Annotated in this window: 53 protein-coding genes; 37 read left to right on the top strand and 16 right to left on the bottom strand. The window is 58.5% G+C overall.

The window, feature by feature from the left end; translation table 11 throughout:
* The 14 genes from FHJ80_RS11225 to FHJ80_RS11290 all read left to right on the top strand — a co-directional run.
* A partial coding sequence (locus FHJ80_RS11225; RefSeq protein WP_139527263.1) for an electron transfer flavoprotein subunit alpha/FixB family protein occupies window positions 1–874 on the top strand: 874 nt, incomplete at its 5' end.
* Between the two features lie 215 nt (window positions 875–1089).
* Window positions 1090–1701, top strand: coding sequence for a superoxide dismutase (locus FHJ80_RS11230; protein ID WP_139527264.1), 612 nt, complete (start codon window positions 1090–1092; stop codon window positions 1699–1701).
* Between the two features lie 252 nt (window positions 1702–1953).
* A complete protein-coding gene (gene nrdH / locus FHJ80_RS11235) occupies window positions 1954–2175 on the top strand; it encodes a glutaredoxin-like protein NrdH (RefSeq protein WP_139527265.1) in 222 nt (73 codons plus the stop codon).
* A 9-nt stretch (window positions 2176–2184) separates the two neighbouring features.
* Window positions 2185–2634 carry a class Ib ribonucleoside-diphosphate reductase assembly flavoprotein NrdI gene (gene nrdI / locus FHJ80_RS11240; protein WP_139527266.1) on the top strand — a complete coding sequence of 150 codons (450 nt, stop codon included), beginning with the start codon at window positions 2185–2187 and terminating at the stop codon, window positions 2632–2634.
* 56 nt (window positions 2635–2690) lie between these two features.
* Window positions 2691–4796: a class 1b ribonucleoside-diphosphate reductase subunit alpha gene (gene nrdE / locus FHJ80_RS11245; protein WP_139527724.1), complete on the top strand. Its 2106-nt coding sequence runs from the start codon at window positions 2691–2693 to the stop codon at window positions 4794–4796.
* A gap of 41 nt (window positions 4797–4837) precedes the next feature.
* Window positions 4838–5809: a class 1b ribonucleoside-diphosphate reductase subunit beta gene (gene nrdF, locus FHJ80_RS11250; protein ID WP_139527267.1), complete on the top strand. Its 972-nt coding sequence runs from the start codon at window positions 4838–4840 to the stop codon at window positions 5807–5809.
* A 43-nt stretch (window positions 5810–5852) separates the two neighbouring features.
* Window positions 5853–6260, top strand: coding sequence for an NUDIX domain-containing protein (locus FHJ80_RS11255; protein ID WP_239283898.1), 408 nt, complete (start codon window positions 5853–5855; stop codon window positions 6258–6260).
* Window positions 6261–6513: 253 nt separating this feature from the next.
* Window positions 6514–7245, top strand: coding sequence for a DUF3450 domain-containing protein (locus FHJ80_RS11260; protein ID WP_304363354.1), 732 nt, complete (start codon window positions 6514–6516; stop codon window positions 7243–7245).
* Window positions 7242–8603, top strand: coding sequence for a MotA/TolQ/ExbB proton channel family protein (locus FHJ80_RS11265; protein WP_139527269.1), 1362 nt, complete (start codon window positions 7242–7244; stop codon window positions 8601–8603). The genes FHJ80_RS11260 and FHJ80_RS11265 overlap by 4 nt, the downstream gene beginning before the upstream one ends.
* Before the next feature lies 1 nt (window position 8604).
* Window positions 8605–9147, top strand: a complete 543-nt coding sequence (locus tag FHJ80_RS11270) for a MotA/TolQ/ExbB proton channel family protein (RefSeq protein ID WP_139527270.1) — start codon at window positions 8605–8607, stop codon at window positions 9145–9147.
* Window positions 9140–9547 carry a biopolymer transporter ExbD gene (locus FHJ80_RS11275; protein ID WP_139527271.1) on the top strand — a complete coding sequence of 136 codons (408 nt, stop codon included), beginning with the start codon at window positions 9140–9142 and terminating at the stop codon, window positions 9545–9547. Before FHJ80_RS11270 ends, FHJ80_RS11275 begins: the two co-directional genes overlap by 8 nt.
* Entirely contained in the window at window positions 9544–10290 is a 747-nt protein-coding gene (locus FHJ80_RS11280) for an energy transducer TonB (RefSeq protein WP_139527272.1), read from the top strand. The genes FHJ80_RS11275 and FHJ80_RS11280 overlap by 4 nt, the downstream gene beginning before the upstream one ends.
* A gap of 46 nt (window positions 10291–10336) precedes the next feature.
* Complete coding sequence (locus FHJ80_RS11285) at window positions 10337–11455, top strand: lipopolysaccharide assembly protein LapB (RefSeq protein ID WP_139527273.1); 1119 nt, start codon at window positions 10337–10339, stop codon at window positions 11453–11455.
* Window positions 11456–11558: 103 nt separating this feature from the next.
* Complete coding sequence (locus tag FHJ80_RS11290) at window positions 11559–12470, top strand: hypothetical protein (protein WP_139527274.1); 912 nt, start codon at window positions 11559–11561, stop codon at window positions 12468–12470.
* Between the two features lie 37 nt (window positions 12471–12507).
* On the opposite strand, the gene xthA is transcribed toward FHJ80_RS11290, so the two are convergent.
* Both xthA and FHJ80_RS11300 read right to left on the bottom strand, forming a co-directional pair.
* A complete protein-coding gene (xthA, locus tag FHJ80_RS11295; protein WP_139527275.1) occupies window positions 12508–13335 on the bottom strand; it encodes an exodeoxyribonuclease III in 828 nt (275 codons plus the stop codon).
* The gene (locus FHJ80_RS11300; protein ID WP_139527276.1) at window positions 13335–13583 is read right to left on the bottom strand and encodes a hypothetical protein; all 249 of its coding nucleotides are present in this window, start codon (window positions 13581–13583) and stop codon (window positions 13335–13337) included. The genes xthA and FHJ80_RS11300 overlap by 1 nt, the downstream gene beginning before the upstream one ends.
* 145 nt (window positions 13584–13728) lie before the next feature.
* On the opposite strand from FHJ80_RS11300, the gene rhlB reads away from it, so the two are divergent.
* Together rhlB and dinG are read left to right on the top strand one after the other, a co-directional pair.
* Window positions 13729–15003 carry an ATP-dependent RNA helicase RhlB gene (rhlB, locus tag FHJ80_RS11305; RefSeq protein ID WP_139527277.1) on the top strand — a complete coding sequence of 425 codons (1275 nt, stop codon included), beginning with the start codon at window positions 13729–13731 and terminating at the stop codon, window positions 15001–15003.
* 5 nt (window positions 15004–15008) lie between these two features.
* Window positions 15009–17138 carry an ATP-dependent DNA helicase DinG gene (gene dinG / locus FHJ80_RS11310; protein WP_139527278.1) on the top strand — a complete coding sequence of 710 codons (2130 nt, stop codon included), beginning with the start codon at window positions 15009–15011 and terminating at the stop codon, window positions 17136–17138.
* Window positions 17139–17216: 78 nt separating this feature from the next.
* Here the strand turns inward: dinG and FHJ80_RS11315 are convergent, their stop codons facing one another.
* Window positions 17217–18293 (bottom strand): 3-deoxy-7-phosphoheptulonate synthase, encoded by a 1077-nt coding sequence (locus FHJ80_RS11315; protein WP_139527279.1) that lies wholly within the window; start codon window positions 18291–18293, stop codon window positions 17217–17219.
* Window positions 18294–18645: 352 nt separating this feature from the next.
* Between FHJ80_RS11315 and rpoE the strand changes: the two genes are divergently transcribed.
* The 12 genes from rpoE to acpS all read left to right on the top strand — a co-directional run bounded on the left by rpoE (window position 18646) and on the right by acpS (window position 29597).
* Entirely contained in the window at window positions 18646–19245 is a 600-nt protein-coding gene (gene rpoE / locus FHJ80_RS11320; protein WP_139527280.1) for an RNA polymerase sigma factor RpoE, read from the top strand.
* A 241-nt stretch (window positions 19246–19486) separates the two neighbouring features.
* Entirely contained in the window at window positions 19487–20221 is a 735-nt protein-coding gene (locus FHJ80_RS11325) for a sigma-E factor negative regulatory protein (RefSeq protein WP_139527281.1), read from the top strand.
* Window positions 20222–20272: 51 nt separating this feature from the next.
* Complete coding sequence (locus FHJ80_RS11330; RefSeq protein WP_231125636.1) at window positions 20273–21229, top strand: MucB/RseB C-terminal domain-containing protein; 957 nt, start codon at window positions 20273–20275, stop codon at window positions 21227–21229.
* On the top strand, window positions 21226–21684 hold the full coding sequence (locus FHJ80_RS11335; RefSeq protein ID WP_255303933.1) for a SoxR reducing system RseC family protein: 459 nt from the start codon (window positions 21226–21228) through the stop codon (window positions 21682–21684). The genes FHJ80_RS11330 and FHJ80_RS11335 overlap by 4 nt, the downstream gene beginning before the upstream one ends.
* Window positions 21685–21750: 66 nt before the next feature.
* Window positions 21751–23160, top strand: a complete 1410-nt coding sequence (locus FHJ80_RS11340) for a DegQ family serine endoprotease (protein ID WP_139527282.1) — start codon at window positions 21751–21753, stop codon at window positions 23158–23160.
* Between the two features lie 188 nt (window positions 23161–23348).
* Window positions 23349–25166 carry a translation elongation factor 4 gene (gene lepA, locus FHJ80_RS11345; RefSeq protein WP_139527283.1) on the top strand — a complete coding sequence of 606 codons (1818 nt, stop codon included), beginning with the start codon at window positions 23349–23351 and terminating at the stop codon, window positions 25164–25166.
* 15 nt (window positions 25167–25181) lie between these two features.
* Complete coding sequence (gene lepB / locus FHJ80_RS11350) at window positions 25182–25985, top strand: signal peptidase I (RefSeq protein WP_139527284.1); 804 nt, start codon at window positions 25182–25184, stop codon at window positions 25983–25985.
* Window positions 25986–26049: 64 nt separating this feature from the next.
* Window positions 26050–26742, top strand: coding sequence for a ribonuclease III (gene rnc, locus FHJ80_RS11355; RefSeq protein ID WP_139527285.1), 693 nt, complete (start codon window positions 26050–26052; stop codon window positions 26740–26742).
* Window positions 26739–27638, top strand: a complete 900-nt coding sequence (gene era / locus FHJ80_RS11360; RefSeq protein ID WP_139527286.1) for a GTPase Era — start codon at window positions 26739–26741, stop codon at window positions 27636–27638. The genes rnc and era overlap by 4 nt, the downstream gene beginning before the upstream one ends.
* Window positions 27639–27646: 8 nt before the next feature.
* Window positions 27647–28342: a DNA repair protein RecO gene (gene recO / locus FHJ80_RS11365; RefSeq protein ID WP_139527287.1), complete on the top strand. Its 696-nt coding sequence runs from the start codon at window positions 27647–27649 to the stop codon at window positions 28340–28342.
* Between the two features lie 60 nt (window positions 28343–28402).
* Complete coding sequence (gene pdxJ / locus FHJ80_RS11370) at window positions 28403–29218, top strand: pyridoxine 5'-phosphate synthase (RefSeq protein WP_139527288.1); 816 nt, start codon at window positions 28403–28405, stop codon at window positions 29216–29218.
* A 1-nt stretch (window position 29219) separates the two neighbouring features.
* Window positions 29220–29597 (top strand): holo-ACP synthase, encoded by a 378-nt coding sequence (acpS, locus tag FHJ80_RS11375; protein WP_139527730.1) that lies wholly within the window; start codon window positions 29220–29222, stop codon window positions 29595–29597.
* A 9-nt stretch (window positions 29598–29606) separates the two neighbouring features.
* On the opposite strand, the gene FHJ80_RS11380 is transcribed toward acpS, so the two are convergent.
* The gene (locus FHJ80_RS11380; protein WP_139527289.1) at window positions 29607–32300 is read right to left on the bottom strand and encodes an ATP-binding protein; all 2694 of its coding nucleotides are present in this window, start codon (window positions 32298–32300) and stop codon (window positions 29607–29609) included.
* A 91-nt stretch (window positions 32301–32391) separates the two neighbouring features.
* Here FHJ80_RS11380 and cysM point away from each other — a divergent pair, with 91 nt between their 5' ends.
* From cysM to FHJ80_RS11420, 8 genes are all read left to right on the top strand, one after another.
* Window positions 32392–33288: a cysteine synthase CysM gene (gene cysM, locus FHJ80_RS11385; RefSeq protein WP_139527290.1), complete on the top strand. Its 897-nt coding sequence runs from the start codon at window positions 32392–32394 to the stop codon at window positions 33286–33288.
* A complete protein-coding gene (gene rlmD / locus FHJ80_RS11390; protein WP_139527291.1) occupies window positions 33289–34719 on the top strand; it encodes a 23S rRNA (uracil(1939)-C(5))-methyltransferase RlmD in 1431 nt (476 codons plus the stop codon). It begins immediately after the preceding gene.
* Between the two features lie 70 nt (window positions 34720–34789).
* Window positions 34790–37066, top strand: coding sequence for a GTP diphosphokinase (gene relA, locus FHJ80_RS11395; RefSeq protein WP_139527292.1), 2277 nt, complete (start codon window positions 34790–34792; stop codon window positions 37064–37066).
* Window positions 37066–37893: a nucleoside triphosphate pyrophosphohydrolase gene (gene mazG, locus FHJ80_RS11400; RefSeq protein WP_139527293.1), complete on the top strand. Its 828-nt coding sequence runs from the start codon at window positions 37066–37068 to the stop codon at window positions 37891–37893. The genes relA and mazG overlap by 1 nt, the downstream gene beginning before the upstream one ends.
* 42 nt (window positions 37894–37935) lie before the next feature.
* Entirely contained in the window at window positions 37936–40584 is a 2649-nt protein-coding gene (ppc, locus tag FHJ80_RS11405; protein WP_139527294.1) for a phosphoenolpyruvate carboxylase, read from the top strand.
* 76 nt (window positions 40585–40660) lie between these two features.
* Window positions 40661–41206, top strand: coding sequence for a DUF924 family protein (locus tag FHJ80_RS11410; RefSeq protein WP_139527295.1), 546 nt, complete (start codon window positions 40661–40663; stop codon window positions 41204–41206).
* 26 nt (window positions 41207–41232) lie between these two features.
* Window positions 41233–42291, top strand: coding sequence for a 23S rRNA pseudouridine(2604) synthase RluF (gene rluF / locus FHJ80_RS11415; protein WP_139527296.1), 1059 nt, complete (start codon window positions 41233–41235; stop codon window positions 42289–42291).
* Between the two features lie 113 nt (window positions 42292–42404).
* On the top strand, window positions 42405–42716 hold the full coding sequence (locus tag FHJ80_RS11420; RefSeq protein ID WP_139527297.1) for a hypothetical protein: 312 nt from the start codon (window positions 42405–42407) through the stop codon (window positions 42714–42716).
* Window positions 42717–42750: 34 nt separating this feature from the next.
* On the opposite strand, the gene FHJ80_RS11425 is transcribed toward FHJ80_RS11420, so the two are convergent.
* From FHJ80_RS11425 to FHJ80_RS11435, 3 genes are read right to left on the bottom strand one after another with little or no spacing between them, the layout of a single operon-like run.
* Window positions 42751–43419, bottom strand: a complete 669-nt coding sequence (locus tag FHJ80_RS11425) for an aminodeoxychorismate/anthranilate synthase component II (protein ID WP_139527298.1) — start codon at window positions 43417–43419, stop codon at window positions 42751–42753.
* The gene (locus tag FHJ80_RS11430) at window positions 43416–44840 is read right to left on the bottom strand and encodes an anthranilate synthase component I family protein (RefSeq protein ID WP_139527299.1); all 1425 of its coding nucleotides are present in this window, start codon (window positions 44838–44840) and stop codon (window positions 43416–43418) included. Before FHJ80_RS11430 ends, FHJ80_RS11425 begins: the two co-directional genes overlap by 4 nt.
* Window positions 44837–45103 carry a Trp family transcriptional regulator gene (locus FHJ80_RS11435; RefSeq protein ID WP_139527300.1) on the bottom strand — a complete coding sequence of 89 codons (267 nt, stop codon included), beginning with the start codon at window positions 45101–45103 and terminating at the stop codon, window positions 44837–44839. The genes FHJ80_RS11430 and FHJ80_RS11435 overlap by 4 nt, the downstream gene beginning before the upstream one ends.
* Before the next feature lie 92 nt (window positions 45104–45195).
* On the opposite strand from FHJ80_RS11435, the gene FHJ80_RS11440 reads away from it, so the two are divergent.
* The gene (locus FHJ80_RS11440) at window positions 45196–47112 is read left to right on the top strand and encodes a monovalent cation:proton antiporter-2 (CPA2) family protein (protein WP_139527301.1); all 1917 of its coding nucleotides are present in this window, start codon (window positions 45196–45198) and stop codon (window positions 47110–47112) included.
* Between the two features lie 15 nt (window positions 47113–47127).
* On the opposite strand, the gene FHJ80_RS11445 is transcribed toward FHJ80_RS11440, so the two are convergent.
* From FHJ80_RS11445 to FHJ80_RS11485, 9 genes are all read right to left on the bottom strand, one after another.
* A complete protein-coding gene (locus tag FHJ80_RS11445; RefSeq protein ID WP_139527302.1) occupies window positions 47128–47697 on the bottom strand; it encodes a hypothetical protein in 570 nt (189 codons plus the stop codon).
* Window positions 47698–47741: 44 nt separating this feature from the next.
* A complete protein-coding gene (locus FHJ80_RS11450) occupies window positions 47742–48572 on the bottom strand; it encodes a class I SAM-dependent methyltransferase (RefSeq protein ID WP_139527303.1) in 831 nt (276 codons plus the stop codon).
* Window positions 48573–48680: 108 nt separating this feature from the next.
* Window positions 48681–50390, bottom strand: coding sequence for an AMP-binding protein (locus FHJ80_RS11455; RefSeq protein ID WP_139527304.1), 1710 nt, complete (start codon window positions 50388–50390; stop codon window positions 48681–48683).
* Window positions 50391–50448: 58 nt separating this feature from the next.
* Window positions 50449–51360, bottom strand: a complete 912-nt coding sequence (locus tag FHJ80_RS11460; RefSeq protein WP_139527305.1) for a hydroxymethylglutaryl-CoA lyase — start codon at window positions 51358–51360, stop codon at window positions 50449–50451.
* A 9-nt stretch (window positions 51361–51369) separates the two neighbouring features.
* On the bottom strand, window positions 51370–53409 hold the full coding sequence (locus tag FHJ80_RS11465; RefSeq protein WP_139527306.1) for an acetyl/propionyl/methylcrotonyl-CoA carboxylase subunit alpha: 2040 nt from the start codon (window positions 53407–53409) through the stop codon (window positions 51370–51372).
* Complete coding sequence (locus FHJ80_RS11470; RefSeq protein ID WP_139527307.1) at window positions 53406–54230, bottom strand: enoyl-CoA hydratase/isomerase family protein; 825 nt, start codon at window positions 54228–54230, stop codon at window positions 53406–53408. Before FHJ80_RS11470 ends, FHJ80_RS11465 begins: the two co-directional genes overlap by 4 nt.
* Before the next feature lie 11 nt (window positions 54231–54241).
* Window positions 54242–55849 carry a carboxyl transferase domain-containing protein gene (locus FHJ80_RS11475; RefSeq protein WP_139527308.1) on the bottom strand — a complete coding sequence of 536 codons (1608 nt, stop codon included), beginning with the start codon at window positions 55847–55849 and terminating at the stop codon, window positions 54242–54244.
* Window positions 55850–55871: 22 nt separating this feature from the next.
* A complete protein-coding gene (locus FHJ80_RS11480; RefSeq protein WP_139527309.1) occupies window positions 55872–57041 on the bottom strand; it encodes an isovaleryl-CoA dehydrogenase in 1170 nt (389 codons plus the stop codon).
* Window positions 57042–57114: 73 nt separating this feature from the next.
* Window positions 57115–57519 carry a MerR family DNA-binding transcriptional regulator gene (locus FHJ80_RS11485; protein WP_139527310.1) on the bottom strand — a complete coding sequence of 135 codons (405 nt, stop codon included), beginning with the start codon at window positions 57517–57519 and terminating at the stop codon, window positions 57115–57117.
* Window positions 57520–57671 lie beyond the last annotated feature (152 nt).

Consider the following 57671-nt stretch of genomic DNA (forward strand, 5'->3'; position numbering starts at 1 on the left):
TGCCCACGTCGTCGCAGCGGCCCAAGCCATTGGGGGCGACATCGACGTGCTGGTGGCCGGTGAAGGCGTTCAGGCAGCCGCCGACGCGGCCGCCCAGCTCGACGGCGTGAGCAAAGTGCGCGTGGCGGACAACGCCGTGTACGCCCACCAGCTGGCCGAGCCCATGGGCGCGCTGCTGGTGGAGCTGGCGGGCGACTATACCCACGTACTGGCCAGCGCCTCCACCACGGGTAAGAACGTCCTGCCGCGCCTGGCGGCGCTGAAAGACGTCAGCCAGCTATCGGACGTGATTGGCGTCGACAGCGCCGATACTTTCCTGCGTCCGATCTACGCCGGAAACGCCATCGCGACGGTGAAAAGCGACGACGCGCTGAAAGTGATCACCGTGCGTACCACTGCCTTCGACGCAGTGGGAAGTGGCGGAAGCGCCAGCGTGGAAGCGGTGGACGTGGTCGTCGACAACGCCCAATCGCGCTTCGTCAAGCAAGAGCTGGCGCAGAGCGACCGCCCCGAACTCGGCGGTGCCAAGGTGGTGATCTCCGGCGGCCGCGGCATGGGCAACGGCGAGAACTTCAAACTGCTCGACGGCATTGCCGACAAGCTGGGCGCGGCCATTGGCGCGTCCCGTGCGGCGGTGGATGCTGGCTTCGTGCCCAACGACATGCAGGTGGGCCAAACCGGTAAGATCGTTGCGCCGGAGCTGTACATTGCGGTGGGTATTTCAGGCGCGATTCAACACTTGGCGGGCATGAAAGACTCCAAGGTGATCGTGGCGATCAACAAGGACGACGAAGCGCCGATCTTCCAGGTGGCCGATTACGGCCTGGTAGGGGATCTGTTCGAGATCCTGCCGGAGCTGGAAAGCAAGTTATAAGCCATTGAACTGCTTGCCTAGCAAAAGCCGACTTCGTCAGAAGTCGGCTTTTTTATTGCGGGCGGGTTCGATAAACTGACAATAGTTGACTAAGGTACTGGGACAAAGATTTGCCGCCCATGGTAAAAAATTGCCGTGGCGGTGGTTGAAAAGGGTGAAGTAAGACCACACCTACTGTAGTGAACGCAACAGAAGCCACTCAAGGAGAAGATAGCATGGCACATACCCTTCCTGAACTGCCGTACGCCTATGATGCACTCGAGCCGAACATCGATGCGATGACGATGGAAATTCACCACTCTCGCCACCACAATACCTATGTCACCAACTTGAATGGTGCGTTGGAAGGTACTGGCCTTGAAGATGTGCCAGTGGAAGAGCTGATCTCCAATTTGGACCGCGTACCCGAAGAAAAACGTCAAGCCGTTATCAATAACGGTGGTGGGCACGCGAATCACTCCATGTTTTGGCAAATGATGTCGCCCAACGGTGGCGGCCAGCCGCATGGTGACGTTGCCAAAGCCATTGACGCCGAGCTGGGCGGCTTGGATGCATTTAAAGACGCTTTCAAAAAAGCCGCGTTGGGCCGTTTCGGCAGCGGCTGGGCATGGTTGTCCGTCACGCCTGAGAAAAAACTAGTCGTCGAAAATACCCTCAACCAAGATAGCCCGTTGATGCACGGCAACACGCCCGTACTCGGTCTGGACGTTTGGGAGCACGCTTACTACCTGAAGTTCCAGAACAAGCGCCCCGACTACGTCGATGCCTTCTTCAATGTGGTGAACTGGGACGATGTCGAGCGTCGTTACCAAGCCGCCACCGCCTAAGACTCACGCTTCGTGAGCGCGATGTAAGCGCTTTACATCGCCTAAAACCGTCCCCTGATCAGGGGGCGGTTTTTTTGTGCCTGGGTATAGCGCTGGGCATGAGCTGTCAATAACCTGTGGATGAAAAAATACCATATATGCTTGAATTGATTTTCTCTTGGTCTATATATAGTATGCGTGGTGACTTTTAGAGAGGTAGGGCAAGCGCTGCGCACTACCTGAAAACTGCCGCTATGAAAAGGAAAAATAGCCATGGAAATCCAAATTTATAGCAAGCCTGCCTGCGTCCAGTGCACCGCTACGTATCGTGCGCTGGATAAGCAGGGTCTCGACTACACCGTCATCGACATTACCGCTGAATCGGGCGCACAAGCAGAAGTCGAAGCGCTTGGCTATCGTCAACTACCGGTCGTCGTGGTTGGTGAAGAGCACTGGTCGGGCTTCCGCCCGGATCGCATTCAAGCGCTGGCGTAATCGTCACCCATGCACACGGCTGACGTGGAAGCCAATCAGGCAGGTACGCTGGTCTATTTTTCCACCAAGTCAGGCAATACCCATCGTTTCATAGAAAAGCTTGGTTTGGGTGCACAGCGGCTACCGTTAAATCGTGAAGCCCCTACGCCACGCATCGAGCAGCCCTATATATTGATCACCCCCACCTATGGGGGTGGTTCGGCCAACGGGGCCGTGCCAAAGCAGGTAATTCAGTTTTTAAATGACGCGCACAATCGACACCTTATAAGGGGTGTCATTGCTGCTGGTAATACTAATTTTGGTGACGCATACGGTTTGGCGGGGCGAATTATTGCCCAAAAGTGCCAGGTGCCACTGCTTTATCGTTTTGAATTATTTGGCACCGATGACGATGTCGCCAAGGTCCGCAAAGGAGTAGAAGAGTTTTGGAAACGTCAAGCTCAGTCTCTAAGAACGTAGCTGCAAAAAACTCGGCAGATCAACGCCCTGCTGCGGGAGCCACCGAGGCGCGCACGCTGGATTACCATGCGCTGAATGCGATGTTGAACCTGTACGGTGCCAACGGCGAGCTGCAGTTGGACAAGGATCGCGAAGCGGCGCGTCAGTACTTCCTTCAGCATGTCAATCAGAACACGGTGTTCTTCCACTCTTTAGAAGAGAAGTTGGATTATCTGGTGGAAGAGCAGTACTACGAAGCCGACGTGCTGGCGCAGTACAGCTTCGCGTTCGTCAAAGCGCTGTTCGAGCAAGCGTATGCGTATAAATTCCGCTTCCCGAGCTTCCTGGGTGCGTTCAAGTACTACACCAGCTACACGCTCAAAACCTTCGACGGCAAGCGCTACCTCGAGCGGTATGAAGACCGCGTCTGCATGGTGGCGCTGACCTTGGCTCGCGGCGACGAAGCGCTGGCTAAGTCGCTAGTCGACGAGATCATTAGCGGTCGTTTCCAGCCCGCGACCCCCACCTTTCTGAACTGCGGTAAGCGTCAGCGGGGCGAGCTGGTCTCTTGCTTCTTGCTGCGCATCGAAGACAACATGGAGTCCATCGGGCGCTCCATCAACTCTGCGCTGCAGCTCTCCAAGCGTGGCGGCGGCGTGGCTTTCCTGCTCAGCAACATTCGCGAATCCGGCGCGCCGATCAAGCGTATCGAGAATCAGTCATCGGGCATCATCCCGATCATGAAATTGCTCGAAGACGCCTTCTCTTACGCTAACCAGCTGGGCGCTCGTCAGGGGGCCGGGGCGGTCTATCTCAACGCTCACCACCCGGATATTTTGCGCTTTCTGGACACCAAGCGTGAAAACGCGGACGAGAAAATCCGCATCAAAACGCTATCACTGGGCGTGACTATTCCTGACATCACCTTCGAGCTGGCCAAGCGCAACGACGATATGTACCTCTTCTCGCCTTACGACGTCGAGCGCGTCTACGGCGTACCGTTTGGCGATATCAGCGTGACCGAGAAGTACCATGAAATGGTGGCTGATGCGCGCATTCGTAAACATAAGATCAATGCGCGCGCCTTCTTCCAAACCCTGGCTGAACTGCAGTTCGAGTCTGGTTACCCGTACATCATGTTCGAAGATACGGTCAACCGCGCCAACCCGATTGCGGGTCGTATCAACATGAGTAATCTCTGCTCTGAGATTCTGCAGGTCAATACGCCCACCGAGTACGATGACGATCTCGGCTACCGTCAGGTAGGGCAGGATATCTCCTGTAACCTCGGGTCGATGAACATAGCCAAGGTGATGGATTCTGGCGATATCGGGACCAGTGTCGAGATCGCCATTCGTGGCCTCACCGCCGTGTCTGAAATGAGCAACTTGCGTAGCGTTCCCTCTATCGCTGAAGGTAATGCCAAATCTCGCGCCATCGGCCTTGGTCAGATGAACCTGCATGGTTTCCTGGCCCGCGAGCATATCTACTACGGTTCAGAAGAGGGGTTGGATTTCACCAACCTGTACTTCTATAGCGTGGCGTTCCATGCGCTTCGCGCGTCGAATCGACTGGCCATTGAGCATGGCGAGACCTTTGCTGGTTTTGAAGACTCCACCTATGCGTCGGGTACCTTCTTCGACAAGTACACCGATCAGGCGTGGCTCCCGCGTACCGAGAAAGTGCGTCATCTCTTCGAGCGCAGCGGCATTGCACTGCCTACGCAAGACGACTGGCAGTCGCTCAAAGCCTCGGTGATGGCGCACGGCCTGTACAACCGTAACCTGCAAGCGGTACCGCCGACCGGTTCTATCTCTTACATCAATCACTCCACGTCGAGCATTCATCCGGTGGCGGCGAAGATTGAAATTCGCAAAGAGGGCAAATTGGGTCGCGTTTACTACCCGGCACCTTTCTTGAACGAAGAGAACTTCGACTACTTCCAGGATGCCTACGAAATCGGCCCTGAAAAAATCATCGATACTTACGCAGAAGCGTCCAAGCACGTGGACCAAGGCCTCTCGTTGACACTGTTCTTCCCGGATACGGCCACCACGCGGGATATCAACAAGGCGCAAATTTACGCTTGGCGTAAAGGCATCAAGACGCTTTATTACATCCGTCTACGTCAAAGTGCTTTAGAAGGCACCGAGGTGGAAGGCTGCGTCTCCTGCACGCTTTGAACGGGTAACGCTTTTAAGATGATGTTTGTGAGAGAACGCTGATGACCATGATGCAACGTTTGTCGCGAGTGAATGCGATCAACTGGAACCGCCTTCAGGATGATAAAGACCTTGAGGTGTGGAACCGTCTGACCAGTAACTTCTGGTTGCCGGAAAAAGTGCCCCTCTCCAACGACATTCAGTCTTGGAATACGCTGACGCAGCAGGAGAAGCAGCTGACCATTCGCGTATTTACCGGTCTGACGCTGTTGGATACCATTCAAAGCAGCGTGGGCGCGCCCGTGCTAATGGAAGACGCACGCACCCCTCATGAAGAAGCGGTATATACCAATATCGCTTTCATGGAGTCGGTGCATGCCCGCTCCTACAGTTCGATTTTCTCGACGCTGTGTGCCACGCGGGATGTGGACGATGCCTTCCGCTGGAGCGAGGAGAATCCGACGCTGCAGATGAAGTCAGAGCTGATTTTGAATCGCTATCGCTCCGACGATCCACTCATGCGTAAGGTGGCGAGTGTTTTCCTGGAATCGTTCCTGTTCTACTCAGGCTTCTACCTGCCGATGTATTGGTCCAGTCACGCCAAACTGACCAATACCGCTGACCTGATTCGTTTGATCATTCGTGATGAGGCGGTACACGGCTATTACGTGGGCTACAAATTCCAGCAGGCGTTGGCAGAAGAGACGCCCGAGCGGCAGCAGGAAGTGAAAGACTACGCCTACGAGCTACTGCTAGAGCTTTACGACAACGAAGTTCGCTACACGGAATCGCTGTACGATGACGTGGGTCTAACGGAAGACGTGAAGAAATTTCTTCACTACAACGCTAACAAAGCCTTGATGAACCTGGGTTTTGAGCCGCTATTCCCCAGTAGCGTGACGGACGTAGACCCAACGATCATGGCCGCGCTGTCGCCCAGCGCGGACGAGAACCACGACTTCTTCTCAGGGTCGGGATCCTCTTATGTCATTGGTAAAGCCGTCGCCACCGAGGACGACGACTGGGCGTTTTGATAGTGCTGCCAATGGGTGGGGGCGTCAGTTATCTGGTGGATGAATGATGCAAACAAGTAACGCGAATGTATTGAAAATAGCAGCCGCTGTAGTGAGCGATTCAACAGGTCGATTGCTATTGGTGCGTAAACGCAATACATCTTTTTTCATGCAGCCAGGCGGCAAGATCGATGCAGGAGAAACTGCCCTAGAGGCTCTTTGTCGTGAACTCAATGAGGAGTTGGGGCTGATAGTGAATAGTGACCGTCTCTCTCCACTCGGATTGTACTCAGCGCCCGCTGCCAATGAGCCAGGTGTGATGTTGGACGCATATCTCTTTAGCCTTGTGCTTGATGAGCGTGTCACGGCGGCAGCTGAAATAGCTGAAGCAAAATGGGTGACTCGGGAAGAAGCATGGCAGCTCCCTTTGGCGCCACTCACTAAAGAGCATATCGTAGCAAGTCACCATTAATTTTAATTAGTCATCAAGGCGCCGGTAGGCGCCTTTTTTGTGTGCAGAAAATACGCTGGTGACTGAATGTTAATGATAAATATTGTCATTAATTCTATTAGTGGTACGCTATGCACTGCACGCGTTAAACGCAAATCGTTCTTATACCTAATGAGTTTTAGCACGCCGATCGTGATGGCGCGCTGAGCAGTGACGGAGACATAACGTGCGGAACAGGCCTTTCTTTGCCTTGCGTGGATGCTGTCTAGCGGGCGTGCTAGCCAGCGGTGCGCTCATGGCAAGTGATGAGACGGTGGATCAAGCGGCCCAAAGTGTCGAGGCCCAGCAAGCCCAGTCTGAGCTGCAGCAGCAAATCGATAGGGCGGATGAAGCCACGCGATCCGCCATTGAAGAACTTCGCCGCCTGGAGCGGGAAACCCGCCAGATGGAAGCCGCCAACGCCACGCTCAGCAGCCGCTTGGCCAGTGAGGCCGAACGCCAGCAACGTTTGAATCAAGCGCTGGATACCTTGAGCGACACGCGCGCAGCGCTGCCCATGATCGAACAGGATATGACCGAACAGCTCACTCGATGGATCGAGTCAGATCTTCCCTTCTTGACCGATGAGCGCCTCGCCCGGGTGGCGTCTGCGGGTAGCCCTGAGGCGAGTAGTGCCGAACGCATTGCGAGCCTGATTGAAGCTTGGCGTGCAGAACTCGCTTATGGACGCGAGGTTGATAGCTGGCGTGGCCGCTTGGAGATAGAGGGCGCTTCCCCCAGGGAGGTGGAATACTTGCGGATTGGCCGTATTGGCTTTTATTACTTGACACCGGATGGCCGTGAGGGCGGTGTCTGGGATAAAGAAGAGAGAACTTGGCTCGCGTTAGACGAGCCCGCTCGTCGCCAGGTGCGTAATGGACTGCGGATTGCGGCCGACCAGCGTACCCCAGAACTTTTACAGCTCCCGCTCTCGATCACGGCTAATGACCAAGGAGGGCAGTCATGAGTCTGTTTTCTCGCTCCAAGGCTAGGCTTTGCCTCACCCTATTGGTCGGCGTATTGACCAGCAGCGTTGGCATGGCCCAAAGCGACGATGTCGCCTCGTTAAGAGAGGCCCGCGAGGCTGCCCAGGCGCGTGACCAGGTGCGTCTTCAATCTTTCTTGGATGATCAAGACGCGCTAGAAGCCGCTTTGCAAGAGGCGCGTGATGCCCACTCGACTGCCGAGGAGCAGCAGGCTGCGCTCGAAGCGCAACAGGATGAGCAAAACGAGCAGGCGCAGGCACTTGCTCAGCGCCAGGCGGAACAAGGCGAGGCGTTAACGGCGCTACTGGCGGAGCTAACGCGTCATAGCGAAGAGGTTCGCAACGAGCTGGGCGGCGATAGCTGGCTAACGCTTGAGGCCGATGCTTTGCCACCGCGTTTGAACGATGTCGACGTGCTCGAACGGCAAAACATTGAGGCCGTCGTTGATCGTCTAGCGGCTCTCACCATGGATACGGGCCGTGCCGAGCGCTTGGCGTTACCGGTAGCAGATGCCAGCGGTGACATAGCGTCGCGCAGCGTCGTGCGACTGGGTGATTTCGCTGCGTTTACCGAGTCTGCGCTGCTTCGACAAGGGCAAGATGAGGAAGGTGGCCTCGCCGAGGTGCCACGCACCCCCGCCGATATTCGCGATCTATTAGCGGCTTATCACAGCGGCGAGAGCCGCGAATTCGCTATCGACCCTACCCAGGGCAGCGTGCTCGAAGCGCTGGCCCAGCAGCCCACGCTATGGGAGCGCTTTCAGCAGGGCGGTTACGTCGGTTACGTGGTCGTGGTGCTAGGGGGCATCGGCCTGCTAGTCGCCTTGGCACAGTATCTGTATCTGTTGGTGGTTAGCGCCCGCGTGCGTCGCCAGCGTCAATCGCTGCATCAGCCCAGCGCGGACAACCCTTTGGGGCGTGTTCTGCAGCGCTTTAAAGAAATGGACAAACATCAAGCGCCGGAAGCGCTCGAAGCAAGGCTGGATGAGGCGGTACTCGCCGAGCTACCTAAAATCGAACGTGGTCAACCCATCGTCAAGCTGCTGGCCGCCATTGCGCCGCTGATGGGTCTGCTGGGTACCGTGACAGGCATGATCGTGACCTTCCAGGCCATCACGGTCTTTGGCACGGGGGACCCCCAGCTCATGGCAGGGGGGATCAGTCAGGCGCTGGTCACTACCGTGTTGGGTCTCGTCACGGCAGTGCCGCTGCTGTTTGCCCAAACGGCGCTGTCTAGCCGCAGTCGCTTCATTGTTCAGGTGATCGAAGGCGAAGCAAGCGCCACGCTGGCAGACCATCTGGAAGCGCAGTCCGCTGGCCATGCGCACGCGGTGACTTAGTATGCCTACGCTACCCCTATGGCTTTCGCCCGTCGAGCGGTTGCTCGATGCAGGTGGTGCCGTCATCGTGGTGCTGGCGCTGGTGGCCGTGGCGGTGTTCGCCATGGCGATCGAGCGGTGGTGGTACTACCGCTTCAGCTGGCGGCAATCGCGACATGAGCTGGTGCGTCGCTGGACGGCCCGTAACGACCATCGCAGTTGGAGCGCGCGCACGCTACGCCATGTGTGGAGTGCTGCACTGGTGGCCAAGCTGCGTCGGCCGTTGCCTTGGATCAAGCTGCTCGTGGCGCTTTGCCCGCTGCTCGGGTTATTGGGAACGGTCACGGGCATGATTACCGTTTTCGATAGCCTTTCGATGAGTGATACCCACCAAGCCCGAGCCATGGCCGATGGGGTTGCCCGGGCTACGTTGCCCACGCTGACGGGCATGGCCATTGCGGTGGTGGGTATGTTGTTTATTAGCCGTTTAGAGCACGTTATTCGTCGCGAAGACCAGCGTCTGCATGACCGTTTAGCGCGTGCCTTGGAGGAGAGTGATGCGTAGACGCCGTTCCATAGAGGCTGCTGACGATAGCAATGAGGTAAACCTGACGCCGATGTTGGACGTGGTGTTCATCATGCTGATCTTCTTTATCGTCACGACCAGCTTTATCAAGGAGAGCGGGGTGGACATCGATCGCCCTGAGGCCTCAGCGGCCACTCCGCGTCCCGATGCGCAAGTGTTGATTGCCGTCACGCCGGAAGGAGCCGTATGGGTCGATGGCCAGCCAGTGGACGTTCACCGTGTGGGCCAGCAGGTGGCTGGAATGCTGAGCGGTGAGGGCTCCGTGGTTATTCAGGCCGACCGGGCGTCGACGACCGGCGTTCTGATCGAGGTCATGGACCGCCTTCAGCAGGCGGGCGTCGAGCAGGTTGCCGTGGCAGCGAGCCGGAGTGCGCCATGATGCGCCATGTGTTGTCGATGCTAGGTGGTATCGCTCTGGCCGTTGGACTTCTCTGGATGCTGGCGCTGCTGGTCGCTCCCCCCGAGCAGCAGGTGGATGAGCCCATCATGTCGATGTCGATGACCATGGTGGAGGCACCGGAGGTGGCGCCGGAGCAGGAGACATCGCCCCCTGTACCTACTCAAGCCGCTTCAGCGCCACCGCCCATGCCCGTGCCATCACCAGCGCCGGTCGCCACGAGCGCGATTGCGCTACCAGATGTAGAGCTACCCGACGCGCCGGTAGAGCCCGTCGAGTTGGAAAGCGAGCTGCCGGAGCTGACCGAGGTGCGCCCTGAGCCTACGCCGCAGCCCCAGCCCCAGCCAGCACCTGAGCCCGCCCCCGAACCTTCAGAAACGGCGGCCCCCTCTCCTGAGCCTGCCACCGCGCAGCGGGAAGCGGCACCAGCCGCAGAGCCCGCGCCCTCGAATGAGCCCGTGAGTGTCGGTCAAGTGGCGCCCACGAATCGCGTCAACCCGTCTTATCCTCCACGTGCTCAACGCCGAGGTTTGGAAGGGTTTGTGGAGGTGGAATTTGTCATTCAGCGTAATGGAAGGGTAGATGGAGGCTCCATTCGGGTAACCAATGCACAGCCTCGCCGGGTATTCGAAGACGCTGCTCGTGAGGCAATTGCGCGCTGGCAGTTCGAGCCCAGCCAGCAGCTGCGGCGCGCCACCCAGCGTATCGAGTTCCAGTTAAGGTAGCGGTGACATGTCTCGTATAGAAAATACGCCAAACAGGCCCGTCGTTATGGTTGACCACAAACGCGCGTTAACACAATGGATAGGTATCGTGTTGCTAAGCGCGTTGAGCGTCACCGCAACGGCCAATGAGCCGCTACCGGGCGATATGATTCAGGACCTGAACCGGCTCCAGAGTCAGTTGGCCAGCCAGACAAGCGGCTCAGCCGATCCTGACGTGCTGAACAGTATCATCGCTCATGCGCGCGCTCAGTCCGAGCGACTCGCAGGTGGTAACCGTGCAGATCAATGGGCGAGTGCGCTGTATCATCAGCTAACCGCCAGCGCACTGGTGCGTCAGGGGGACCCCCTGGCTGCTGCCGACGAGCTTGCCAGTGCCCGTCAGCGGCCAAGCGTCCCCGATAGTCAAGTGCGTCGCTGGTTACGTGACGAAGCGTTGCTGCGCCGTGCCGCAGGAGAACGGGGTCAGGCTATCACACTGTACGAGCAGTGGCTGAATGAGTCGTCGGGCAGTGATCGCTACGCGGAAACGGCTTGGCAGCTCGTACGCCTGTTGGCGGAAGAGGAGCGCTGGCAAGAGGCGATGGAGTGGCTGGCGCCGCTGCTTGAACAAGGGGAGTTGACGGCTGATCAGCAAACGCTCACCCATGTCGTGCTTCGAAACACAGGGGATAACGCACAGGCACTTAGCTGGCTGCTGAATGGGTTGAGTGCTGAGAGTGACGCCGAGGCGTGGCGTCAGGCTGCCGGTCTTGCCCAGCAGGCTGGCCAACTGGGCGTGGCCGCCGCCGTTTGGGAGGCAGCCTGGCAATTGGGTAAGTTTTCTACGCCTGAGGAACGCCGCACCCTGATCGAGCTGCATATGGCCGGGGGGACGCCTGCGCGCGCTGCCGAGCACTTAGAAGCGGCGCTAGAGGCGGATTCACTTCCCCGTGATGAAGATACGCTTCGCCTGCGCGCCACGGCTTGGCAGCAGGCCAAGGTTGTCGATAAAGCGCTAGCGGCGTGGCGCGAACTGGCCGCGCTGACCCAGACAGCGGAGGATTGGCGACGTTACGGCCAGTTAGCTTATGGGTGGGGTGAAGACGCACAGGCCGAAGCGGCCCTGACCCAGGCGGCCGATCTAGGCGATGACCAAGCAGAGCAGTGGTTGGCTTATTTCGATTGATGGCTGCTTCAAGCGAATGTGATATAAACATCGGGCTGCCTGTAGGGGCTGTCCGGTTGCCTTGCTCGTCGAGGCCTCTCTTCCATCGATACATTAGACTGCCATGAATAAAATAACGTATTTACCCGCCGTACTGCTGGTTGCGGGTACGCTCGCTGGCTCGGCGGCTCACGCTCAAGAGCGGAACCTCACCCTGTCGCCTGGCTTCATGCCCGACCCCATGCAGCGCAGCTATGTATCGGGCGGTGGCCAAGATGCCAGCGGTATCTTTGGGACCGACATGCGTGGCGTAGGCTGTTCAGGCAGCATCTCACAAACGCCGGATCACGTCATGACGCTGAACGACCGGTTCGATTTTTTGCAGATATGGAATCAGTCGGGAGCCGATACCACCTTGGTCATCGACGGTCCCGGGCGCTTCCTACTGTGTGACGACGACGGGGGAGAGGGCCTCAACGAACGCATCGAGCACAGCGACTGGGTGCCGGGTGAGTACCGTATTTATGTCGGTAGCTATGGCGGCGGAGTCCATAACTATGACCTGTTCGTCAGCGAGCTGCCTGGCAGCCGACTCGAGGGAGCGAGCGGGGGCTATGCCGATACCAGTGAAGATCGCCATCTGGCGATTTCACCCGGTTTCTCCCCCGATCCATGGCGGGTCAGTTTCGTCTCCGGCGGCGCGCAGGAGGCCTCGAGCCAATTTGGCACGGACATGCGCGGCAACCGCTGCCAGGGAAGCGTGGCCACCACGCCCGATCATCAAATGACGCTCAACGAGGCCTTCTCTTATCTGCAGCTTTGGACACACGCCGATGGCGATACCACGCTGATCGTCGATGGCCCGGGCAAGTTCCTGCTATGCGATGACGACGGCGGCAGCGGCCTCAACGAGCACATCGAGTACACCAATTGGCCCGCGGGTGATTACCAGATTTACGTGGGTAGCTACAGCGACGACTATTTGAACTATCAGCTCAGTATTTCCGAGCTGGCGTCAGAGGGTCCCAACCGCTGACCAAACCGCGCCGGAGAGCCTGTCCGGCGCCGCCTCGTCACGGGCTAAGGGTGAGCGTAAAGTCGCTCCAGGTGGGGGCATGATCGGACGGGCGCTCCATGGCGCGCAGCGGGTAGTCGATACCCGCATCGGTCACGCACGCGGCCAGCGGCTTCGAAACCAGTATGTAGTCGATGCGTAGCCCTCGTTTGGGGTCGCGATCAAAGCCCTTGGAGCGGTAGTCGAACCAGCTAAACCACTCATCGTTGTCTGGATGACATAGCCGATAGCTGTCGCTCAGCCCCCACGCTTTGATGCCTTCCAGCCACTCACGCTCGATGGGTTGAAAGCTGGTTTTGCCTTCTCGAAGCCAGCGTTTGCGGTTGGCTTCACCAATGCCGATGTCTTGGTCCTCAGGCGAGATATTGAAATCGCCCATGACCGCCAAGCGCTCGTCGGGGGCATGCTGGGAGTCGAGCAGGCTGGCGAGCTGTCGATAAAAGCGTTCCTTGTGCGGAAACTTGGTAGGGTGATCGATGCTCTCGCCTTGAGGGAAGTAGCCGTTCCATACCGTGACCGGCTCGCCGTCTTCCGCGAGCAATTTGACGCCAATCATGCGCCGCTGGGCGTCGTCGTCGTCATCGGGAAAGCCGTAATACACCGCTTGCGGCCGTTGACGGCATAAAAGCGCAACGCCGTAATGCCCTTTTTGGCCGTAGAAAAAAACGTGATAGCCCATGGCTTCCACGTCGGCCACGGGGAATTCGCTATCCTGTACTTTGGTTTCTTGAAGGCCGATGACATCGGGCTGCTGGGTGTCGATCAGCGCTTGAAGCTGGTGCAAGCGTGCCCGAATGCCGTTGATGTTGAACGAGACCAAGCGCATTAGGACGGCTCTCCTGGTGAGTGATCGCCTTCTTTGTCAGGATGGATGGCGATCGTTTGGCCGCTTTGCTGGCGCGCCAATTTGCGCACGGCCTGGAGCTTACGCTGCTGCTGCTTTTTGGCGACGAAGCGGCGCGACGAGGTCACCTGGTCGGGGTTCTCATGGCGCCACTTTTTATAATCTTTGCGGCGACCGGTGCGGATCGTTACTTTGTCCGCCAATGAACGAGTCTTTTTCTTACGCGTCATGTCGCGCTCCCTGGGTCAGTGAATGCCTCATTCTAACAGGCTAGCGCGCTCCTTCGACAGCAGGGCGCGCTCTTATCGCCAACCCCTGGTACAATGCGCAATTCGTGATGCCTAACATCCACAGCAATGGACAGATACACAGCCTATGAGCGAGTCGGAACAGACCACAGCATCGGCCCAGAACCGCAAGCCTAAACGTCGTCGTCGTAAGCCGCGTCGTCGTCAGTCGAACTGGGATCTTCGTCAGTTTCAGGTGCCCGCCGTTGCCGGCAAGTGGCGCTTCCATGACTTTGATCTGCCGCTGCCTTTGATGCGTGCGATTCACGCCCAAGGGTTCGAGTACTGCACGCCTATCCAAGCGGAAGCACTGCGCCATACGCTGTTGGGAGGCGACATCGTTGGTAAAGCGCAGACGGGCACCGGTAAAACCGCCGCCTTTTTGATCTCCGTGCTGGCCTACTTCCTCGAAGAGCCCACGCCGGATGGCCAAAAACCGGGGGCTCCCCGCGCGTTGATCATCGCACCGACCCGCGAGCTGGCGCTGCAAATAGAGAAAGACGCCAAGGCGCTTGCGCGCTTCACGCCGCTCAATGTCGCCAGCGTCGTAGGCGGTATGGATTACCAAAAGCAGCGCGAAAGCCTGGGTAAGAAGATCGATATCTTGGTCGCGACGCCGGGGCGTCTGCTGGACTTCCACCAGAAGCGTGATATCGACCTTTCTGAAACCGAAGTGCTGGTGCTCGACGAAGCGGATCGCATGCTCTCCATGGGGTTCATTCCCGACGTGAAGCGCATCATCCGCTACACGCCAAAGAAAGAGGAGCGTCAGACGTTCCTGTTCTCGGCCACCTTCACCGACGATATTCTCAATCTGGCGAGCCAGTGGACACTCGATCCGGCGCACGTCGAGATCGAAGTCACCGTCGAGAATCAAGCGGACATCGATCAGCGGGTCTATCTCGTTTCCGATGACGATAAACAGCGCCTACTCGTGAAGCTTCTGGAGCAGGAGAGCTTCGAACGCGTCATGGTGTTCGGTAACCGCCGGGATCTCGTCCGTAAGCTGGATGACCTGCTGAAAAAAGCCGGTATCAGCGCGGCCATGCTCTCGGGCGACGTGCCGCAGAATCAGCGCATCAAGACGTTGGAAAGCTTCCGCGAAGGGGACGTGCAGGTGCTGGTGGCCACCGACGTGGCCGGCCGCGGAATTCATATCGAAGACGTGAGCCACGTGATCAACTATACCTTGCCAGAAGACCCGGAAGATTACGTTCATCGTATCGGACGTACCGGCCGTGCCGGGGCGAAAGGGGTGTCGATCAGCTTCGTCGGCGAAGAGGACGCTTTCTCGTTGCCTGAAATCGAGCGCTATATCAACGGTAAGTTGCCCTGCGAACACCCGCCGGAAGGCATGCTGTAACTCGGATGTTGAATGACGCGCTAAAAAACGATATCCAGCAGGCTTACCGTAACGTGGTGGAGAAGCTCGAGCTCACACCGCGTTACGGGCAGCGCTTGATGATCGCCGAAATCGCCCGAACCTTGGGCGACATCGAGTGCGATAGCGAGGGAAAGCGCGTTAGCGATAGCCACGTCTGCGTGCTGGAGGCCGGTACTGGCACGGGCAAAACACTGGCGTATCTCATTGCGGGGCTGCCCATCGCCAAGGCGCAGGGTAAGCGCTTGATCGTGTCCACGGCCACCGTGGCGCTTCAAGAGCAGGTACTCAACCAGGACTTGCCCTCACTGGCGAGCCATAGCGGGGTTGCCTTTCGCTACGCGTTAGCCAAAGGGCGTGGCCGTTACGTTTGCGTAGCGCGGTTGGATCAAGCGCTAGAAGGAAGTGAGCCCAACCCAACGCTTTCGCTATTCGAGCAGTCGTTGCAAGCCGATAGCAGCGACTTCAACGTGCTGGCCACCGATATGGCCGACGCTTACGGCAAGGGCGACTGGGAGGGCGACCGCGATACCTGGCCGGTGTCGATCGATGACTCGCACTGGCGACAGCTTACGGTCGACCATCGCCAGTGCACCGGTCGCCGGTGCGGCCATTTCGGTGCTTGTGCCTTTTTCCGCTCGCGACGAGAGCTGGAAAATGCCGACGTGATCGTTGCCAATCACGACCTCGTGCTGGCGGATCTAGCCCTGGGGGGCGGTGCGATTTTGCCGGACCCCGCCGACTGCATTTTTGTCTTCGACGAAGGTCACCACCTGCCGGACAAAGCGCTATCGCACTTTGCTCACCGTTTTGCCGTGCATGGTTGTCTACGCTGGTTGAAAACATTGAAAACCAGTCTGACGGACTTGCACCAGGGGCTGGCGGTTCAGCCTACCATCGCTCGGCTATTGGCAGGGTTGCCCGAATTGCTGCATGGCTTGGAGCCCGCGCTGGGCGATGTGTTTAGCATGGGGCATCAGCTTGCCGGGCGAGAAAACGGCCTTGCCGATGAAGAAGCCAGCCACCAGCAGCGTTTCGAGAAAGGCCAAGTGCCTGAGGCGCTGCGCGAACAGGCACAACAACTACTGGTCATGTTTGCCACGCTGTCGAGGAGCTTGGAGAGCATTAGCGATATCTTACGGGAAAGCCTCGATCCCGATAAGCAAACCGGCCTGGATCGGGAACAGGCGGAAGCTTGGCTGCCGCTGATGGCGCTGCTGCATGGCCGCGCGCTGGAGGCCCACGCGCTTTGGCAGGCGTTCAGCGAGCAGGATGCTCCCAATGCGCCACCCAGTGCGCGCTGGTTAACGCTGAGCCGTGTGGCAGGGGAGCCGGAAATCGAGTTTTCGGCGAGTCCCGTCTCCGCCGCACATACCCTCGCCAAGCATTTGTGGGGCCGCTGCCACGGGGCCGTGGTGACCTCCGCCACGTTAACGGCGCTGGGCCGCTTCGAGCGGTTGCAAGAGCGCGCCGGATTGGCAAACCGATACCGTTATCAGGCCCTGCCCAGCCCGTTTGACTATGCCAACGCAGTGCTGCGGGTGCCTGCCGAAGCCGCAGACCCCGGCGACCGAGAGGCGCACGAGCGGGCGATCGTGAGCTTTGTCTCGCAACTGGGAGAGGAGGAAGCAGTGCTGGTACTGTTCTCCTCGCGAGCTCAGCTGCGCGCGGTCGAAAAGGCGCTGCCCGTTGCGGCAAAAGAGCGCATCTTGGCCCAAGACGCACTGCCCAAACGAGAACTCATCGAACGACACAGAGCAGCGGTGGATGGTGGCAAGGGGAGCGTGATTTTTGGCTTGGCGAGTTTTGCGGAGGGGATCGATTTGCCGGGGGATTACCTTACCCATGTCGTGATTACCCGGCTGCCGTTTGCCGTGCCCGATGACCCCGTAGGTGCAACGCTGGCCGAGTGGATCGAGAGTCAAGGCGGTAACCCCTTCATGCGCATCAGTGTGCCAGATGCCTCGATCAAGCTCGTGCAGGCCTGCGGTCGCTTGATCCGAAAAGAGAGTGATCGCGGAGTGATTACGCTGTTGGATCGCCGAGTGATCACACGGCGCTACGGTCAGGCGTTGTTAGATGCGCTGCCGCCTTTCAAGCGTGACATCCAAGCCTAGGGATTAGGCAACGTTAAATAGCGACAACCAAAATGCCCCGCCGTGCGGCAGGGCATTGTAGAGGGCGAGGCCGCGTTATTAAGCGGTGGCGCGCTTGGCCAGTACCGGGGCGAGTTTCTCGTTCATGCGCGTGAACGTCTCGACGGTCGTGTCCCAGTCGATGCAAGCGTCGGTGATTGAGACGCCGTACTGCAGTTGGTTCAAGTCTGCCGGTACTTTTTGGTTTCCCCAGCCAATGTTCGATTCCACCATCAAACCAATGATTGAGGTGTTGCCTTCTAAAATCTGATTGGTGACGTTTTCCAGCACCAGTGGCTGCAGGGCAGCGTCCTTGTTCGAGTTGGCGTGGGAACAGTCGATCATGATATTGGCTGAGAGGCCTGATTTTTTCAGCTCTTTCTCTGCCAGAGCGACGCTGACGCTATCATAGTTAGGCTTTCCGTTACCGCCGCGCAGCACCACATGGCCATAGCCATTGCCGCGGGTACGGATGATGGCCACTTGTCCCGCTTGGTTGATGCCCAAGAAGTTATGCGGATTTGCCACGGACTGCAGTGCATTGATCGCCACGTCCAGGCTTCCATCGGTACCGTTTTTGAACCCAACGGGACAAGAGAGGCCGGAAGCCATCTCGCGGTGCGTTTGGGACTCGGTCGTGCGCGCGCCAATCGCTGACCAGCTGATGCAGTCTTGCAGGTACTGAGGGGAGATCGGATCGAGCGCCTCGGTGGCCAACGGCAGGCCCATTTCCGCTAGGTCGACTAGCAGTTTGCGGGCAATGTGCAGGCCTTCGTCGATTTCGAAAGAGTCGTTCAGGTGAGGGTCGTTGATCAACCCTTTCCAGCCTACGGTCGTCCTCGGCTTTTCGAAATAGACGCGCATCACGATATATAGGCTATCGCTGACTTGTTCCGCTAGCGTGCGCAAACGGCGTGCATAATCCAGCGCGGCCTCGACATCGTGAATGGAGCAAGGGCCCACGACGACGAGCAAACGTGGGTCTTTACCATCCAGGATGTTTTGAATGGTCCGACGGCCCTCGATCACCGAGCGTTCGGCGCTTTCCGTGAGCGGGATGGTATTTTTCAATGCTTCGGGGGTGGTAAGAACATCCTGAGCGAGGACGTTGAGGTTACTAACCTGTTGATCTGACATCTTGCTACCTGTGCGTGCGCGATGGACGAAACGTGGTCACTACTATGGCGCGTCAGGGTGGTAAAAATCAATTGTTACGGAACTTTGCATTAAGGAAAAATGTCAGCCTCAGGGTTTCGAGAAAGGGGGTAAGCGCTTGATGCGCTGCTAAGAACGCGTAACACTAGACGGCATTGTCGCAAGCTGCCTTGCGCGCCACCACCGGCGGTAGGCCGAGATTGCTTGCTGATGTCCTCCATGAAAATTAATAGATGCCCAAGGGACGCTATGCTGCTTGCTGTGAAGGCCCGATTACTAGGGCGACAACGAAACAACGCTCGGCGTCAAACGTGCGAGCCAAAGGAGCGTGTGAATGGGCACTCGTGAAACGGATCAACAGTTGGTTGAACGTGCTCAAAAAGGTGACACACGCGCTTTTGATCTACTGGTAAAGAAGTACCAGCATAAGATTATTGGGTTGATCGGGCGCTACGTGCATGACCACGCAGAAGTGCAGGACGTTGCGCAGGAAGCTTTCATTAAAGCCTATCGAGCACTGGGTAAGTTTCGAGCGGAAAGCGCGTTCTATACCTGGATGTATCGTATTGCCATCAACACGGCTAAAAACCATTTAGTGTCACGCGGTCGCAGACCGCCCGGTAGCGATTTAGATATCGTCGATGCTGAAATCGTCGATCAAAGCGGTCGTTTGGCGGATTCCGAATCACCTGAGGCATCCATTGCCCGCGACCAACTGGAAGCCGCCGTCTTCGAAGCGATCGAAAAGCTGCCAGATGATCTGCGCACGGCCATCACACTGCGCGAGCTGGACGGTTTGGCCTATGAAGACATCGCTCAAGTCATGCAGTGCCCGGTAGGCACCGTGCGTTCGCGTATCTTTCGTGCCAGGGAGGCAGTGGATGAGCACATTCGTCCGCTGGTCAGCACCGCACGTAACAGCCGAGATGAGTGATGTATGCCAGGTTGTTCATGTAGGTGGCGGTCACAAATACTTACGTTTTTGTATTTTTAGTGAACTGTCTCGCAAGTGAAGCGTCATAGAGGCTGTCTAGCATGTTCGAGTTGAACCGTTGACTGTCATGCATGAGCGATAAATGAGTCATTAGGTCTTGGCCTGCGAGGTTTTGCGGCTAAAACACGCATGAGCCGTGTGGTCGCTGAACGTCTCCTAACACAGTGTGAGGGTGTGAAGTATGAGTCAAAACACACGGGAATCACTTTCAGCATTGATGGACAACGAAAGTGATGAGCTTGAATTGCGCCGAGTGTTGAAATCACTGCCTGACGATGCCGATGCGGCAGAGACGTGGCGTCGCTACCACCTAGCGCGCAGCATGATGCAGCGGGAGCGCAGCGTGGATGTCAGCGTTGATCTCTCTGCTGGTATCATGGTGCGCCTCGAAGACGAGCCCGCGCCGTCCGTCGAGAGTGACGTTACGACTGTACCTGCCCGCACGGGAGGCATCTCCTTTGCCCGCGGCGCCGGGGTGGCGGCTGCCGTATCGCTCATGGTGATTACCGGCGTTCAGTTCTTCAACGGTAATGGCTCGACCGGTACCGCCCAGCCAACAGGCAACACGGTGGCGTCGCAGTCTAACCCTGGGACGCAAGTGCAGCCAGTGAGTTTGAGTGCGGCTCAGCCTGCATCGATGGTTGCGTCAGACATGCCCATGTTCGAGCCAACCCCATTCCGGATTAGCGGACAATCGGGTAGCAGTGGTTTGATGAATATCAGTGAGACGGGGTTTTCAACGCCCGTGGCACCCCAGGGCATGATGGCGCAACAAGCAACGACCATCGATGTGGATCAACTTCGTATGCTGCAATCCTATCTCGAGCAGCATGCACAAGGCGCTGCGATTGGTGGTGGCGATAGCTGGACGCCGCTGATGCGTTCATCAGTGACCGAGCCGTTAGGCCAGCGATAAATCGATAGCTAAGGTTGACCTTAATCGTTCTAAAGAGGCTGTTTGATCGGTATGGCGACTGCTAAGAAAAGCGTTTGGGGAGTGGCGCTGGCGCTCGGTATGGCTGGCGCTGGCCTTATCCCGACTCTGGCCCTCGCCGATGCGCAGCCGCCCATCGTTTGTTCGGCGCTTGACGACGAATCATCCCCTGACACCGCTTTGGCATGGTTAGCGCGCAGTATGGTGGCAGGGCACTGTTACGATTTTCAGGCCCGAGCCGTGACCATCGATGCGATAGGTGTCAGAACGTTGGCGCTCTCTCATCGTATTCGAGATGGCGTGCGCCAGCAGGTCGTTCAGCACTTGGATGGACCGTCCGTGAGTGTCGAGAGACGTTCCATTGCAGGCTACATGGCACGCTTTACCCCAAACGAGGGCAACGATCTAAGCGCCTCTCAAGCTTGGGCTCAGCACATCGCTTCTTATTACGATGTCTCTTTGCAAGAAAACACCCGTGTGGCGGGGCGTGACGCAGTTGCGCTTCGTTTTGTGCCACAAGACCAGCAGCGCTACCAGCATGCATGGTGGGTCGATAAATCAACGGGACTGCTACTCAAGCATGTCTTGAGTGACCATCAAGATCGCGTGTTAGAAACCTTCCAGATTACCCAACTGCAATCTCCTGTGCTTTATGAGGGGCACGTTGCCAGCGACGTGACCACCGAACGGTCTTCTTTCTCATGGCGAGTAGACTGGTTGCCTGAAGGGTTTATTGCTCAGCCACAAGAGCCGGGTCAGTCAGCAGAGAATCAGCAGGTTTTTAGTGATGGTCTAGCGGCGGTGAGCCTCTTCGTCACTCCGGTCGAGCAACCCATGCTCGAAGAGGGCGTGCATCGATTAGGCGTATCGACTGCCGCCATTTCGATGCTGTCAGAGGGCGAGCAGCGCTGGCAACTGATTGGTATCGGTGAGCTTCCGCCGGCTACCTTGGAGCGTGTCGTGCAATCTGTGCGTATCGAGCCTCGATGATGACTATGTCGGACGCTGGATGTGGAGCGCTACTCAGAGTAGGTAAAGTAGCTGGTTACACCGATACCGGACTGATCGTTGATGTCTCGCTGAGCGGTGCTTGCCAGCGCTGTGCGGAGGGACGTGGTTGCGGGATGGGGCTCTTGGCGCGTCGCCAGCAGCAGCGAATTATCGTTTTTGCTTCTGCCCCTCGCCCCTCACTTCCGGCGGCTTATCCTCTGAACAGTGACGTCACTATTGCGCTACCCAAGCGTCAGATGAACTATCTAACGCTTCTGATTTATGTCATTCCTTTGCTGTTAGCGTTATTGGTGGCAGGCGCTGCTTCGCTACTTGATGCGCGCGAATGGTTGAGCGTAGCGCTCTTCTTTAGCGCCTTGATGTGCAGCGTACTGGCCCTTAAATATCTACTGCGCGAGCGGATGGAACGCTTCCGTCCACGCTTGGTCAGTTAGTTGTTCCGTAGCTCGCTAAGAGTTGCACTCCCTTCGTTTCGTATCTGCTTGACTAGGAGCTGTTGCATGAAGCGCTTGGTTCTCCCCTCGACACTATGGCTCTGCTTGGTCGCGATGTTTCTGATCGGCCAAAATGCCTATGCGCAAACGCTGCCCGATTTCACTGAGTTGGTAGAAGACGCTGCACCAGGCGTCGTCAATATTTCCACCAGTCGAACGGTGCAGCGCAGCCCAGCCCTCCAAGGGTTTGGCAATCAGGAAATTCCCGAAATTTTCCGCCACTTCTTTGGCGATAGCTTTCCAACACCTCCCGGTGGTGGAGGCGGTAGCCGTAGCCAAGAGCGACAGTCGCTTGGTTCTGGGTTCATCATCAGTGCCGATGGTTATGTGATGACCAACGCACACGTAGTGCAGGACGCCGATGAAATTCTGGTGCGTCTCAATGACCGCCGTGAACTGCCCGCTGAATTGATTGGTAGTGATGCACAAACCGACGTGGCACTGCTGAAAATCGATGCCAACAACCTGCCAGTGCTCAATTTGGGCGATTCCGACGAGCTGAAAGTGGGGGCTTGGGTCGCGGCCATTGGTTCTCCCTTTGGCTTCGATCACTCGGTGACGGCGGGTATCGTCAGTGCGATCAACCGCACGCTACCTCGTGATGCTTATGTACCGTTCATCCAAACCGACGTTGCCATCAACCCGGGTAACTCCGGCGGCCCGCTGTTTAATCTGGAAGGCGAAGTCATCGGTATCAATTCGCAAATCTTTACCCGCAGCGGTGGCTTTATGGGCCTCTCGTTTGCCATCCCAATCAACGTGGCGATGGACGTGGCAGATCAGCTCCGTGAAGATGGCCGTGTAAATCGTGGGTGGTTGGGCGTGATGATCCAGCCGGTGTCGCAGGATCTAGCCGAGTCTTTCGGTATGAGCGAAGCGGTTGGTGCTCTGGTTGCCGATTTAGATCCCGAAGGCCCTGCGGCTCAGGGTGGCTTGCAAGCCGGTGACGTCATCATCGAAGTCAACGGTGAAGAAGTGGATCGCTCCAGCACCTTGCCGCGGCTGATCGGTCGCGTTGCACCCGGTAACGATGTCGAATTGACGCTGATGCGAGATGGCGAGCAGGTGTCGGAAACCGTTGAGCTGGGTAGCTGGCCAGATATGGCGTCATCTGCCTCAGCATCGGGCAGCGATAACCAAGTGCGGTTAGGCGTCGCCGTTGCCGAAGTCGATCAAGCAACGCGTGAGCGTTTGGGGATCAGTGGCGGCGTCGAAGTACGCCAGGTCGAACCGGATAGCGTTGCGGCGCAGGCAGGGCTGCGTGCTGGCGACATTTTGGTGAGTATTGACCACCGCAGTGTCTCTTCGGCGGACGAGCTGATGCAAATCGTCGAAGCGCTACCGAACGACCGAGCGATTCCCGTGCGTCTCTATCGCGACGGCCGCTCGCTGTTCGTTGCCCTTCGCCTCGATTAACCCAAGCGTCAATTCCCTCCAGTCCGGCGGTTCTCGCCGGACTGCTGTTCCTATCCCGCGCATATCGCTACAATAGCGCTTATCTTTTGACGAACTTTGGCAATGCAGTGGTGCGGTTTCCGTTTTTCGCCCTTCGGCCCAGCGCCGCAACTCCCACGCTTGCGCACCAATAAGGTAGAACACACTCGATGTCTCATGACGTTTCCAGCGGAAAGCTCAAGCATATTCGCAATTTCTCCATCATTGCCCACATCGATCACGGTAAATCGACGCTGTCGGATCGTCTGATTCAAACCTGTGGTGGTTTGACCGAACGTGAGCTGAAAGAGCAAGTGCTCGACTCCATGGATATCGAGCGTGAACGGGGCATCACCATCAAAGCTCAGTCCGTCACGCTGGACTACACCGCTGCCGATGGCCAGGTGTACCAGCTCAACTTCATCGATACCCCTGGGCACGTCGACTTCTCCTACGAAGTGTCGCGTTCGCTCTATGCCTGCGAAGGGGCCCTGTTGGTCGTCGACGCGGCGCAGGGGGTGGAAGCGCAGTCGGTAGCTAACTGCTACACCGCCATCGAGCAGGGGCTGGAAGTACTACCCGTGCTCAACAAGATCGATCTGCCGCAGGCCGACCCGGATCGCGTCGCCCAAGAGGTAGAGGAAATCATTGGCCTGGACGCCACTGACGCGTGCCAAGTGTCTGCAAAAAGCGGTATTGGTATCAACGAGCTGCTCGAACGGCTGGTGCGAGACATTCCGCCGCCTAAAGGTGATCCCGAAGCGCCCCTGCAAGCGCTGATCATCGACTCTTGGTTCGATAACTATCTGGGCGTCGTCTCGCTGGTGCGCTTATTCGACGGCACGTTGCGCAAAGGCGATAAGATCCGTATCAAGTCGACCGGACGCGACTGGAACGCCACCGAGGTAGGCATCTTCACACCGCTGCGCAAAGAGACCAACCTTCTGCGCGCCGGTGAGGTCGGCTTCATCGTGGCCGGTATCAAAGAGATTCACGGCGCTCCGGTGGGGGATACCATTACCCATACCAAGACACCAGACGTACCACGTTTGCCGGGCTTTCAAAAAGTGAAGCCGCAGGTCTACGCCGGTATGTTCCCGGTCAGCGCGGACGATTACGAAGATTTCCGCGATGCCTTGGAAAAGCTGGCCCTCAATGATGCCTCTCTCGAGTACGAGCCGGAGAACTCCGATGCGCTGGGCTTTGGTTTCCGGGTGGGCTTCCTTGGTACGCTGCACATGGAGATCATCCAAGAGCGTCTGGAGCGCGAGTACGATCTAGACCTGCTCACCACGGCGCCGACGGTGGTTTACGAGCTCGCCATGAAGAACGGCGACATTCAGTACGTCTCCAACCCCTCCAAGCTACCCGACATGGCCGATGTCGAGCAGATGCGTGAGCCTATCGTGCGGGCCAGCATTCTGGTGCCTCAGGAGTTCGTCGGCAACGTGATCGCCGAGTGTGAACAGCGCCGCGGCACCCAGCTCGACATGCAGTTTCTGGGTAACCAGATCCAGCTCACCTACGAGCTGCCCATGTCGGAAGTAGTCATGGATTTCTTTGACCGTTTAAAATCCATCTCGCGTGGCTATGCGTCGCTCGAGTACAACTTCGAGCGCTTCGAAGCGGCAAAACTCGTGCGCTTGGATGTGCTGATCAACGGTGACAAAGTCGATGCGCTGGCGGTCATCATTCACCGCGACCATGCTCACTCCCGCGGCCGTTTGCTGGTGGAGAAAATGAAAGAGCTGATCCCCCGTCAAATGTTCGACGTGGCGATTCAGGCAGCGATTGGTGGCCAGGTCGTGGCCCGCTCGACGGTAAAAGCGCTACGTAAAAACGTCACGGCGAAATGTTATGGCGGCGACGTCAGCCGTAAGAAAAAGCTGCTCGAAAAACAGAAAGCCGGTAAGAAGCGGATGAAACAGGTGGGGCGTGTCGAAATTCCCCAGGATGCCTTCCTTGCTGTGCTCAAGGTAAACGACTAGGGATACGAACCCCACATGGATTTTTCACTGTTATTGGTACTTGCCGTCGCGCTCTCAGGGGCCATTTATCTGTTGGATGTGCTGGTGCTTCGGCCAAAGCGCCGTGAGCGCGTGGCAAAAGCAGAGTCGGCCACCATGGAAGGGCTGGATGCGCCGACGCGGGAGAAGCTCTTAAAAGAGCCGTGGCCGGTCGACTACTCGCGTTCTTTCTTTCCGGTGCTGTTGGTGGTGCTGGTGGTGCGCAGCTTCATCATCGAGCCATTTCAAATTCCCTCGGGCTCCATGAAGCCCACGTTGGAAGTCGGCGATTTCATTCTCGTCAATAAATTCGCCTACGGCCTACGTTTGCCGGTCGTTCATCATCGTTTTTTGGAAGTAGACGATCCCGAGCGGGGCGATGTCATGGTATTCCGTTTTCCTGAAGAGCCATCGGTGAACTTCATCAAACGCGTGGTGGGGCTGCCCGGCGACCGTATTCGCTATGAAGGTAAGCAGCTCTATGTCAATGGCGAGCCGGTCAGTAAGGCATTGATCGAAGAGGGGCCGATGCGTTCCCCTCAGCAGCTGTTGCTGGAGGAGGAGTTGGGTGACGTGAGTCACTTCATCTATAACAATCCCCGTGATCCAGGCCCGCAAATGCGTGAAGTGGTCGTACCGCAAGGCCACTATTTCATGATGGGCGATAACCGCGACCACTCCAACGATAGCCGCTACTGGGGCTTCGTGCCGGAAGAGAACATCGTCGGTCGCGCCTTTGCCGTGTGGATGCATTGGGATGGCGGGCTACCTAGCTTTACCAGCATACGGCGTATCGAATGAAGCAGTACCGTTTTCAAATCGTAAGTGTGGTTGTCTTAGTTAACGTCAATGACGTAGGAGCACTGTGAGTAATTCCTTAACCGCTTTTTGCCGACGAATCGGCCATACCTTTGGCGACCCAACGCTTTTGGAACTGGCCATGACTCATCGAAGCTACGGTGGTCGCAACAATGAGCGCCTGGAATTTCTGGGTGACTCCATCGTCAATTTCGTGATTGCCGAAGCGCTGTTTCAGCGCTTTCCCCAGGCGCGGGAAGGGCAGCTCTCGCGTTTGCGCGCCCGCTTGGTCAAGGGCCAAACCCTAGCGGAGCTGGCCCGAGAAATGGCCTTTGGCGAGTGCTTGAGGCTGGGGTCGGGAGAAATGAAGAGCGGCGGCCATCGCCGTGAATCGATTCTAGCGGATGCTGTAGAAGCCGTGATTGGCGCGATTTATCTAGACGCTGGAATGGATGCCGTGCGCGAGCGCGTACTCGCATGGTACGCCGACCGCCTGGAAAACATCTCGCTGCAAGATACTCAGAAAGATCCCAAAACACGCTTACAAGAGTTTTTGCAGTCGCGCCAAGCGGCGCTGCCACGTTATGAAGTGGTCTCTGTAAAGGGTGAGGCGCATGCCCAGACCTTTACCGTGGAGTGCTACATCGAGCTTTTAAGCGAGCATACCACGGGTAAAGGCCCCAGCCGCCGCCATGCCGAACAGCAGGCTGCGGAAGAAGCATTGTCCTATCTCGAGCAACCCCCTGGAGACAAATCATGAGCCAAACCTGCGGCTTCGTGGCCATCGTTGGCCGTCCCAACGTAGGCAAGTCAACCCTCATGAACCGGATTCTGGGGCAAAAAATCTCGATCACTTCTCGGCGACCGCAAACCACGCGCCACCAAGTGATGGGTATCAAAACCGTCGACGATACGCAGTTCATCTATGTCGACACGCCGGGCATGCACATCATGTCCAAGGATCGTAACAAGGCTATCAACCGCTTCATGAACCAAGCGGCGACCCAGGCACTGCGCGATGTCGACTGCGTGGTGTTCATCATCGACCGCACCCGTTGGACAGACGAAGACCAAGCCGTACTGAAGCGTCTAGAGCACGTGAAGGCGCCGGTCATTCTCGCGGTCAACAAGGTCGACCGTCTTCAAGACAAAGGCGATCTGCTGCCTTGGCTGGCCGATGTGGGCGCACGCCGTGAATTTGCCGCCGTGGTACCCATTTCTGCCAAGCATGGCACCCAAGTAGAGACCCTGGAAGAGGAAGTCGCCAAGCACCTGCCCGAGAGTATCCATTTCTTCCCGGAAGACCAGATCACCGATAAAAGCCTGCGTTTCATGGCGGCTGAACTAGTGCGTGAAAAAGTCATGCGTCAGCTCGGCGACGAGCTGCCCTACCAGATGACGGTCGAGATCGAAGAGTTTCGCGAGACCGAGCGAGTCACGCATATCAGCGCGCTGATTTTGGTAGAGCGTCAGGGGCAGAAGGTGATTTTGATTGGCGAGAACGGCGACCGAATCAAGAGCATTGGCCGCGAGGCGCGCCTGGACATGGAGCGCGCGCTGGGAACGAAAGTCATGCTCAACCTGTGGGTCAAGGTCAAGCGCGGCTGGTCCGACGACGAGCGGGCCCTGAAGAGCCTGGGTTACGATCTCGATTGAGTGGCTCCATGACCGCCGAGCCTGCGTTTTTGCTTCATCGCCGTGCCTACCGTGAAACCAGCGCGCTAGTCGATCTATTGACACTCGACCATGGCCGCATCCGTGCGGTAGCTCACGGGGGGCAGCGGCCCGGCTCGAAATCTCGTCAGCGGCTGCAACCCTTTACGCCGCTGTTCGTCTCCTGGCGCGGCGAACGAGAGCTGAAGCGGCTGACGTTGATGGAGTCGCGTGGGCACACCGCCTTGCTGGCCGGCGAGGGGCTGCTATGTGGCCTGTACGCTAACGAAATTGCCACTCGCTTGCTGCCCCTTGAACTCGCGGCGACCGAAGTTTTTGCTTTTTACAGCGCGCTGCTGGAGGCACTGCCAGTGCCCGCCGAGCGCGGTCTGGCGCTTAGGCGCTACGAATGGGCGCTTCTGGACGTGCTCGAGGCCACGCCGCGCTTTAGCACCCCAGAGGGAGGTGCGCTGGACCCACATCAGCGCTACCGTTTCGAAGCCGACACTCGCGCGTTCGTTGCCGCACCTCAAGGCATCGAAGGACGTACCCTTCGATTAATCGAACAGGGTGATTGGCAGCCAGCGGGCCTGGCCAATGCATTGAAAGCGGTCATGCGGGCAGCGCTGGCTCCTCACTTAGGAACTACCGCTCTGCGTTCCCGTGAATTGATGCTGGATTTGGCTCGCCGCCGTCATCGCTCTTGAGCCACCGTTACCACTGATCGCGATAGTGTTCTATCGCTGTTGATTGATTGGAGTCTCTGCATGCACCCCCCACGGATTTTACTCGGCGTAAACATCGATCATATCGCCACGCTGCGTCAGGCGCGTGGTACACGCTATCCCGACCCGGTGCAGGCAGCGCTGCTGGCCGAGGAGGCAGGAGCCGATGGCATTACCGTTCATTTGCGCGAAGACCGTCGCCATATTCAGCCCCGCGACGTGCGGCTCTTGGCCGAGGTGCTCAATACGCGCATGAACCTGGAAATGGCCGTCACCGAAGAAATGCTGGCGCTGGCAGAAGAGGTACGCCCGGCACACGTGTGTTTAGTGCCTGAAAAGCGCGAAGAGCTCACCACCGAAGGCGGCCTGGATGTGGTTGGCGGCTTCGAGCAGATCGCTAGCGCCTGCCAGCGCTTAGCGGCGGCGGGGTGTGACGTGTCGCTATTCATCGACCCCGAGGAATCACAGATCGATGCTGCCCATCGTGCCGGTGCGCCCACCATCGAGCTACACACTGGCGCTTACGCCGACGCCAAGCCGGGCAGTGCCGAGGCCAACGCCGAGTATGATCGCCTCAGCGCGGCGGCGGTGTACGCGGTTTCACTAGGCTTGGTGGTCAATGCCGGACACGGTCTGCATTACCACAATGCGGAAGCGATTGCCGCACTGCCCGGCGTCAACGAGCTCAATATCGGTCATGCCATCATTGCCCGAGCGCTCTTCGTTGGTTTGAAGGAAGCCATTCAAGAGATGAAGCGTTTGATCATCGCGGGTCAGGAAGCGGGCTTGATGGCCGCCCTGGACGCCCACGAACATGACCACGATCACGGCGATGGTCACCACTGCTGCAGTCATTGATATGATCGTCGGAATTGGCTCGGACATTGCTCGGGTTGAACGCTTTCGTCAGGCCGTGACGCGTCACGGTCCTCGTTTTGCGCAGCGCATCTTAGGGCCAGACGAGCAGCGTGCATGGCAGTCGAAGGGGCAGGCGACGGCTTATTTGGCAAAACGCTTTGCGGCCAAGGAGGCTTTCGTTAAGGCGCTTGGGCTAGGGCTCCGCCAGGGCATGCAGTGGGGCGAGATACAGGTGCTCAACGATGCACTGGGTAAGCCGAGCCTCAAGCTCAGCGGTGAAGCGCAGCGCCGATTTCTCGAAAGCGGCGCCACCGCCGCCCACATTACCTTAAGCGATGAAGCCGATTATGCCGTTGCTTTTGTCGTACTGGAGCGATGACGTCGGTCATCACTTTTCGACCAGCGCAGCGCGCTCCTGGCTGAGTCTTTCCATGGCGGTGTAGAGCTCGTCCAGCAGCGTTTCCACATGCCGCAGTCCGCTGGTGCGCAGCCGCGTTTCCAATGTTTCTACCAGTAGCGCAAGCTCCGGCGCACCGCAATATCGGCTAGCGCCATTCAAGCCGTGTACCCAATCCAGTAGTGTCGTCAAATCCTCCGCTGAAAACGCACGACGGATGTGTCGCTCGCTTTCGGGCAGGCTATCGATGAGCCGTACCAACTGCTGCTTGGCCAGCGTTTCTTTGCCACCAGCCAGTCGGGCACCCAGCGTCAGGTCGACGGCAGGCAGCGAGCTTGAGGGTTCGATAGGGGCTTGCAAGGCGCGAGTGGGCTCTGTCGACGCAGGCTTGGCTGCCACCCCTAAAAAGCGCTGGAGCAGCTGCTGTAGCTGAACATCGTCGATGGGCTTGACCATGACGTCGTCCAACCCCTCGGATAGCCACTGCTGGCGTTCCGCGCTCAACACGTGGGCCGTCACCGCAATGATGGGGCAGCGTGCCCAGCTATTGTTGATACGTCGCAATGCTTGGGTCGTTTGAATGCCATCCATACCGGGCATTCGAATGTCCATGAGCACCATGTCAGCGGTGGCATGTTTGGCAAACTCTAACGCCTCATGGCCGCTCTCGGCGAGTGCGATTCGCAGGGTATCGCTCTCCAGCATCGCTTTGAGCAGCTCGCGGTTAGGCGCATTATCGTCGACGATCAAAATCGTCAAGCGCGGGGCCGGTAGCGGTTTAGAAACGTTGGCGCTGGGCGCTGTCTGTGCCTGTGGCTGCAAGAGGTGGCGTAGCGTGGTGGCCAGCTGCGCTCGGGTAAATGGCTTGCACAGCATCTCACCACCGTGGGGAAGCTCCCAGGTGGGTAGATCGAAGCTGGTGGTATTGGCCAGCACCAGTACCGGACAAGGCGTCTGCTCAATGACCGACTGCCAGTAGCCTTTTCGCTCGTCGTTAAAATCCTCAGCCGAGAGGCAGAGAATCAGCAGTGACTCATTGCCTGCATCGATGAACGAGACAGGACGCGCTCCCCAGCGCTCTAACAGGTGCTCGAGCACGTTGCGGGTAGGAAGGTGCGGCTCGTGAAGTCGAATGATCGGGCCATCCAGGGTCAATTCTGGAGGGCGTTCGTCGGCAAGATGCGCCAACAGCGGCAGAGTGAAAGAGAACGTCGAGCCTTTGCCGAGTTCACTATCGACGGTGATTTCACCGCCCATTCGTTGAATGAGTTGGCGGCAGATGGTCAGCCCAAGACCGGTGCCGCCAAATTGACGCGAATGGCTGGGCTCTGCCTGGGAGAAGGCACTAAAGAGCTGCTGCTGATGCTCTTCGCTCAGCCCGATGCCCGTATCGCTGACGCTAATGTGCAGCACGACATGCTGCCCCTCTTGGTTCTCTAGCATCACGCGAACGATCACCTCCCCCTCGGTGGTGAACTTGATCGCATTGCCTAGCAAGTTGTTGAGCACCTGATGAATGCGCAGCGGATCGCCACAAAGCGGCGTGGGCACGTCGTCGTACACCATGGCGACCAAATGGAGCTGCTTGCGCTGCGCTTCCGGGGCATGTAGGCCTATGATCTCATCGACTAAAGCAACGATATCGACGTCCACCTCTTCCAGCGTAAGCCGGTCGGCTTCCAGTTTGGAGAAGTCCAAGACATCGTTCACCAGCATGAGCAGGTTGTCGCAGGCGCGACGAACGTGTTCTAGCCACTCTTTTTGACGGCTATCCAGCGAAGAGCGCCCGAGTAGGCGGCAGAAACCCACGATGCCATTGAGCGGCGTGCGGATTTCATGACTCATATTGGCTAGAAATTCGGATTTGACCGCGTTGGCCCGAAGTGCGCTGCGGTGGGCGAGGTCTAGCTTGATGTTCTGCTCTTCGATGGTTTCCATCGACTCTTGCAGCTCGCTGGTCGCCTGCTCGATTTGACTCTGCATATCTCGTTGAGCCTGTTGGAAATGCTCGGCCAGTCGATTGATGTGTTTGGCTAGCTGCTTGAATTCGGTGGGCTTGGCGTGGGACATCACGAGGCTGTAATCGCCACGGGACAAGCGATATAGGGCTTGGTTGGCCTCTTCGATAGGTCGGCTGGCGTAGCGGCTGATGGCAAAGGCCGCCAGGAATAGCAGCAGGCCGAGCAGCATGCCACCGAGGCTCAAGCTGGCGATCAAACGGTAGCGCTCGAGCGTTAGTGCGCGGATATCCATCTCGGCTTCCAACCAGCCGTTGGTAACAAGGCTGGTCCCACCCACCGCCTGACTGGTGATCGGTACCTGTAGGCGCCACGTGTCTTCCTCTTTGGCGATGACGGTCACGTCGGGCGCGTTCAGGCGCGGCGGAGGCGGCATCGAACGGCCCAGTACCAACAAGCGGTTGCCCTGCTCGTCGAACAGTGTCACCGCTCTTAGACCACGGTGCTCCAACAACTGACGGGCCAACGCTTCCAGTCGTGGCAAGTCGCCATCGGCCATGGCAGCCCCAAGGCTGGGAGCTAACAATTCTCCAGCGCTGGTCAACCGATCTTCGAGCACGCTTCTACCGGTATGTTCATTTTGCAGGACCAGCAGAACGGCCATGACGGCATAGACCAGCAGAGGGAAACCAAGCAGAGCGAACAGCAGGCGCGTATTTAATGACATGAAAGAAGCTCGTCGAATCTGGAAGGTTGCCTGTCCACTCACAGGCAGCACCGATATAATGCAGCATAACGGTTACGATAAGGAGTGTCCGATGAATTATCCCACGCTCGAAGAGGTGGTGGGCAATACGCCCTTGGTGCGCCTTAAGCGCATCAGTGCTGGAAAGAACAACACGCTATTGGCCAAGCTGGAGGGGAATAACCCGGCCGGCTCGGTCAAGGACCGCCCGGCGCTTTCCATGCTCAGCGAAGCCGAAGCCCGCGGTGAGATCTCGCCGGGAGATACGCTCATCGAAGCGACCTCTGGAAATACCGGCATTGCACTTGCTATGGCAGCGGCCATCAAAGGGTACAACATGACGTTGGTCATGCCGGAAAACGCCTCCGCCGAGCGCAAGCAGGCCATGGCCGCTTACGGCGCCAAGCTGATCACGGCCAGTAAAGAGGGCGGTATGGAAGAAGCGCGGGACATCGCTGACGCCATGATCGCTCGGGGAGAAGGCAAACCACTGAACCAGTTTGCCAACCCGGATAACCCGCTGGCGCATTACCGTACCACCGGGCCGGAAGTGTGGCGGCAAACGGGCGGAGAGGTAACCCACTTCGTGAGTTCAATGGGAACCACCGGAACGATCATGGGCGTGTCGCGCTACCTGAAAGAGCAGAATAGTGCGATTCAAATCGTCGGTTTACAGCCCGCCGATGGGGCCAGTATTCCAGGCATCCGCCGCTGGCCACAGGAGTATCTGCCCGCCATATTCGAAGCGCCGCGGGTGGATATCACACTCGATATCAGTCAGCAGGAAGCCGAGACACACATGCGCCGTTTGGCCCGTGAAGAGGGCATTTTGGCGGGCGTGTCATCGGGTGGCAGCTTGGCAGGCGCCCTGCGTATTGCCGAGCAAACCGAAAATGCGGTCATCGTGTTCATTGTGTGTGACCGAGGCGATCGCTATCTCTCCACGGGCCTGTTCGCCCCGGAGGTATAGATGGCTATGTTGGGTAAGCGGCGGCCACCACGGCCCGCCTCGGGCCACTCTGGGTTGGCCCGCCAACCTTATAGCAACGGCGTGCCGACCAAGCAGCCTATCGGCATCGATGTCGGCGCGCCGCTGTCGATCGAGCGTTTGGCCCATGATGGGCGTGGCGTGGCCCATCACCCGGACGGTAAAACCGTGTTCGTCGATCGGGCGCTGCCTGGAGAGCAGGTCGAGGTGGCGGTACATGTCACGCGCAAGCGCTTCGACGAAGCGCACGTCAAAACGTTAGTAACCCGCTCTCCCCAGCGTGTAGAGCCGCCGTGCGCGCATTTCGGCCACTGTGGCGGATGTGATTTGCAGCACCTAGCGCTCGATGCACAGCGTGCCCATAAGCGTGAGGTCGTTAGTGAACTGATGGCCCGTCAAGGCGTGAGGCTATCGGCAGTGACGCCCATTAACGGGCAGTCCGAACACTATCGCCGACGGGCTCGTCTAGGCGTCAAGGTCGATGGTCAGGGTAACGTGCGCCTGGGATTTAGAGCAGCCAATAGCCATCGGTTGGTCGATATCGAACACTGCCATGTGTTGGTGCCGTCGCTACAGGCGCTACTAGACCCGTTAAAACAGCTGCTTATCGAGTTGGATGCACCGCGCTCCATTGGCCATATCGAATTGCTCTCGACCCCTAAGGCCACGGTAGTGCTGGTGCGACAGCTCAAAGAGCAGCCTCAAGATAGGGGGCGCTGGCAATCCTTTGCAGATCAACACCACGTGCGTTTTGGCATATGGCTGGGCCGGGAGTCACCCTCGCTGCACTGGTATGGTGAGGTACCTGCACTAGAAGAGCGCTTCTCATTGAGCGCATTGGGCGTGACTGACTCACAGACCGCTAACGAACTGGTGCTGACGTTTGCCCCCGGCGATTTTTTACAAGTAAATGCCGAGGTCAACCAAAAGATGGTGGCGCAGGTGATAGCATGGTTGGCACCTGGACAAGGAGGGCGGCTGCTCGACCTGTTTGCCGGGATAGGGAACTTCAGCCTGCCGATAGCCGCTGCAGGAGCCAGCGTGCATGCCGTAGAGGGAAGCGCCGCCATGGTCGAGCGCTTGAAAGCCAATGCAGAGCTGAATCGACTGGTTGTGAGTGCCCAGCAGGCGGATCTCAATGAGTCGACGGCAGTCAAGGCGCTGCTTGATGAACACCCGGTCGATGCGGTGGTACTCGACCCGCCGCGCAGCGGTGCTGAAGCCGTATGCCAAGCGCTAGGGCGTCGAAAAGTAGCGAAAATTGCCTATGTTTCCTGCGATCCGGCTACGCTGGCCAGGGATGCGGCACACCTTGTGCATGCAGGTTATCGCGTCGAGCACGTCGCCGTCGCGGATATGTTTCTGCACACTGCCCACATGGAAACGCTGATGCTGTTTGAATACGCGGGCTAGTCTGCCCTTTGCAGCAAGCATTGGTGGCGGCGGTGTGGAGGCCGTCACCCAGAAAGGATGAGTGAACGTCATGGTGAAAGTGCGTGAAGACCAACCGCTGACAGAAAGCGGAAAGGTGGACATACAACAATGGTTAACGCGCCTTCAAGAAGATGTGCGCCTACGCGAACCCGAACGCTTATTGGAAGCCTGTGAGCTGGCCGAGCAGTTGGAGCGAGAAGCACCGCGTACGCATCGCGTGTGGCTATCGCCGGGCTCTAGCTTCCGTATGGGCCTCGAGATGGCGGATATCCTCGCCGATCTCAAACTCGATCAGGCCACGCTGGAAGCCGCCGTTCTCTACCGCGCCGTGCGGGAAGGGTTGTTGAGTTTAGAAGGTGTCAGCAAGCGCTTTGGAGAGGAGGTCGCCAAGCTGATCGACGGTGTGCTGCAAATGGCCGCCATCAGCTACCCATTGGCACCTAACCATGGCATGAGCCAGCACAACCAGCAGGAAAACCTGCGCAAAATGCTGGTGAACATGGTCGGTGACGTACGCGTTGCGCTGATCAAAATTGCCGAGCGTACCTGTGCGCTACGTCAAGTCAAAGATGCGCCCCGTGAGAAATGCCTGCAAGTTGCGCGGGAAGTGGCCGATATCTATGCGCCGCTGGCTCACCGACTGGGCATTGGTCAGATCAAGTGGGAGCTTGAAGACCTGTCGTTCCGTTATCTACATGAAGAGGATTACAAGGCCATCGCCAAACTCTTGGCGGAAAAGCGCTTGGATCGCGACCGATACATTCACGACGTGGTGGAAACCCTTAAAGGCTTGATGGAGGCTCAGCATATTCACCGCTACGACGTGAGCGGGCGAGCTAAGCATATCTACTCCATTTGGCGCAAAATGAAGCGCAAGCGGATCGATTTTTCCCAGGTACACGACGTACGCGCCGTGCGTATTTTGGTGCCTGAAGTCACCGACTGCTACACCGTACTGGGTATCGTCCACTCTCGCTGGCACCATGTGCCCAACGAGTTCGACGACTATATCGCCAACCCCAAGAAAAACGGCTATCAATCGCTGCATACGGCCGTCATGGGGCCGGATAACAAGGTGCTGGAAATACAGATTCGCACCTTCTCCATGCACGATGAAGCCGAGCTGGGCGTGTGTGCCCACTGGCGCTATAAAGGCCACGACACCAACGCTAAAAGTCGCAGTTACGAGGATAAGATCGCTTGGCTGCGCCAAGTATTGGAGTGGCAGGACGAAGTGGGAGGGTTTGGCGACCTGCGCGAAGGGCTCTCCAGCGATGTTGCCCCCGACCGCATTTACGTGTTCACGCCAGATGGGCACGTCATCGACCTACCGCGTATCGCGACACCCATCGACTTTGCTTATCGGGTTCACACCGAGATTGGCCATCTTTGCCGGGGAGCCAAGGTCAATGGGCGTATCGTGCCTCTGACCTACAAACTCAAGACGGGCCAGCAGATCGAGATTTTGACCGCCACCAAAGGTGGCCCCAGCCGCGATTGGCTCAATCCCAGTCTTGGCTATGTACGCACGTCGCGAGCGCGTGCCAAGATTCAAGCGTGGTTCAAGCATCAGGCCCGTGACCAGAATTTGGACGAAGGGCGCACGCTCTTTGAGCGCGAAATGCGGCGTCTGGATGTGGAAGGGCTGGATCTGGCCAAGCTCGCCAAAGCTGTCAACTACCAAAATGCCGACGACATGTACGCGGCGTTGGGCGCGGGCGACCTACGTATCGGTCAAGTGCTGCATCAGGCGCAGCAACTGTTTGGTGAAACCGACGACCAAGAGCAGCTCGATCGCCTGCTAGCCAAACCCCGCCGCCAGCCCAGCAAGGCGACCCAAAGCGACATCACCGTGCTGGGCGTGGGCAACCTGAAAACCAGCATGGCCAACTGCTGCCGCCCGGTGCCCGGCGAGCCGATCGTTGGCTTCATTACCCAGGGGCGTGGCGTCACCGTGCACCGCCAGGACTGCACCAATATTCTCCAATTGCGCATGGAAGAGCCCCAGCGCATTATCGAGGTGGAGTGGGGCGAGCGGGCGCACACCCGCTACCCGGTGACCATCGAGATTCAAGCCTGGGACCGCTCCGGCCTGCTGCGCGATGTGACCGGTCTCTTGGGTAATGAAAAGGTCAATGTGCTAGCGGTCAACACGCTCACGGATACCGACGAGGGCATCGCCCGACTGCGGATTACCCTGGAAGTGGACGGGCTGGAGTCGCTCGGCAGACTCTTTTCACGTATCCAACAACTGCCCAATGTCACCGAAGTGCGCCGTTTGCGTAACGCCGATCCCGAGAAAAGTGCCCGTAAAGGAGGGGCCTGATGCGTCATACCCTGGAGGATTTGCTCACCCTAATGGCCGTGCTGCGCGATCGGGAGCAGGGCTGTCCATGGGACATCAAGCAGGATTGGGACAGCATCGTGCCCCACACGCTGGAAGAGGCTTACGAAGTGGCCGACGCCATCGAGCGTCGCGCCTTCGACGAACTGCCCGGCGAGCTCGGCGACCTGCTTTTTCAAGTGGTCTACTACGCCCAATTTGGCGCAGAAGAGCAGCGCTTCGATTTTCACGATATCGTCGATACGCTGACCGCCAAGATGCTGCGCCGTCATCCCCATGTGTTCCCAGACGGCACGCTGGCGTCACGCCGCCCGACCGGCGTGAGTGCCGATGAAGTAAAGACCCAGCAGGTGAATAGCCGCTGGGAAGCGCTCAAAGCCGACGAACGCGCCGAGCGTGCTACGCAACCTCCTTCGGTGCTGGACGATGTGCCCCGAACGCTGCCTGCGTTAAGCCGCGCCGCCAAGCTCTCGAAGCGGGCCGCCCGCGTAGGCTTTGATTGGCCGAATGCCGAGGGAGTACTGGCCAAAATTCGCGAGGAACTGGAGGAGGTCGAAGAGGCGCTGGCGGCGGGGGATCGACAGCACGCCCAGGAAGAGGTCGGCGACCTGCTATTTGCCGTCACCAATTTGGCGCGCACGTTGGGTACCGATCCCGAACAGTGCTTGCGCCGTACCAACGCAAAATTCGAACGTCGCTTTCGTTTTGTCGAGCGCGCGCTTGCTGAATCAGAGCGCCCTCTGAACGAGGCCTCGCTGGATGAGATGGAAAGTCACTGGCAAGCCGCGAAAGCACAAGAACAACGCTAATGTCACAACCTATCAACGCGACCCCGCAAGGAGGCCACGCCAATGAGTCATGATCTACACGAATCACTGCGCGATAACGTGCGTATTCTGGGGGACAGTCTTGGGCGTACCATCGCCGATGACTTAGGCCAGTCGTTTGTCGATAAGATTGAAACCATTCGTGCCCACGCCAAGCGCGGTCGCCAGGGCGACTCGCTTCAACAGCGCCAGCTCATCGAGTATTTGCGTCAGCTACCCGAGCGGGACCTGCTCCCGGTGACCCGCGCATTCAACCAGTTCTTGAATTTGGCCAATATCGCCGAGCAGCACTACCGGGCACGGTTCCGTCGGGTGGAGGATTACAAACCCGGTTCGCAGCCCGCGCTAGGGGAGCTCTTGGGGCGCGCTCAGCAGGCCGGTAACTCGCCCGGCAAGCTGGTGGAAACCCTGGCTAATATGCGTGTCGAGCTCGTACTGACAGCGCACCCCACCGAGGTCATCCGTCGTACGCTGATCCAAAAATACGATGCGATCGATGAGTGCTTGACTGCGATCGAAAGCTCCGAGGATTACCCCGAGCGCGGTGCCCGCGCCCAAGGCCGCTTGGAAGAGCTGATCAGCCAGGCGTGGCATACCGACGAGATTCGCCACGAACGCCCCACGCCGGTAGACGAAGCGAAGTGGGGCTTTGCCGTCATCGAGAACTCACTGTGGCAGGCCGTGCCGGATTTTCATCGCGACCTGGATAACCTGCTGCTGGACACCGCAGGCGAACGCCTGCCGCTGGATGCCGCGCCGATCCGCTACGCTTCCTGGATGGGCGGCGACCGTGACGGCAATCCGAATGTCACCGCCAAAGTGACCCAGGAAGTGCTGCTGCTAGGCCGCTGGATGGCGGCGGATCTCTACTTGCGTGATTTGGAACAGCTCAAGACCGAGCTCTCCATGTGGAAAGCCAACAGCGCCCTCAAAGCCGAAGTGGGCGACGTGGCGGAGCCTTACCGCGAGCTTTTGAAACGGCTGCTCACCAAAATGGAGGCCACCCGCGACTGGGCGAAAGCGCAGCTCGATGGCCGTAACTATGACGGCGGGCCGATCATCGAGACCCGCGACCAGATTTATGCGCCGCTGCTGGCCTGCTATCGCTCGCTCTGCGACGTGGGGCTGGATACCATCGCCAACGGCGCGCTGTTGGATACATTGCGCCGCGTGGCCGTGTTCGGTGTAACGCTGACCAAGCTTGACCTTCGTCAGGAAGCCAGCCGCCACGCCCAAGTAATGGAAGAACTCACCAGTTCCCTGGGGCTAGGTCATTATCAGGAGTGGAGCGAAACCCAGCGCCAGGAGTTTTTACTAGCGGAGCTTGACTCCCGTCGTCCGCTGATCCCGCGTCGCTGGGAGTGTTCGGCGGAGTCCCGTGAGGTCATTGACACCTTCAAGGTGATCGCCCAGGAGCATGCAGAAGCGCTCGGCACCTACATTATCTCGATGGCCGCCGAACCATCCGATGTGCTCACCGTGGCGCTGCTGATGAAGGAAGTGGGGGGGCAAGTTTCGTTGCCCATTGCACCGCTGTTCGAAACCTTGAACGACCTGGACCACGCGGGCGATGTGATCGACAAACTACTGGCATTGCCGGGCTATCGCGCGTTGGCTAAAGACCGTCAAGAGGTGATGATCGGCTACTCGGACTCCGCCAAAGATGCGGGGCAATTGGCCGCTGCCTGGGCGCAATACCGTGCCCAGGAAGCGCTGGTCAACGTGTGCGACAAGCACGGTGTTGATCTGACGCTGTTCCACGGCCGCGGCGGCACCGTGGGCCGCGGGGGCGGCCCGGCCCATGCGGCGATTCTCTCCCAGCCGCCGGGCTCCGTGAACGGCAGCCTGCGCGTGACCGAGCAGGGCGAGATGATTCGCTTTAAGTTCGGCCAGCCGGATATCGCCCTGCGCTCCATGGAAATTTATGCCTGTGCAGTGCTGGAAGCCACTCTGCTGCCACCTCCGGCACCCGAGCCGCACTGGCGCGAAGAGATGGATCAGCTGGCCAGTGTTGCTCATGCTGCTTACGTTGGCGTGGTTCGCGAAGATCCTGATTTCGTGCCCTATTTCCGTGCGGTGACGCCGGAGGGGGCGCTGGGCAGGCTGCCGCTTGGTTCGCGACCTACCAAGCGTCGCCAGGACGGCGGGGTGGAAACGCTGCGTGCCATCCCATGGATTTTCGCCTGGACACAGATCCGTCTAATGTTACCCGCTTGGTTGGGCAGCGGTGAGGCTTTTTCCCGACGCGTGGAGCAGCCCGGCGGCCGCGAAGTGTTGCAAGAAATGCGCACCCAATGGCCGTTCTTCGGCACTTATCTCGACATGTTGGAAATGCTGCTGGCCAAGGCTGATGTCGCCATTGCCGCTTACTACGAGCACCGCTTGGTGGACGAGCCCTCGCTGAAAGCGCTGGGCAAGAAACTCCGCGAACGCTTCGAACGTCTGGAAGATGTCGTGCTGGATATCCTGCAGCAGGAAAAACTGTTGGAGAACACGCCGCTGATCCGTCAAGCGATCGATGTACGCAACCCCTACATCGACCCGCTGCACGGCCTCCAAGCGGAGCTTTTGCAGCGTAACCGCGATGCTGATGGGGCGATTAGCCCAGATCTCTCCCGCGCACTGATGGTCACCATGGCTGGCATTGCGGCTGGCCTGCGTAACACGGGCTAAGCTAATAGCTGCCTACCTGCGCCGCTACCGCAAGGTGGCGGCGCTTTTCTTTACGTTCAGCGTTGGAGACAGGGACATGACTGTAGACGCTCAGGCTGTATTGGCCTTCTGGTTTCAAGAACTGACGCCCGCACAGTGGTTTAAAAAAGACGACAACATGGATCGCCAGATAGCCGAACGATTCAGCGACGTGCTGGCGCGGGCGGCTGCATGCGAGTGTTTCGAGTGGCGTCGCACGGCTCAGGGTCGGCTAGCGGAGATCATCGTGCTGGATCAGTTCTCACGCAACATTTACCGCAACGAGGCGCGAGCCTTTGCCAACGACGCGCTTGCGCTTGGGCTTGCCCAGGAAGCAGTGGCCAATGGGGCAGACCAGACACTCTCGGCGGTGGAGCGCAGTTTTCTCTATATGCCCTATATGCACAGCGAGTCGGCGGCGATTCACACGGTGGCTCTGCAGTTGTTCGATCAGGCGGGGCTTGAAAACAACCTGGATTTCGAAAAACGTCACAAGGCTATCATTGACCGCTTTGGGCGCTACCCGCATCGCAATGCACTGTTGGGTAGACCCTCTACCCCAGAAGAGATCGAATTTCTCCAGCAGCCCGGCTCCTCTTTTTAACGTTTATTTAAGCTACATGGCGTTTTATGTCGTTACGAATATCGACCCGTATCAATAAATACATCAGCGAAAGTGGCCTCTGCTCCCGCCGCGAAGCCGACCGCTTTGTCGAGCAGGGCAATGTGTGGATCAACGGACGCCGCGCCACCACCGGTGATCAAGTGGTCCCAGGAGACCGGGTAAAGGTCAATGGCCAGGAGATCGAGCCGCAAGAGGAAGAGGACCTCGTTCTCATCGCCTTGAACAAACCGGTGGGTATCGTGAGCACCACGGAGTCGGCAGAAAAGGACAACATCGTTGATTTCGTGAAGCACGGCACACGCATTTTTCCGATCGGCCGCTTGGATAAAGATTCTCAAGGGCTGATTTTTCTCACCAACAACGGCGACTTGGTCAATAAGATCCTGCGCGCTAACAACAACCACGAAAAAGAGTACGTGGTAACGGTGAATAAGCCGATCACCGATGAGTTCATTACGGGTATGCAGGGCGGCGTACCGATTCTGGGGCAGATGACCAAAAAGTGTCGAGTGGTCAAAGAGTCCACGTTCGTTTTCAATATCACGCTAGTGCAGGGCCTCAACCGACAAATTCGCCGAATGTGCGAATACTTTGGCTATGAGGTGACGCAGTTGGTACGCACCCGCATCATGAACGTGTCGCTGAAAGGGCTGGCGCTGGGGGATTGGCGTGATTTGACGCCTAAAGAGATCGAGACGATCCTCGCCCTCACCGAAACCTCAGCCGTCGCGCCGGAGAAGAAAGCGTCCGAGAAGAAAAAGCCAGCCAGGCCCAACTACAGCGGCGGTAGGAGTAGCACGAAGGAGAAAAAGCCGGTGTCCAAGCGCGCTTCCTCCGGTGCCAAGGCGGGTAACAAAACACGTAAAGACGCCAAGGCCAAAGGGGCCGTGCCCGGTAAACCGAGTGCCAAAGGAAAACCCGCTGGCAAACCAGCTGCGAAAGGTAAGGGTAGGCCCGGCGGTAATCCGGTGGCGAAGGGGGTGGGTAAGGGCTCAGTGAAGGGTGGTCGCCCAAGCGGTAAGCCTGCCGGTGGCAAGCCACCCCGCGCACGGGGAAAGCGTTAATCGCCCCGCGTTGGCTTGCTAAAAGCTAAAGTTGTCCGCGCGGCTTGCGGGCGTTTGCATAGAGCCACTACGTTGAAGAGTGCCCGGATCAGGAATACGAAGAGGACGCTAGGATGGCAGACGATACTTTGAAAGACGCAAAAATAGTCGATCACCACGGCTTGTTAGTTGGGCAGGTGGTCAACATTAGTGAGCGCCAAAATGCCGAGATACGTACACCCTACGGACGCCACTTTTGGGTGAAACCAGAGTCGTTAGCCAAAAGCCAGGGGCAGTGGTGCTTATTGAAGGATTTCAAGGCATATACGGCGGATAACACGGAAACGGTGTGGTCGGAGAGCGACCTGGACGCCGCCGCCGATGACACCTTTCCCGCCAGCGACCCGCCCTCCTTCACGCTGGGCGATGAGGGCAAAGGCCGCTAAAGGGCAGGCACCTGCAGATACAAGGCGGAATTCGTCAGTAGTGGTCAGAAAATAGAAAGTTGGCAATTAACTCTTTGCCGCCTTCGGTGGCAAACGACTCTGGGTGAAACTGAATGCCGTGAATGGGGTAGTCGCGGTGCTTCACGCCCATCAGCTCAAATTCACCCGCCGACTGCCAATGGCTTCGCTCGGCAAACTGCGCGGCGGTCAGCTCACCCACCGTGGCAGTGACTTCCAGGCACTCCGGCAGCGTTGCCGCATCGGCAATCAGCGAGTGGTAACGCATCACCTCGAGCTGGTCAGGCACGCCGTTGAACACCGAGCGGTTGTCGTGGTTGATGGGGCTGATTTTGCCGTGCATCGGCAGCGGTGCTTTGATTACTTTGCCGCCAAACACATGAACGATGCCCTGCATGCCCAAACAGACGCCCAGTAGTGGCGTCGTTTTGCCCAGCTTTTCGATGACTTCGGCGCATACGCCAAAATAGCGAGGGTCATCCGGTGAGCCGGGGCCAGGCGAGATAATGATGCGGTTCGGTGCCATGGCTTCAATCGCCTTGAAATCGACCTGATTGTTGCGCTTCACCACGATCTCGAAGTGAGGCAGCTCGCCGCGATTCTTTTCAGTCGTCAGAATCTCCCCAATGAACTGGTACAGGTTATAGGTGAAGGAGTCGTAGTTATCGATGATCAGCACCTTCATGCGGGGCTCTCCGTTTCCATATCGTCCATAAAGGGGGCCAGGGCCTTGCGGGTGCCGGCAAATTTGCGACGAATCTCCTCGTATTCATCGTCGGCGTTGCTGTCATACACGTTGCCGCCGCAGGTTTGCACGTAGGCGTGCTCGCCGTTGACGAACACCGTGCGAATGGGGATCGCAAAGGTGCAGTCGCCGTTGAAGGAGAACTGGCCCACCGCGCCGCCGTAGGGGCCGCGCCCGTCGGTTTCCAGGTCGTCGATGATTTTCATCGCCTCGATTTTGGGCGCACCGGTGAGCGTGCCTGCCGGGAAGTTGCTGGCCAGCGCGGTAAACATATCTTCGCTCTCGGCAATGATGCCGACGATCTCGCTCGAAATGTGTTGTACGTGGCTGAAGCGCTTGATATCCATCAGGCTGCGCACTTTGACCGTACCAAACTGCGCCACTCGGCCAATATCGTTGCGGTGCAGGTCCACGATCATATTGTGCTCGGCGATCTCTTTGGGGTCGTTGAGCAGCGCGCGGGCAAGCTGGGTATCCTCCTGGGGCGTTTGGCCGCGCAGGGTGGTGCCCGCCAGCGGGAACGTCTCCATCTCGCCCTGGCGCAGGCGGAACAGCAGTTCGGGGCTCGCGCCAATCAGTTTCTGCTCGCCAAACTTCACGTAATACATCTGCGGTGAGGGGTTGATGGTGCGTAACTGGTCATACAGTGCTAGCGTATCGCCCTGAATCCGAAAGCGTTTCTTGAAGCCCACTTCGCACTGGAAAACCTTGCCGTCGATGATGTCCTGCTTCACCTTGGCCACGGCCTTGGCGTGCTCGGCCTTACTCATGGTGTCGCCCAGCGCGGTAATGCGCAGCGGGCCTGCTGGCTCGTCGTCGGCGTCGATCAGCGTCTGCAGAAACGCGTACCGGCTGTTGTCGTAGTAGAAGTAAGTGACTTCCCCGGTCATCTTGTCAAGAATCAGGCCGTCTTTGTACAGCCCAAAGCGGAACGTATCGAAGTCGTCGCTGGCTTTTAGCGTCAGCGACGGCTCGAAGTACTGCATGGCGTCGTAGCCCAGGTAGCCGCTCAACCCTCCCGCGTATTTACGAGAAATGATGTTTTGCGGAATAAGGCTGCGCAGTAGTTCGTAGGGGTTGTCGCTGGGATAGTGATTGGCATCGCCATTGCGGCTTTCGATGGTCAGTGTGTTGTCATTGGCATAGAGCGTGTACTCGGGGTCGAAGCCAATGATCGAGTGGCGCGCCATGTGGCTATCTTCGCCCAGCGACTCCAGCATGTAGCAGGTATCGAAGCGCCGCTCGATTTTCTGAAACAGGGCGAAGAAGTCGCAATCTGCCGCCAGCGTGACGTAGTGGGGCTTACGTGGCAGTGTGAACGGCTGTGGGCCTGCCGCAGCGCCCGTATCGGTGGTGCTCATAGGTGTTCATTCCGTGAAGAGGCTAACATCGTCAGCGCGCGTGATCCGCGTGACACGGTCGCAATACCCACGCCCAGGGTTTCAGCGATTTTGCGATGGGGCACGCCTTCCCGCAGCAGCTTAAAAATCTGTAGGCGTTTGCTGATTTCTTGGTACTCTGCTGGCGTTAGCAGGCTGGCTAGCGCTTCGTCCATGGCGTCGGGCGTGTCGATCGCAAGCAGGTGGCGCACCAAGTCAGCTTGAAACGTATCGTGTAAGGACATCATGACACCGAGTGGTTACTCATGTACTAGCGTACTAGTACGTTAACTGATTGCTCAGGGAAGTCAAGTCGCAGCAACGTTAAGGAATCGTCATGACCGGCTATTTTATTCAAGCATTCATCTATTTAGTGGCGGCGGTGATTGCCGTGCCGCTGGCCAAGCGGTTCGGGCTCGGCTCGGTGTTGGGCTATTTGGTGGCTGGGGTGGTGATTGGCCCGGTGCTCGGGCTGGTCGGCCAGGAGACCACTACCATTCAGCACTTTGCCGAATTCGGCGTGGTCATGATGCTGTTTTTAGTCGGTATGGAGCTAGATCCAAAAGGCTTATGGGCCATGCGGGTGCGCCTTCTAGGCCTGGGCGGTTTGCAGGTGGTGCTGACCGCAGCGGCAGGCGCTGCGATTGCCTGGTGGCTTGGGCTCGTTTGGCAAACCGCGTTAGCCGTGGGGCTGATTTTTGCGCTTTCCTCCACCGCCATCGTGCTGCAAACCCTGAGTGAGAAGGGCCTTTCCAAAACCGAGGGCGGCCGCAGCGCCTTTTCGGTGCTGCTGTTCCAGGACATTGCCGTCATTCCCATGCTGGCGCTCATCCCCTTGCTGGCGCTGCCCGAATTGATGGGCGCCCCCGGCGACGACCACGGACATGCGGGACTAAGCCTAGTGGCGCATTTGCCCGCCTGGGCGCATGCTCTCGTAGTCGTCGCCGCCATTGGCGGTGTGATTGTCGGCGGTTACTACTTGGGGCCGCTGCTGTTTCGCTACGTGATTGGGTCCGGACTGCGGGAAGTGTTTACCGCCTCGGCGTTGATGCTGGTGATTGGTATTGCTGCCTTAATGAGCCTGGTAAACCTATCGCCTGCTTTGGGGGCGTTTCTGGCCGGTATCGTTCTGGCCAATAGCGAGTTCAAGCACGAAATTGAAGCCAACATCGAGCCGTTCAAAGGGCTGCTGCTGGGGCTTTTCTTCATTACCGTGGGCGCAGGGATTAACTTTGACGTGCTGGCGGCGGAGTGGATCACGGTGCTGGGGCTTGGGTTAGCGGTCATCGTCGTGAAAGCGGCCATACTGCTGGCGCTGGCGCTGCTGTTCAAAGTACGCGGCAGCAACGGCTGGCTGTTCACGTTGAGTCTTGCTCAGGCGGGGGAATTCGGCTTCGTGCTGCTGACCTACAGCGTGCAGAACAGCGTGATTCCGGTAGCGCTCTCTCAGGTGCTCTCGCTGGTGGTGGCGCTGTCGATGTTCTTAACGCCGCTGCTGTTTATCGCCTATGACCGCTTGGTGCTGCCGCGCTATCAAACCGCCAAAAATGACCCCCGGGAGGCCGACACCATCGAAGAGCAGGCGCCGGTCATCGTGGCGGGCGTGGGGCGCTTTGGGCAGATCATCTGCCGTCTGCTGCGGGCCAATAACATTCCCATCGTGGCGCTGGATCATGAAATCGAGCAGATCGAGAACCTGCGCAATATCCGTATCAAGAGCTATTTTGGCGATGCAAGCCGCTCGGATCTGCTGGAAACCGCCGGTATCGAGCACGCGCGCTTGCTGGTGGTTGCCATCGACGACCGTGAGCGTGCAGTGGGTATCGTCAAGCACGTCAAACAGTTCTACCCCAATGTATGGGTGCTGGCCCGCGCCTTCGACCGGGGCCACGGCTACCAGCTACGCGAGGCCGGAGCCGACGACGTGATCAGCGAAACCTACCACTCGGCGCTGGAGCTCGGCGGTCATGCGCTTACTGCCATGGGTGTTCACCCCATGCGCGCCAAACAGATGACCTGGGCATTCGTGCAAAACGAAGATGCCCATGCCGACGAACTGTTCGAAGCCTGGAAAGAGATCGACGAAGGCATCAGCTTCAGCCCGCGCTATGGCGAACTCTTCATGAAGCTGGAAGAGGCGCTGAACTCAGCGATGCATCAGGAGTGGCAGCCGCCGCAACAGGAGGAAGTGCCGGTGTGGACGGCCCCCGCTCAGAACCGCGAGCAGTCAGGGGCTCCGGCGAGAAATGCCTAGGCAGGGTAATGTCGTTTAAAACGGTAGATGCAGCGATGCGCTAAGCATATTGAGGTGGCTGAGCGAGGGGGCATCGATACGCTCGTACTCCAAACGGCTGATAAGACGGTTAACGGTCATGGTGGCACCAAACCCTTGCAGTAGGGCAGTGCCGCCCTCTTCCTCGATGGGCTGGTCGGTGTCGCCGCGCCACTCGGTGAGGCCCGATTTGGCGTAAATGCTGAAAGCACCCATACGAATGCCGGCGACGATGGCGCCACCCAGGCTTAACGTATCCATGATGACCGGATTGGCACTGGAGGCGAGAGGGACTTCATCGCTTTCGCGGTAGGCGATTTCAGCGCCAATGTCTAGCTGGGGAAGCTGCCAGGGGCTGAAGCCAGCGGTGAGCCGAAAACCAGAGGTGTAGCTGTCCAAGCTGCTGAGATCGCTGCCTTCCAACACCACGCCGTTATCGAGGCGCATCCATTCGCTATTGGGGGCTGCATAGGAGAGAGCAGGAGCGTCATCATCGGCCAAGGTGGCTTCTAGGGGTAGGAGCATGCCGAACAGACTCAAGAGCAGGGTGCTTGCCAAGCGGTTCATTGGCGTTCCTCTTGTCCTTTCTCGTTGACGTTATCCCTAACAGCCTAGCAACGGGCGCTGATTTCCACCACGTTAATTGCGCCGTTGGCCAAATTTTCTAGCAAATTTTTTCCCATCTGCACAAACCTCTCACCGAACACCCACTGCGGCGAAAGCACAGCGGCATGCGCTGCCTGCTCTTTTTGCCGCTGGCACTGGCGCCATTCAAGTGCCGTGTCGCTCCAGTCTTCGCAGTGTCGAATATCGAAGCCCGCCGTTTGCAGTCGCTGTGTCAATGCCGCCAACGTCAGCAAATGCGAGTGTGTCGGCTCTTCTGCCCAGGGCACCGGAAAACGCAGTGCCTCGCAGTGAGGGCCGCTGACCACCTCATGCATCACCAGCTGCCCGCCGGGGCGCAGCACGCGGCGACACTCGGCCAGCACGCGGTGGGGGGCAGGCATGTTCATCAGACTGTGTTGAAACAGCACCGCATCGAAGCAGGCATCCCTAAACGGCAGCGCGCGGGCATCGCCCGTCACACAGCGCAGCGTGCCTGCTGATGAAAGGGGAGCGGACGGTTTGGCGGCTAATTGGCTGATAGCGTCGTTAAGGGCGCTGAAGCGGTGGGTAATATCCAGTCCAGTGATATGTAAGCCCAGCGCGGCACCTTGGCGCATTAACCCTCCCAGCCCGGCACCCATATCCAACACCTGTGAGGCGCTATGATCGAGAAGGCCCAATAGCCGGGCAGACGCCGCGATACCACCAACATGCAGCTGATCCAGCGGGGCGAGCTGATGCAGGGTGGGGCCATCGGGGTAGTGGGCGCGCAGTTGGGTGAGAATATCCTGGTCGCGCAGCCCTTGGTGATAATGGTCAGCTAGGGAATTGGGCATGGGACGTCTCGAGTTGGGTCGACGACTGATGAGCAGAGTTGCCTAAACGGGGCTTTCGTCATCTCTGTCGAAAGCCCCGCGCTCAGGGTAGCTGGGTGGGATCGCCTGCTACTTTTCATCGAGTCCCAGTTCTTTGATCGAAATTTCGCGCATCTTGAATTTCTGTATTTTGCCGGTGACGGTCATTGGAAACTCATCGACAAATTTGAAGTAGCGCGGGATCTTGAAGTGAGTGATTTTACCTTTGCAGTAGTCGCGTAACTCTTCACCAGTAATCTCGCCCGCGGTGGCGTTGAGTTTCACCCAGGCGATTAGCTCTTCGCCGTACTTTTTGTCCGGCACGCCGGTGACCTGCACTTCTGAAATGGCTGGGTGTGCGTACAAGAACTCCTCGATCTCTTTCGGGTAGACGTTCTCGCCGCCGCGAATCACCATGTCTTTGATGCGCCCAACGATCTGGATGTAGCCCTCGTTATCCATGGTGGCCAAGTCGCCGGTATGCATCCAGCCCGCTTCATCGATGGCCTCGGCAGTGGCTTTGTCATTGTTCCAATACTTCAGCATCACGCTATAGCCCCGGGTACATAGCTCACCGATTTCTCCGCGAGGCAGAATGCCGCCGTTGCCGGGGTCGACGATCTTGCTCTCCAGGTGGGGCTGGGTGCGGCCCACGGTGGAAACACGTTTGTCGATGGTATCGTTAGCGCCGGTTTGCGTAGAGACCGGGCTGGTTTCGGTCATGCCGTAGGCGATTTGCACGCCCTTCATGTTCATCTTGTTGATGACCTGCTTCATGATCTCCGCCGGGCAAATGGAACCCGCCATGATGCCGGTGCGCAGCGTCGAAAAATCGGTGCTAGCGAAATCCGGGTGTTCGAGCTCGGCGATGAACATGGTGGGCACGCCGTAGAGCGCGGTGGCTTTCTGCTCGTGAACGGCGTTCAGCACTTTACCCGGGTCGAAGCCTTCATCGGGATAGATCATCGCGGCGCCGTGGGTCATGCAGCCCAGATTGCCCATCACCATGCCGAAACAGTGGTAGAGCGGTACTGGAATCACCAAGCGGTCTTCGCTGGTGAAACCCATGCTCTCCGCCACGAAAAAGCCGTTGTTGAGAATGTTGTGGTGCGAAAGCGTAGCGCCTTTGGGGAAGCCGGTGGTGCCCGAGGTGTACTGGATATTGATCGGGTCATCGAACTGCAACGTGGCCTGCAGGTCGTCTACGTCGGTTTGGCTCACGTTGTCGGCTTCGGCAATGAAGTCTGACCAGCGCCACATACCGCTGTGCTTGTCGGCACTCAGGTTGATGATGCACTCCAGTTGCGGCAGTGTCTGCGACTGAAGCTGGCCTTCGGCGCAGCTGCTTAGCTCGGGCGCCAGCTCGAACAGCATCGAGGTGTAATCGGACGTTTTGAACCGGTGGGCGGTGACTAAAAAGCGCGCGCCAGACTGATTGAGCGCGTACTCCAGCTCATGGGTGCGGTACGAGGGATTGATGTTGACCAGGATCGCACCGATTTTGGCGGTAGCGAACTGGGTCAGCGTCCACTCACTACAGTTGGGGGCCCAAATGCCCACGCGGTCGCCTTTTTTGACACCCAGTGCCAGCAGCGCACGCGCACAGCGGTTCACTTCCTGCTGTAGCTCGCGGTAGCTCCAGTGTATGTTTTGGTGTAGCGCAATCAGCGCGTCATTATCGGGATATTGAGCGGCAATTTGGTCGAACTTGTCGCCAATGGTCATGCCCAGAAGCGGCTTGTCAGCCGTGCTGCTGGTGTAGCTGGGCAAACGGCTAGAAGCGGGTGCAGGTGATACCATGATCGATCTCTCCGATATGTTTTTCTTGTCTGAACGGGAAGTGACGCGTTTCTAATTATTAGGGAGTGCGTGAGCTGCCCAGCGCCAGCGCAACTTTGGCGCTGGGCTGGCGCCCCAACTGCCGCGTGATCCAATCGCCGGTGTCGATCACCGACTGAAGATCGATCCCCGTCTCGATGCCTAATCCTTCGAGTAAGTAGAGGACGTCTTCGGTGGCCACGTTGCCAGACGCTCCCTTGGCGTAGGGGCAGCCACCCAAGCCCGCCGTAGCGGCATCGATGACGCTGACGCCTTCTTCCATCACGGCATACAGGTTGGCGATGGCCATCCCGTAGGTATCGTGGAAGTGGGCGGCCAGCTTCTCGATCGGTACCTGCTGGCGGGTCGCGTCGATCATTCGCTTGGCGGCCAGCGGCGTGCCTACGCCTATCGTATCGCCCAGCGAAATCTCGTAGCAGCCCATCTCATAAAGCGCCTTGGCCACTTCCGCGACTTTTTCGGGGGCGATGTGCCCCTCATAAGGACAGCCCAGCACGCAGGAGACGTAGCCGCGCACGCGAATGCCTGCCTCGTTGGCGCGGGCAAGCACCGGTTCGAAGCGCGCTAAAGAGTCGGCAATCGAGCAGTTGATGTTCTTCTGTGAGAACGCTTCCGACGCGGCGCCGAACACCGCGACTTCCTCGACGCCTACCGCCAGGGCGCTCTCGAGCCCTTTGAGGTTAGGCGTTAGCGCCGAATACACCACGCCGGACTGGCGCTGGATACCGTGCATGACCTCGGTGGCATCGCCCATTTGCGGTACCCACTTGGGCGACACGAAACTGGCCGCTTCAATATGACGAATGCCCGCCTTCGCCAGCCGCTCGATCAGCTCGATTTTGGTGCCGGTGGGCACCAGGGTGCCCGGTTCGTTTTGCAGCCCGTCGCGGGGGGACATTTCGAATAGCTTGATGGACGTAGGCAGTGTCATGTTCGGCTCCTATTCGCTGGGGGCAAAGTCGAGTAGCACATCGCCCTGGCCGACGGTATCGCCTGCTTGGAAGTGGAACGTCTCGACGCTGCCATCGGCGGGAGCGGTCATGGTGTGCTCCATTTTCATAGCCTCCATCACCATCAGCGGCATGCCTTTCTCCACCGATATGCCTGGCTCCACCAGCAGTGCCACTACGGTGCCGTGCATGGGGGCGGTGAGGGTGGATTCCGTTTCGTGGTGCCCGTGATCGATGGCATCGATGCGTCGCCAGAACAGGCGGGTTTCGCCGCTAGGTTCGGCCATTACGACGACGTGGTCGTCTTTGCGCGCCTGCAAACGACGGCGGTGGCCGTCGAGCGTGACGGCGACGGCGTCGCCGTCGAGCGGTTGTAGACTGGCGCTCAGCGTACTGTCGCCAATGGTGAGCTGCCACTGAGCCTCCAGGGGCGCGCGCTTTCCTTCGACGACCACGACGGTAGGGTCGCTATCCGGCGCTTGGGCACTCGACGGGTCACACAGTGCGATGCGGATGGTATGCGGCGCATTCAGCCGGAAACCGTCGTGGCGGTCCCAGGGGGAGTCGCTTTCGCACTCTTGGGCGAGCTGGTGCAGGCCAATCAGTGCGGCGCTGGCGTAGTCTTCCGTCGAGAACTGTCGCGGAGCAAACAGGGTGACTTCGTTGCGTTCGATGAATCGCGTATCCAGCTCGACGTTCTTGAAGCCCGGGTGGTTGGCCAAGCGCTGCAGGAAGGCGCGATTGGTCACCACACCCTGCACGTCCAGGGCGGCCAGCGCGCGATTGAGCGTTGCCAGCGCCGCGTCGCGATCCACGCCGTGAACGATGAGCTTGGCGAGCATCGGGTCGTAGTGCATCGACACCGTATCGCCGCTCTCTACGCCGCTGTCCAGGCGTACTTGATCCGCGCCTAGCCCGGCACCTTCCAAGTCCAGCGCAAAGCGGGTCAGCAGACCGGTGGCGGGTAGGAAATCCTGCTCCGGGTCTTCGGCGTAAAGGCGTGCTTCGAAACTGTGGCCGGTAATGGTCAGTTCCTCTTGTCGGCAGGGCAGCGGCTCGCCCATGGCGACTCTTAGCTGCCACTCCACCAGGTCTTGGCCGGTAATCATCTCGGTGACCGGGTGTTCGACCTGTAGGCGGGTGTTCATCTCCATGAAGTAGAACGAGCCGTCGGCGTCTAGCAGGAACTCCACCGTGCCCGCGCCCACGTAGCCAATCTCTTTGGCGGCGCGAACGGCGGCGTCGCCCATGGCGGCGCGCAGTTCAGGTGTCATGCCCGGGGCGGGCGCTTCCTCGATCACTTTTTGATGGCGGCGCTGCACGCTGCAGTCCCGCTCGAAGAGGTAGACGCCGTTGCTGTAGCGGTCGCAGAACACTTGTACTTCCACATGGCGAGGCTGTACCAGATACTTTTCGATCAGCATGCGGTCATCGCCAAACGCGGCTTTCGATTCCCGGCGGCAGCCATCCAGCGCCGCTTTGAAGCCCTCGCCGCTTTCGACGACGCGCATGCCTTTACCACCGCCACCGGCACTGGCTTTGAGCATCACCGGATAGCCGATCTTATCGGCCTCGGAACGCAGTAGTGCATCGTCCTGGTCGTCGCCATGGTAACCGGGCACCAGCGGCACGCCCGCATTCGCCATGCGCGCTTTGGCGGCAGATTTGTCGCCCATGGCGGCAATCGCAGAAGCGGGCGGGCCGACGAAGGTAATGCCCGCTTGCTCCAACGCTTTGACGAAGGTGCCGTTCTCGGAGAGGAAGCCGTAGCCCGGGTGAATGGCGCCGGTACCGGTGCGTTGGGCGGCCTCGATCACCGCGTCAACGTTCAGATAGCTTTCCCGGGCGGCGGCAGGGCCGAGGCGCACGGCTTCATCGGCGTCACGCACGTGGCGGGCGCTGGCGTCCGCATCGGAGTAAACGGCGACGGTCTTCAAGCCCATACGCCGGGCGGTACGCATCACGCGGCAGGCGATTTCGCCGCGGTTAGCCACCAGCAGCGTGTCGAATTTGGTTGGGGTCAACGTCATGAGCGTGGCTCCGCAGCGTGTTTGTGTTCTTCGGGGGACGTCCAGGCGGGGCGGCGCTTGTCGAAAAAGCTGGCGAGGCCCTCTTGGCCCTCGTCGCTCACTCGCAGCTTGGCAATCACCTGGCAGGTGTGCTCACGGGTGGCGTCGCTATCCGGTGCTTGGGCCACGGCGGCCAGCAGCGCTTTTGTTGCCCGCTGCGCTTGGGGAGAGCCCTGCAGCAGCGTGTCGATCATCGCGTCCACGGCGCTATCCAAGGCGTCGGGGTCTACCACTTGGTGGGCTAACCCCAGGGCGAGCGCAGTGGGGGCATCCATGATTTCCGCGCTCAGCGCGTAGCGGCCCGTCTGGCGCGGGCCAAGCGCGCGTTGCACGTAGGGGCTGATCACCGCTGGCGACAGGCCAATCTTGACCTCCGAGAGGCAGAACTTGGCCTTGTTGGAAGCGATGACGATATCGCAGCAGGCGGCCAAGCCCACCGCACCGCCAAACGCCGCCCCCTGTACGCGGCAAACGGTCGGGCAGGGCAGCGTGTCGAGCCCGTGCATCAGCGCCGACAGCTTGCGGGAGTCGGCGAGGTTATCTTCCAGGTCGTAATCGACCATGCGCTTCATCCAATTCAGATCAGCGCCTGCGGAGAAGCTTTTGCCTTCGGAACCGAGCACCATCACCCGAACTTCACCTGAGCTTGCCAAGTCATGCAGCTTTTCCAGGTGTGCGTTGAGTTCGGCAATCAGGCTGTCGTCAAAGGCGTTATGCACCTCTGGGCGGTTTAAGGTGAGCCGCGCCACGCCTGCTTCGATGAGTAAGGTCGAGTAAGCCATGTGTGCGCCCCTTACATCCGGAACACGCCGAAGCGTGTCTCTTTGACTTCCGCATTCATCGCAGCGGCCAGTGACAGCCCCAGCACGTCGCGGGTTTGTAGCGGATCGATCACGCCGTCATCCCACAGGCGGGCGCTGGCGTAGTACGGGTGGCCCTGGTGCTCGTACTGGTCACGGGTAGGCTTCTTGAAGGCCTCTTCATCCTCTTTGCTCCACTCACGGCCTTCGCGCTCGTACTGCTCGCGTTTTACTTGGGAAAGTACCCCCGCCGCCTGTTCGCCACCCATCACCGAAATACGTGCGTTGGGCCACATGAACAGCAGATTGGGGTCATAGGCTCGGCCACACATGCCGTAGTTCCCGGCACCGAAGCTGCCACCAATCAACACGGTGTATTTCGGCACGTTGGCGCAGGCCACGGCGGTGACGAGCTTGGCACCGTGCTTGGCGATGCCTTCGTGCTCGTACTTGGAGCCGACCATGAAGCCGGTGATGTTTTGCAGGAAGACCAGAGGGATCTTGCGCTGAGCGCACAGCTCGATGAAGTGCGCGCCTTTCACGGCGCTTTCCGAAAACAGCACGCCGTTATTGGCCACGATGCCGACCGGGTAGCCGTGGATGTGGGCAAAACCGGTTACTAGCGTGTCGCCGTAGTAGCGTTTGAACTCGTCAAAGTCGGAGCCATCGACGATGCGGCCGATGACTTCGCGCACGTCGTAAGGCTTTTTCAGATCGGTGCCGACGATGCCGTAAAGTTCGGACGGGTCGAGCTTCGGCGGCCTGGGTGGCTGCATGGCCAGCTGGCCGCGTTTTTGCCAGTTCAGCCGCGACACGCAGGCGCGGGCGAGTTGCAGCGCATGGGCGTCGTTTTCGGCGTAGTGGTCGGCTACGCCGCTCACTTTGGCGTGAACGTCCGCCCCGCCCAGGTCTTCTGCACTAATGCTCTCGCCCGTGGCGGCTTTCACCAGCGGCGGGCCGCCCAGGAAAATCGTTCCCTGCTCTTTGACGATGATCGACTCATCCGCCATGGCAGGTACATACGCACCGCCAGCGGTACAGGAACCCATGACCACGGCAATTTGCGGGATGCCTTCGGCGGACATCGTGGCCTGATTGTAGAAAATGCGCCCGAAGTGGTCGCGGTCGGGGAAGACTTCGTCTTGGCGGGGCAGAAAGGCACCGCCAGAATCGACCAGATAGATACACGGCAGGCGGTGCTTGCGGGCGATCTCTTGCGCGCGCAGGTGTTTTTTGACCGTCAGAGGAAAGTAGGTGCCGCCTTTCACGGTGGCGTCGTTGGCCACGATGACGCATTCGACCCCCGAGACGCGGCCAATGCCGGTCACCACGCCAGCGGCCGGCACATCGTCGTCGTAAACGTGGTGGGCGGCCAGCGCAGAAAATTCCAAAAACGGCGAGCCTTCGTCAATCAAGTGGTCGATGCGATCACGTACGAACAGCTTGCCACGGCTCTCATGGCGGGCACGCGCCTTCTCACCGCCGCCTTGCGCAATGGCGGCGGTGAGATCGCGCAGTTGGTGGACTTCGCCGCGCATGGCGGCGTCGTTGGCTTGAAACGCATCGCTGCGCGGGTTGATCTGTGTCGAGAGTGTGCTCATAGCCCGGCCCCGGTTATTATTGTTAAAGACTTTCGCTAAACAGTTCGCGGCCAATCAGCATCCGACGGATTTCGCTCGTACCAGCGCCAATCTCATACAGCTTCGCGTCGCGCAGCAGGCGGCCGGTGGGGTACTCGTTGATATATCCATTGCCGCCCAGTAGCTGAATGGCGTCCAGCGCGACCTGGGTGGCTTTTTCGGCACAGTAAAGAATGACGCCAGCGGCATCCTTGCGTGAGGTTTGCCCACGGTCGCAGGCGGCGGCGACGGCGTATAAATACGCCCGGCAGGCGTTTAGGGTAGTGTACATGTCGGCCACTTTGCCCTGCACCAGCTGGAACTCACCGATAGACTGGTTGAACTGCTTACGCTCATGGATGTAGGGAATGACCACATCCATGGCAGCCTGCATGATGCCGATGGGGCCTGCCGCCAGGACGGCACGCTCGTAATCCAAGCCGCTCATCAAGACGCGAACGCCTTTGCCGACTTCACCTAGCACGTTTTCGGCGGGCACGCGGCAATCTTGGAAGACCAGCTCGCAGGTGTTGGAGCCCCGCATACCCAGCTTGTCGAGTTTCTGGGCAGTCGAGAAGCCCGGCATCCCTTTTTCGATGATGAAGGCCGTAATCCCTTTGGAGCCAGCATCCGGATCGGTTTTGGCGTAGACCACCAGCACGTCGGCATCCGGCCCGTTGGTGATCCACATTTTGTTGCCGTTGAGCACGTAGTGGTCGCCATCTTCTTTGGCGCGAAGCTGCATGGACACCACGTCGGAACCGGCACCCGGCTCTGACATGGCCAGCGCACCTACGTGGTCACCGCTGATCAGCTTGGGCAGGTATTTGGCTTTCTGTTCGGCTGAGGCGTTGATCTTGAGTTGGTTGACGCACAGGTTGGAGTGCGCGCCATAAGAAAGGGCCACCGAGGCGCTGGCGCGGGAGATCTCTTCCATGGCAATGCAGTGGGCTAGATAACCCATGCCGCTGCCGCCATCCTCTTCCGGAACCGTAATGCCCAGTAGCCCCATATCTCCGAACTTCTTCCACAAATCGCTTGGAAATTCGTTGTTCTGATCGATCTCCGCGGCGCGAGGAGCGATTTCGCTGGCGGCAAAGGCGTTGACCTGCTCACGCAGCATGTTGAGCTCGTCGTCGAGGCCGAAATTGAGTTCTGTATAGTGGGAAAACATGGTCAATCACCTTGTCGTTGATTGTTAATGGTCGATGGTTAGCAGGTCGTTGGTTTGCGCGTTGCGTTTGCCGTCATTTCGAGGTGGCCGGATGCTTCTCGTTGAGCTCTTCCAGGGCCTGTCGGCAGCGGATCTCCGCACTCTCGAGCTCTAGCTGCACCATCGTGATGTCTTTCATCTGTTGCTCTAGCGCCGCTTTACGCTCGCTGATCTTACTCAGCATCAGGTGCAACTGTTTTTCACTGCCGCTGCGGGTTTCGTCCCACAGTTCGAACAGCTCACGAATCTCTGCCAGCGAGAACCCCAGCCGTTTGCCGCGAAGCGTCAGCTTCAGCCGTACACGATCTTTGCTGCTGTAGATGCGTGTCTGGCCGCGGCGGGTGGGGTGCAGCAACTCTTGATCTTCGTAAAAGCGAATGCTGCGCGTGGTGACATCGAATTCACTGGCTAGCTCGCTGATCGAGTAGGTCTTGCTCATGATCGTTATTCTCGTCGATAGGGGAATGTCCCTATGGAACACTGACCATGAGGCTAAAACAAGTTTACGTTAACGTAAAGCTGACCTTGGCAGCGGGTGCGTAACGCTGAATTTTTATAACTCGTTGTTAAGTAAGAAATATAGTGTTTTAT

This window comes from Halomonas sp. BL6 (assembly GCF_006228115.1).
In the GTDB taxonomy this organism is placed as follows: domain Bacteria; phylum Pseudomonadota; class Gammaproteobacteria; order Pseudomonadales; family Halomonadaceae; genus Vreelandella; species Vreelandella piezotolerans.

Bases quoted from the DNA above. Each gene is read 5' to 3' on its own strand.
- FHJ80_RS11330 (WP_231125636.1), top strand. From the start codon at position 20,273: ATGGCGACTGCTAAGAAAAGCGTTTGGGGAGTGGCGCTGGCGCTCGGT.
- FHJ80_RS11230 (WP_139527264.1), top strand. From the start codon at position 1,090: ATGGCACATACCCTTCCTGAACTGCCGTACGCCTATGATGCACTCGAG.
- relA (WP_139527292.1), top strand. From the start codon at position 34,790: ATGGTGAAAGTGCGTGAAGACCAACCGCTGACAGAAAGCGGAAAGGTG.
- FHJ80_RS11325 (WP_139527281.1), top strand. From the start codon at position 19,487: ATGAGTCAAAACACACGGGAATCACTTTCAGCATTGATGGACAACGAA.
- rluF (WP_139527296.1), top strand. From the start codon at position 41,233: ATGTCGTTACGAATATCGACCCGTATCAATAAATACATCAGCGAAAGT.
- FHJ80_RS11270 (WP_139527270.1), top strand. From the start codon at position 8,605: ATGCCTACGCTACCCCTATGGCTTTCGCCCGTCGAGCGGTTGCTCGAT.
- FHJ80_RS11425 (WP_139527298.1), bottom strand. From the start codon at position 43,419: ATGAAGGTGCTGATCATCGATAACTACGACTCCTTCACCTATAACCTG.
- FHJ80_RS11450 (WP_139527303.1), bottom strand. From the start codon at position 48,572: ATGCCCAATTCCCTAGCTGACCATTATCACCAAGGGCTGCGCGACCAG.
- rpoE (WP_139527280.1), top strand. From the start codon at position 18,646: ATGGGCACTCGTGAAACGGATCAACAGTTGGTTGAACGTGCTCAAAAA.
- FHJ80_RS11380 (WP_139527289.1), bottom strand. From the start codon at position 32,300: ATGTCATTAAATACGCGCCTGCTGTTCGCTCTGCTTGGTTTCCCTCTG.
- FHJ80_RS11470 (WP_139527307.1), bottom strand. From the start codon at position 54,230: ATGGCTTACTCGACCTTACTCATCGAAGCAGGCGTGGCGCGGCTCACC.
- cysM (WP_139527290.1), top strand. From the start codon at position 32,392: ATGAATTATCCCACGCTCGAAGAGGTGGTGGGCAATACGCCCTTGGTG.
- FHJ80_RS11480 (WP_139527309.1), bottom strand. From the start codon at position 57,041: ATGTTTTCCCACTATACAGAACTCAATTTCGGCCTCGACGACGAGCTC.
- FHJ80_RS11460 (WP_139527305.1), bottom strand. From the start codon at position 51,360: ATGACACTGCCTACGTCCATCAAGCTATTCGAAATGTCCCCCCGCGAC.
- era (WP_139527286.1), top strand. From the start codon at position 26,739: ATGAGCCAAACCTGCGGCTTCGTGGCCATCGTTGGCCGTCCCAACGTA.
- FHJ80_RS11430 (WP_139527299.1), bottom strand. From the start codon at position 44,840: ATGAGCACCACCGATACGGGCGCTGCGGCAGGCCCACAGCCGTTCACA.
- nrdF (WP_139527267.1), top strand. From the start codon at position 4,838: ATGACCATGATGCAACGTTTGTCGCGAGTGAATGCGATCAACTGGAAC.
- FHJ80_RS11485 (WP_139527310.1), bottom strand. From the start codon at position 57,519: ATGAGCAAGACCTACTCGATCAGCGAGCTAGCCAGTGAATTCGATGTC.
- FHJ80_RS11340 (WP_139527282.1), top strand. From the start codon at position 21,751: ATGAAGCGCTTGGTTCTCCCCTCGACACTATGGCTCTGCTTGGTCGCG.
- rhlB (WP_139527277.1), top strand. From the start codon at position 13,729: ATGAGCGAGTCGGAACAGACCACAGCATCGGCCCAGAACCGCAAGCCT.
- lepB (WP_139527284.1), top strand. From the start codon at position 25,182: ATGGATTTTTCACTGTTATTGGTACTTGCCGTCGCGCTCTCAGGGGCC.
- FHJ80_RS11410 (WP_139527295.1), top strand. From the start codon at position 40,661: ATGACTGTAGACGCTCAGGCTGTATTGGCCTTCTGGTTTCAAGAACTG.
- FHJ80_RS11285 (WP_139527273.1), top strand. From the start codon at position 10,337: ATGGTTGACCACAAACGCGCGTTAACACAATGGATAGGTATCGTGTTG.
- FHJ80_RS11475 (WP_139527308.1), bottom strand. From the start codon at position 55,849: ATGAGCACACTCTCGACACAGATCAACCCGCGCAGCGATGCGTTTCAA.
- FHJ80_RS11335 (WP_255303933.1), top strand. From the start codon at position 21,226: ATGATGACTATGTCGGACGCTGGATGTGGAGCGCTACTCAGAGTAGGT.
- FHJ80_RS11445 (WP_139527302.1), bottom strand. From the start codon at position 47,697: ATGAACCGCTTGGCAAGCACCCTGCTCTTGAGTCTGTTCGGCATGCTC.
- FHJ80_RS11465 (WP_139527306.1), bottom strand. From the start codon at position 53,409: ATGACGTTGACCCCAACCAAATTCGACACGCTGCTGGTGGCTAACCGC.
- FHJ80_RS11455 (WP_139527304.1), bottom strand. From the start codon at position 50,390: ATGGTATCACCTGCACCCGCTTCTAGCCGTTTGCCCAGCTACACCAGC.
- nrdH (WP_139527265.1), top strand. From the start codon at position 1,954: ATGGAAATCCAAATTTATAGCAAGCCTGCCTGCGTCCAGTGCACCGCT.
- FHJ80_RS11440 (WP_139527301.1), top strand. From the start codon at position 45,196: ATGACCGGCTATTTTATTCAAGCATTCATCTATTTAGTGGCGGCGGTG.
- FHJ80_RS11315 (WP_139527279.1), bottom strand. From the start codon at position 18,293: ATGTCAGATCAACAGGTTAGTAACCTCAACGTCCTCGCTCAGGATGTT.
- FHJ80_RS11435 (WP_139527300.1), bottom strand. From the start codon at position 45,103: ATGTCCTTACACGATACGTTTCAAGCTGACTTGGTGCGCCACCTGCTT.
- FHJ80_RS11290 (WP_139527274.1), top strand. From the start codon at position 11,559: ATGAATAAAATAACGTATTTACCCGCCGTACTGCTGGTTGCGGGTACG.
- acpS (WP_139527730.1), top strand. From the start codon at position 29,220: ATGATCGTCGGAATTGGCTCGGACATTGCTCGGGTTGAACGCTTTCGT.
- FHJ80_RS11280 (WP_139527272.1), top strand. From the start codon at position 9,544: ATGATGCGCCATGTGTTGTCGATGCTAGGTGGTATCGCTCTGGCCGTT.
- FHJ80_RS11300 (WP_139527276.1), bottom strand. From the start codon at position 13,583: ATGACGCGTAAGAAAAAGACTCGTTCATTGGCGGACAAAGTAACGATC.
- ppc (WP_139527294.1), top strand. From the start codon at position 37,936: ATGAGTCATGATCTACACGAATCACTGCGCGATAACGTGCGTATTCTG.
- mazG (WP_139527293.1), top strand. From the start codon at position 37,066: ATGCGTCATACCCTGGAGGATTTGCTCACCCTAATGGCCGTGCTGCGC.
- nrdI (WP_139527266.1), top strand. From the start codon at position 2,185: ATGCACACGGCTGACGTGGAAGCCAATCAGGCAGGTACGCTGGTCTAT.
- xthA (WP_139527275.1), bottom strand. From the start codon at position 13,335: ATGCGCTTGGTCTCGTTCAACATCAACGGCATTCGGGCACGCTTGCAC.
- FHJ80_RS11275 (WP_139527271.1), top strand. From the start codon at position 9,140: ATGCGTAGACGCCGTTCCATAGAGGCTGCTGACGATAGCAATGAGGTA.
- FHJ80_RS11265 (WP_139527269.1), top strand. From the start codon at position 7,242: ATGAGTCTGTTTTCTCGCTCCAAGGCTAGGCTTTGCCTCACCCTATTG.
- FHJ80_RS11420 (WP_139527297.1), top strand. From the start codon at position 42,405: ATGGCAGACGATACTTTGAAAGACGCAAAAATAGTCGATCACCACGGC.
- pdxJ (WP_139527288.1), top strand. From the start codon at position 28,403: ATGCACCCCCCACGGATTTTACTCGGCGTAAACATCGATCATATCGCC.
- FHJ80_RS11255 (WP_239283898.1), top strand. From the start codon at position 5,853: ATGATGCAAACAAGTAACGCGAATGTATTGAAAATAGCAGCCGCTGTA.
- lepA (WP_139527283.1), top strand. From the start codon at position 23,349: ATGTCTCATGACGTTTCCAGCGGAAAGCTCAAGCATATTCGCAATTTC.
- recO (WP_139527287.1), top strand. From the start codon at position 27,647: ATGACCGCCGAGCCTGCGTTTTTGCTTCATCGCCGTGCCTACCGTGAA.
- dinG (WP_139527278.1), top strand. From the start codon at position 15,009: ATGTTGAATGACGCGCTAAAAAACGATATCCAGCAGGCTTACCGTAAC.
- rlmD (WP_139527291.1), top strand. From the start codon at position 33,289: ATGGCTATGTTGGGTAAGCGGCGGCCACCACGGCCCGCCTCGGGCCAC.